The following is a 57,671-nucleotide window of genomic DNA, read 5'->3' as shown; positions in this document are numbered from 1 at the left end:
CGCATCGTGGCCAGCCACGCGCGTTCGGTCGCCTCGCGGTCGCCGGTCTCGTCCGCCGGGTCGTCACCGACCGCGGCGCGCACGAGCTCGCGCACGACGGGCTTCTCGGCGGCCGTGACGTCCTGCGCCACCCGCTTCGGGGTCCGGAGCGCCCAGGCGGTCGGCTCGGGTCGCTCCACGGCGTCGTCGAGCAGGTCGAGCAGGTCGAGGTACTCCGGCGTGTGCAGGAACCGGAGGGTGTCGCGCACCGCCTCGTCGCGACGCTCACGGGTCGCCGCGAGGAGCCGTTCGCGCGCCAGGGTGTCGACGAGTGCGTCCTGCGCCGGCGTCCCGGCCCGGTGGAGGTCGCCGACGAGGTACTCGGCCGACGCCGCACGGCTCACGACGTCGGCGAGCGTCTCCGCGGCGGCCACCGCGCGGTCGGTGAGGTCCGCGTCGGCGAAGGCGGCGCGGTAGGCGCCGAGCACCGCCGCCAGGCCGAGCGACGTGGTGGCCAGTCCGCGGAGGTCGGCGGTGTCGCCGGACCGGAGCCGGGCCTCCCGGCGGGCGAGCGACGAGCGCAGTCGCGCGACGCGCTTGCGGAGGACGCGCGCGGCGGAGCCCTTGGCCGGCTTGTCCGTGGTGCGGAGGCGCGGGGCGTCGACGCCCGCGAGGCCACGGGCGAGCTTCGAGGAGACGGCCGCCGGCTGCGCACCACGCTCGGCGAACCGCGCGTCGAGGCCGTCGAACAGCGTCTGCACCACCTGCTCGTCGACGCCCTCGACCGCCTCGACCTCGACCTCGCGCCACGTCCGCGCGCCGGTCGGCGCGTCGGCGTCGAGCCGGAAGGCGCTGACGTGGTCGTCCGCCAGCTCGGCGACCTGGTCGCCGTCCTCGTCCAGGAGGCGCGTCACGGCCCGTTCCGTCCGGATCCGCACCACGGGGCGCAGCGCCCGCCCCCGGCGCTCGGCGAACAGCGCCGCGAGCACCGCGTCGGGCACGGTGTCGGTGTCCTCGGTGAGCGGGAAGTGCTGTTCGTGCCGGACCGTGTCCGAGGCCGCGCGTTTGATGTGCCAGCCGGCGTCGGGGCCTCCCGTGCGGCGGCGGACCGTCACGTGTGCGGCCACCAGGTCGAAGCGCTCGGTGTCCCAGTACGTGGCATCGAGCTCGAACGGCTCCTGCCGCTCGGTGCGGAGGATCCCGCCGACCCCGATCAGGTCCGGCAACTCGGCCTCCGGGGCCAGGTCGTAGGTGCGTTCGATCTCGAGGTGCGTGTCGCTCACACGTCCTTGTCTACCAGCCCGCCGCCGGTGGCCCGAGCGTCGTCGAGACGGCCTGCGAGGACGGCCGCCGCGATGCTCCCGATCGGTGGACGGCGCGGCGGTGGAACAGCGCCGTGGTGAGCGCCCCGAACGCCAGGCCGGCGCGGGGCAGGTCGAGGTCGGCGGCGTCGCGGAGGTCCGCGTGCCACTGCTCCATGCGGACCGGTCGGTCGTCGGCGGGCGAGAGTGCGACGGCGAGGTCGACGACCGCTCGCGCGAGCGGGTGCGGCGCGGTCGACGCGCCCTCGGCGCCGTGTCGAGCCGCCGACGATCGGGGGCCGATCACGGGGTCACCGTCCGGCCGGGCGCGGTGCGCCGTGACGGTCGCGCGGCGGCGCGTGCCCGGTGCTCGTCGGCGGACGCGACGAGGTCGCGGGCGGCGACCCGGCCCTCCCCCGTGAACGCGTAGCGGCGGCGACGCGGACCGGATCGGTCGGGGTCGTCATCCCATGACCCGGTGATCCAGCCCTGGCGCTCGAGCCGCTCGAGGATCGGGTAGACCGTGCCGGACGGGCGCCCCGTGGTCTTGATGAGCACGAGGCCCCAGAGTGGCTCCTCCTGGGCGAGCAGGGCCTGGAGGACGTCGAGCGTCGGTGCGGTGACGCGCTGGAGTGGTTCCATGGACCGAACCTACCTATGTCGAATAGGTATGTCAACCGGTCCTGCGATCCGGCGGGCCGAGCGGGAGGGCCGGGGCGGCGTCCGGCAGGAATACCCGCGCAGGCACGCCGGTTACCGTCGGCATCATGAGTGACACGATCTCGAAGGACGCGTTCGTCCCCGCCGCCGGCACCGTCACGATGTTCACGACCGGCTGGTGCGGCTACTGCAAGCGACTGAAGACCCAGATGGACCGCGCCGGTGTCACGTACACCGAGGTCAACATCGAGGAGACCCCCGGCACGGCCGAACTCGTGGCCGCGGTGAACGGCGGGAACCAGACCGTCCCGACCCTCGTGTTCCCGGACGGCTCGACGGCGACGAACCCCTCGCTGGCCGAGGTGCAGTCCCGCATCTGAGCACCGCCCTCGTCGGCGGCCGCGCGTGGACGCGGGCGCCGCGGGGACGCGCGACCTGATCCATCCCCACGGGAACGGCCCCGGTGACCAGTGGTCACCGGGGCCGTTCGCGCGCCGGGCGGGTCGACCGCGAGCGGCCGGCGACGGGGTCAGCGCCCCTCGAGCGCGTCCGTGAGCATGGCCGCCATCGCGTCGAGCTGGATGTCGCCCGAGTCGACGAGCTCCTCGTCCGAGCCGTCGAGCGCCCGCGCGGCGAGCCCGGCCTTGCTGTCGATGAGCTCGGCGATCTTCGTGTCGATCGTCTGGGCCGCGATGATCCGCCACGCCGTGACGGGCTCCTCTTGTCCGATGCGGTGCACGCGGTCGATCGCCTGCGTCTGCTCGGCGCTCGTCCACGACAGCTCCGCGAGGACGACGTTCGACGCGACCTGCAGGTTGAGGCCGACGCCGGCCGCGGTGAGCGAGCAGACGATCACCGCCACGTCCGGGTCGTTGACGAAGGCGTCGATCTCGGCCGTGCGCTGCGCCGTCGACTGCTCGCCGCGGACGGTCGCGGTCCGCAGGCCACGGCGCGCGAAGACCTCTTCCGCCTGGTCCATGACGTCGAGGTGCTTGGCGAAGAACACGACCTTGCCGACGTTCGACGCGAGCTGCGCCGCGTAGTCCGCCGCGAGCTGGGCCTTGGCACGACCGATGCGCCGGACCATCGAGAACACGTTCTCGCCGGTCGTCGTGGCGTCCTGGTCCTCGAGCTCCCACCGCGCGACCTGGCGGACGAGCTTGTGGTCGATGCCCTCGACCGGGGCCTGGCCGGTGCGGGCGGCGAGCGCCTGGTGGTAGCGGGCGACGAGCTTCGCGGTCAGCTCGCGCTCGGCGTCGCGGATCGACCGGCCGACCTCGTCGTCGAGTTCGACGGGGATGTCCGCGATCCGGCGCGCGGGGATGTCCGCCGCGACGTCGACCTTGCGGCGTCGGACGATCCCCATCTCGATGACGGCGCGACGGGCCTCCACGAAGAAGCCGGGCTCGGCCGGGGTCAGCCCGATGTCCTCGAGGGCGTTCATGAGTTCGGCGCGGGGCTTCTTGTCGTCGATCCAGCCGAGGAACTGCCAGATCGTCCGGAAGTCCTCGACGCTGTTGATGAGTGGGGTGCCGGTGAGCGCCATGAGGAGCGGCCGGGCCATGCGCTCGCGGATGCGCTCGGCGAGCTGCAGCACGAACCGGGAGCGCTGGGACTCCTTGTTCTTGATGAAGTGCGCCTCATCGACCACCATGCCCCGGAATCCGAGCGCGCCGAGCCAGCCCACGTGGCGGTCGAGGATCTCGTAGTTGACGACGATGACGTCCGCGAAGCCGTCCATGTCCTCGCCGTCCCCGTGCAGCACCGTGACGGATCGGTTCGGCACCCACCGCTGGGCCTCGCGCATCCAGTTCGTCTTGACGACGTTCGGGACCACGACGAGGAGCGGGAACGCGTTCGCGGCGTCCGCGGCGAGGAGCGACTGCGCCGTCTTGCCGAGGCCCGGCTCGTCGGCGAGCAGGAACGTGCGGTGCCCCTGCGCCGCCGACGCGACCAGCTCCGCCTGGTGCTTCATGAGCTCGGCACCCGCGGGGGTCCGGAGGGTCGTGGGCTCCGGGAGCGGCATCGACGCCACACCCCCGCCCGCGCCGTACTCGAACGACTTGAACAGCGGGCCGAACAGCTCCCAGTTCGCGAGGCGCCGCGGGTGCGCGACGGGGGCCTCGGCGAGCGAGAAGTCCGGCGGGAGGAACGGGTTCGCCAGCTGCCGGGCGACGACCTGCTGCGGCACGACGGCCCGCTCCGGGGCCTCGACCGGCGAGGTCGGCTCGGCGGCGATGACGAGCTCCTCGGGCGCGAGCTCCATGCCCGCGGCGATCATCATGTCCCGCTTGACGGTCCGCGTCGACTCGGAGACGGGGGCGTCCTCGGCGAGGAGCTGGATGACGCTCGTGTCGCGGGCCGCGGTCTTGGCGAGGATGGTGGCGACGCCGTCGAGCCGCTTGAGCTGTTCGGCGCGCTGCGCGTCGGTCAGGTCGGCGTCCGCCTTGACGCGGGCGCGCTCCTCGCGCATGAGCTGCGCGACGGCCTGGAACTTCGTGCGGTTCGAGGGGCGGAGCGCCCCACGCTGGGCCGCCGCCTCGACCTCCCGTACGGCCCGGGCGAGCACGGGGATGAGCCCCTCGTTGTCGACGGGTCGCGTGCGACGGGGTGCGGACCGCACGCCGCCGGCCGCTCGCCTGATGCCTGATCGAGCCAACGCTCCTCCTGTCTCCCGATCGACGGGAGTCCCCGACGGTGTCCGCCGGTACGTCTCGTGACGGACCGCGCGCGGCCGTCGTTCCGGACACCCGTGCGACACGACCGGACGTGGCCCGGGGCGAGCCTGTTCGACGCGCCGGGCCGGTACCGATCAGGAGACCGGGTGGGTGCCCCTCCATGAACTGTCACACGCTCGCGACGCCGCACGGATGTCGGGTCACCGCCGTCGCGTCCCGACTCCGGGGGGCCGGGACACGTGACCGCCCCCGGAACCGGGTGGGCCGCCCCCGGAATCGGGACGGCGTGCGGCGCACGGCGCGTGCGCAACCAGTCTAGTGCACCGCGCCTCCCCCGCACCATGTGGGACGTCCGGGAGGCCCCGCCTCAGGACCCGCGACCGGGTGCGGACCGTGGCCGCAGACCGGGCGCCGGGGCGGGCAGCGTCGCCGCCGGTGCGGCGAGCGCGGCACGGGTCGCGGCGAGGAGCTGCTCCGCCGTCGCGATCCCGTTCGCCGATCCGGTCGTCGCCTGGCCACCGGCATGGGCGAGGAGTTGCGAGCCGATGGCGGGTCCGATGCGCTCGGCGCCGTCCGGGTTGCGTCGCACCCAGTCCCGCGCGATCGCGTCGGCGAGCCGTTCGGCGGCGGCGCCCCGGTCGGCGTCCCCGCGCGACCGGTGCCAGAGGCCCGTGACGACGAGGTGTGCGACGACGGCGCCGACGTCCCGGACCGGGTGCCCCCACCCGGCGGTGTCGATGTCGAGCAGGCCAGAGATCCGCCACGGCTCATGCTCGTCGACGAAGATCTGCTCGAGGTGCAGGTCACCGTGCACCACCTGACGGTCGGACGTCGACCACCCGATCGAGCGCCGCCCGATCGCGTCGTACAGCCGGTCGATCTCCTCGGCCTCCCTCGGCAGCGCGGACACGAGTGTGCGCCGGTGCCAGTCCGCGTGGTCCATCGCGTCCGCACGCGCCTGCTGCGTCAGCCGGACCGTGGCGATCCGGCCGGTCAGTGCGGCGAGCGACGCGATGAACCGGGGATCGTCCGCGATCTCGAGGATGCGACTGCCCGCGGGGACGCCTCGGACGCGCTCGAGCACGAGCAGACCGTCACCGCGGGACGACAGCACGCGCGGCACGGGGAGTCCGGCCGCCACGAACTGCTCGTGCGTCCGGACGATCGGGGTGACGCGGTGTGGTCGCACGACCTTGAGGAACACCGTGCCCTGGGGCGAGTCGACGCGGACCACCGCGCGTTTGCCGGGTCGGTACGCCGCGACCGTGAGCGTCGGTGCGGTGACCGGCATGCCCGCGGCGGTCAACAGCTCCGCCACCGCGTCCCGGTAGGTCACGTGCGGCAACACCGGGAGGCCCGGGTCGTTCGGGTAGGCCCACACCGACACGGCGTCGCCGGTCACGGGGTCGAGCACGACGGCGGAGTGCTGGTCGTGGCCGCCGCCCGTGTCGACGTAGGTGAGCACCGTCGCCCGTGCCCCGGCGGCGTCGACGGTGTCGACCTCGTAGCCGTACAGGTAGCCGTTGCCCGACGGCTCGACCGAGTGTGCGCGCGCGGACAGCACCGTCGTCCCCGAACCGGCGAACGCCTCGGGGAGCACGCGATCATGGTCGGGCCACACGCGCCCAGTCAACCGTGTCCCGCATCGATACGCCGGGAGCGGCGCTCGGTAGCCTCGGACCGTGAACCCCGTCGCGCGTCTCCGTCAGGCGACGCGGACGCCGTTCCTGCAGGTCGTCAAGACCGCGGTCGCGACGATCGCCGCCTGGGTGCTCTGCACGGCGCTGCTCGACTCGGAGTACCCGATCTTCGCCGCGATCGCCGCGCTGCTCGTCGTGCAGCCGAGCGTCAACCAGTCGTTCGTCCGCGGCCTGGAACGCAGCGCCGGAGTGGTGCTCGGCGTGCTGCTCGCCACCGCGCTCCACCTGCTGCTCGGTGACAACACGTGGATCGTGCTGCTCGTGATCGTCCTGGCGATCCTCCTGGCGTGGACGCTCCGGCTCACGCCCGGTTCGTCGACGCAGATCCCGATCAGCGCGATGCTCGTCCTGTCGACCGGCGCGACCACGCCGCACTACGCCGTCGACCGGATCATCGAGACCGTCATCGGCGCCCTCGTCGCCCTCGCCGTGAACGCGCTCATCGTGCCGCCCGTGCTGCTCCAGCCCGCGCACCTGGCGGTCGCCCGTCTCGCGCGGGACACCGCATCGGCGTTCGAGCGCATCGCCGTGGGACTCACCGAGGGCCGGGACCGCACCGGGTGGGAGGCCGACCTCGTCACCGCGCGGACGCTGCGGCAGGCGCAGGCCCGCTCCGACGCCGCGCTGGCCGCCGCGCGGGAGAGCCTGACGATGAACCCGCGCGGCGGGCACCACCGGACGATCCTCGAGCGCGACATGGAGATCGCCGGGCACCTCGCCGTGATCGTCACCCGCGTGATCGGGATGACCCGGGCGATCCGGGACAACGTCGCGCCCGACCTCGTCGAGGACCGCGCGATCGGCCGCATCGCCACCGAGGTCGCACGGATCGCCGCCGAGGTCCGGGCCTTCGCCGCTGCCGATCAGCGGCCGATCGCCGAGGATCCCGCCTCGCCGACACTGACCGCCCCGGTCGTCGTGCTCCGGCCGAACGAGGACCACTGGATCCTCATCGGGTCGTTGCTCGAGGACATCCGCCGCGTGCGCGAGGAACTCCTCGGCGAGGGGGCCTGACCCGACGCCGCGACGGCCCGGTCAGCGCAGCGGGTCCGCGCACCGCTCCGAGCAGGTCGCCGTCGCGGTCGCCGCGGCGAGCGTCGTGCGGATGAGCTCGTCCCACGCGTCCCCGACGGCCGCGTCGGCCACCGGGTCGCTGTGATGGCGCGCCGCCGCCCGGATCTCCGCGAGCGCCGCGACCGCGTCGCCGCGCCCCGCTCGGCCCGCGACGTCCGGGAGGCCCGCCCGCAGGTCCGCGAGCGCCCGCGCCCGGTGCGGCGCCGCGAGTTCCTGGAGCCCCGTCATCACCCGCCACGCCGCACGCAGTTCGAGTCGTAATCGGCGCACCGCCGGGTGGAGGGCCTCCCCCCACCCGTCGTCCACGAGTCGGTCGCCGGCGAACCGGTCGTCGACACGCTCGTCCTCCGTCGGCCCCACCGACGCTTCGTCCCCCGTCACCACGGCCCCCGTCTCCTGCTCCCCCGTCGCACCCCGGGGTGCGACGTCGACGGCGCCGAGCGCACGTCGTCGCCGCAGCGTAGCAACGTGCGGACGCTGCGTGCGCGATGTGTGCCCGAGGATGTGCCGACCGGTCGCCCGACGATGCGCGGAGTGGACGTGGCGGACGCGGATCGGGCCTCCCGGCCGTCCACCGGCGCGGCGGCCCGCACCGACGCTGTGACGAGATTCAGCGACACCACGGGGAACGCCGCACGCCCCGCAGCGCGGAGTGCCACGATGGCCCGAGGAGGTCAGGACATGCGGCTGCTGGTGGTGGAGGACGACGACGAGATGCGCGCGCTCCTCGAACGGGGACTCGCGGCCGAGGGCTACCGGGTCACCGCCGTCGAGAACGGCGTGGAGGCGCTCATCGCGCTCGGCGAGCAGGCGTACGACCTCGCCGTGGTCGACGTCATGATGCCCGGCATGTCCGGCTTCGAGCTGAGCCGCCGCATCCGCGAGCGCGAGGACCCGATGCGGATCCTCCTCGTCACCGCGCGGGACGCCGTCGACGACCGCGTGTACGGCCTCGACTCCGGTGCCGACGACTACCTCACGAAGCCGTTCGCGTTCGCCGAGCTCACCGCGCGCCTGCGGGCCCTCGGCCGGCGCGAGGCGGCTGGTGCACCTCGGACCATCGAGGTCGCCGACGTCGCCATCGACTCCGAGGCACGACGCGTCGTCGTGCAGGGCCAACGCGTGGCGATGAGCCCGACCGAGTTCGCGCTCCTCCGGCTGCTCGCCCGCTCCGCCGGGAGCGTGGTGGACCGGCCCAAGATCCTCGAGGAGGTCTGGGACGGCAGCCAGCACGTCGACCCGAACGTCGTCGAGCAGTACATCTCGTACCTCCGCAAGAAGCTCTCCGCGCACGACGCGTCGGTCGCCATCACGACCGTGCGCGGTCGCGGGTACCGCCTCGACAGCGTCGGGGCCTGAACCGGTCCTCCCCGCCGTGTTCCGGCCGCTCCGTCTGCTGTCGCTCCGCGCACGGATCACCATCGGCAGCACCGCGATCGCGGCCATCGTCATCGTCCTGCTCGTCGTCGTCGTCCGGCTCCAGGTGATCTCCGTCGTCGCGAGCGCCACCACGACCCTGCTCGTCGCCGACGCGGACCCCTACATCGCCGCGCTCGAGGTCGACAGCTCGCCCGACCTCGGGAGTCCCGGCAACGGTCAGCTGGTCGCCGTCGTGTCGCCGACCGGGCAGCTCGAGTTGACGACGATGCCACGGAGCTTCGAACACGAGATCCGATCCCTGTCCACCGCGAGCGCCCGGACCTCGTCGATCACCGTCGACCGCTCGGAGTACCGCGTTGTCGTCGAGCACGTCACGAACGACGCCGGCCGGTGGACGGTCGTCGCCGCCCGCAACGCGCAGTCCGAGCGCATCGTCGTGGACGACCTCACCGAGACGCTCGGCGTGCTCGGGCTCGTGATCCTCGTGGCGTTCGGGATCGCGTCGTGGATCCTGGCGACCGTGGCGCTCCGGCCCGTCGCCCAGATGCGCCGCGAGGCCGAACGGCTCCGGGGCACAACCGACCGGGCCGAGCTCCCCGTCGGTCCCGCGCAGGACGAGCTGTCCTCGCTCGCGACGACGCTCAACGCGTTCCTCGCCCGGACCCGGCAGGCCACGGAACGGGAACGGCAGATGGTCTCGGACGCGAGCCACGAACTCCGGACGCCGCTGGCGATCCTGACGACGCAGCTCGACCTCGCGTCGCTCGACACCGGCGACGCCGACGCGCTCGCGGGACACATCGACCGCGCCAAGCAGAACGTTGCGCGGCTGTCCCGGCTCGCGAACGACCTGCTCACGCTGTCCCGCGTCGAGGAGACCGAGGCCCAGGCCGACGAGGTGGCGCGCACGACGAGCTGGACGGACCTCGGCGACGAGGTCATGTCCGCCGTCGACCGCGTCCGGCTCATCGCGGGTGCCAAGGACATCACCGTCGACTTCGAGCTCGAACCCCCGATCGCCGTCGGCGGGTCCGGGCCGGGCATCGGCGGCGGCACCGTCGAACCGCGCTACCGGCTCGACACGAGCGGCATGGCGCAGCTCGTCACGAACATCGCGGGCAACGCCGTCGCCGCGCTCGAACCCGGGGGCGGCATCGTCGTCACCTGGCGTGCGGAGGCAGGGCAGGGCGTGCTCCAGGTCACCGACGACGGGCCAGGCGTCCCGGACGCGTTCGTCCCCGTCGCGTTCGACCGCTTCACCCGCCCCGACGCCGCCCGACGGTCCGTGCATCCCTCGCCCGGCGGCTCGGGCCTCGGACTCGCGATCGTCCGCGCCATCGCCGAGCGCGCAGGAGGCACGGCGAGCCTCCGCAACGTCCGGTCCGGCGGCCTCGAGGTGACGGTGCGGGTCCCCGCGGTCTGACCCCGCCCGGCTCGCCCCTCCCCCTGCTCGCCGCCCGGTCAGTGGAAGTCGCGGGAGCGCGTCCGGACCGCGAGCGGCAACCGTTCCATGTGGTCCGCGACGACGTTCACCACACCGTCGGGTGACCGCTCGAGGATCCCCCGCACGACGAGCGCCGGTGCCTCGCGGGCGACCCGACGGAACCGTGTCCACACGCCGACGCTGCAGATCACGTTCACGAGGCCGGTCTCGTCCTCGACGTTCATGAAGGTGATCCCGGATGCCGTGGCGGGACGCTGTCGATGCGTCACGACCCCGCCGACCTCGATCCGCCGCCCGGTCTCGGCCGTCATGAGCTCCGCGACGCTGAGCACGCGCCGCCGGGCGAGATCCTGCCGCACGTGCCGGATCGGGTGGTCGTCCGGTGACAGCCCCGTCGACCAGATGTCCGCGATCAAGGCGTCACCGTCGGTGAGCTGCCCGAACAGCGGTGGCTGCACGACCACCTGCGTGTCGGGGAGCTGGTCCGGGCGTTCCGCCGCGGCCTGCGCAGCCGACCACATGCCGCTGCGACGGTCGATGTCGAACGACGCGAACGCGTCCGCCGCGGCGAGCGCCTCGAGCTGCGCCGTGGTCAGCCCCACCCGCCGCGCCAGGTCGGACATGTCCCGGAACGGGCCGTTCGCCTCGCGCTCCGCGACGATCCGCTCCGCACTGCGTCGGCCGAGGGACGTGACCTCGACCAGGCCGAGACGGACCGCGAAGGCACCGTCGCGTCGGTGGTCGTCCGTGTCGAACGGTTCGCTCCGGTCGAACGGCCGGACGGGCTCCTGTTCCTGGGCCAGGCAGGTGTCCGAACCGGTCCGTGGCGGCAGCCCGTCGTCGCCGAGCGGTGCGTCGGGATCGAGGACCTCGAGTGTGGCGTCGACCCCCGACCGCAGGATGTCCGGGCGCCGCACCTGCACTCCGTGGCGTCGGGCGTCCGCGACGAGCGACTGCGGCGAGTAGAACCCCATCGGCTGCGCCCGGAGCAGTGCCGCCAGGAACGCGCCCGGGTAGTGCAACCGCATCCATGCACTCGCGTAGACGATGAGCGCGAAGCTGATCGAGTGGCTCTCCGCGAAGCCGAAGTTCGCGAACGCCTGGATCTTGGCGTAGATGGCGTCGGCGTCCTCGCCCTCGATGCCGTTCGAGGCCATGCCGCGGTAGAGCTTGTCGCGGAGCGCCTCGATCCGGACCAGCCCCCGCTTCGACCCCATGGCGCGGCGGAGCTGGTCGGCGTCCTCGCCCGAGCACCCGCCCACGGTCATCGCCATCTGCATCAGCTGCTCCTGGAACAGCGGCACCCCGAGGGTGCGCTCGAGCACCGGTTCGAGTGCCGGATGCAGGTAGGTGATCGGCTCCTCCCCGGTCCGCCGCCGGATGTAGGGGTGGACGGCACCGCCCTGGATCGGCCCGGGACGCACGAGCGCGACCTCGATCACGAGGTCGTAGAACCGCCGCGGTAACAGCCGCGGCAGGGTGCCCATCTGCGCCCGGGACTCGACCTGGAACACCCCGACGGTGTCGGCCCGGCACAGCTGGTCGTAGACGCCCTGCTCCTCTTTCGGCATGTCGTGCATGTCCCAGCGCTCACCGCAGTGGTCGGCCGCGAGGTCGAACGCGTACTGCAGCGCCGCGAGCATGCCGAGGCCGAGCATGTCGAACTTGACGAGCCCCATGAAGGCGCAGTCGTCCTTGTCCCACTGCAGGACCGTCCGGCCGTCCATGCGGGCGCGCTCGATGGGGACGACCTCGCCGACGGGTCGGTCGGTGAGCACCATGCCGCCCGAGTGGATGCCGAGGTGCCGGGGGAACCCGAGGACCTCGCGCGCGAGTCCGACGACCTCGTCCGGGATGTCGTGCTCCGTGCTCTCGGTGACCGACCCCCACCGTTCCACCTGCTTGGACCAGGCGTCCTGCTGTCCCGGGCTGTGCCCGAGCGCCTTCGCCATGTCGCGCACCGCGGCCTTCGGACGGTAGGTGATCACGTTCGCGACCTGCGCCGCGTTGAACCGGCCGTACTTGGCGTAGACGTACTGGATGACTTCTTCGCGGCGGTCGGAGTCGAAGTCGACGTCGATGTCGGGCTCTTCGTCGCGCATGCTCGAGAGGAACCGTTCGAACGGCAGCCCGTACCGGATCGAGTCGACCGCCGTGATCTCGAGCAGGTAGCAGACCGCCGAGTTCGCGGCGGACCCGCGGCCCTGGCAGAGGATCCCCCGACTGCGCGCGTACTGCACGAGATCCCGCACGATCAAGAAGTACCCGGGGAAGTCCTTCTCCTGTATCACGTGCAGCTCACGCTCGATGCGGTCACGCTTGACCGGGTCGACCCCGTCGGCCGAGCCCGGGTAGAACCGCCGGGCGCCCTGCCAGACGAGGTCGCGGAGCCACGACATGGGCGTGTGCCCGTCGGGCACGTCGAGGTCCGGGAGGCCCGGCGCGGCACTCCGCAACCGGAACGACAGGTCGTCGGCGAGCTCCACACTCCGCGCCACGGCGCCGGGGTACCGGGCGAACCGACGGCTCATCTCGGCCCCGGACCGCAGGTGCGCCGTGTCGGCGGCGGGGAGCCAGCCGTCGAGTTCGTCGAGGCTGCGGCGTGCCCGGACAGCCGCGAGCGCCGTGGCGACCCGGAACCGGTCCGGGGTGGCGTAGTGCACGTTCCCGGTGGCCACGACGGGCAACCGGAACCGCCCGGCCAGTCCGGCCAGGAGGTCGTTGCGGGCCGTGTCCATCGGGTCGCCCTGGTCGATGAGCTCGACGGTGACGTGCTCGCGCCCGAACCGGTCGAGCAGGTCCCGCAGTGCCCGCTCGGCGGCGTCCTCACCCCCGGTCTCGAGGGCGGCGCGGACGGTCCCCTTGCGGCACCCCGTGAGCACGTGCCAGGCGTCACCGGCCCGCTCTGCGAGGTCGTCGAGGTCGTACCGGGGCCGGCCCTTCTCCGCACCGGGCGACAGGTGTGCGCTCGTCATGGCGGCGGCCAGTCGGTGGTAGCCCGCTTGCCCGCGTGCGAGGACGAGCAGATGTGTGCCCTCGGGGTCGGCGACGCCGTTCTGCGGTTCGGACAGGCCGAGGGAGAGTTCCGCGCCGTACACCGTCCGGATGTCGGGGTGGGTCTCGGCGACCTCGGCCATCCGCGCCGCCCCGTAGAGGCCGTCGTGGTCGGTGAGTGCGAGGCCGTGCAGGTGCAGGCGTGCGGCTTCCTCGAACAGGTGCTCCGGTGGGCTCGCACCGTCGAGGAAGCTGAAGGTCGAGTGCGCGTGCAGCTCCGCGTACGGCACCGTCAGGCCGTCGTCCACGATCGAGGCCGGCGCCGGTGTGTACGGGACGCGTTTGCGCGACCACGCCGGGCTGTCACCGCCGTCACCGGGAGGCGCTGCCCCGGGACTGCGCTTGTCCGACAGCGCACGCTCGAACTCCGACCACGGGATCGGTGGGTTGTTGTACCCCATCAGGTCGCCACCGCCTCGGCCCACCACCGGCCGTTCGCCAGGACGACGGTCCATGCGCGCCCCTCGGCGTCGACGAGCTGCATCCGGTGCAGGCGGCGACCCCCGGCCTCCCACCAGCGCACGACGAGCGGCCATGGCCCCGCCCATGCGGTCACCGCACTGAAGCGTCCGCCCCGGTCCCCCTCGGCGCGGAACCGGTCCGGCTCACCGGTCAGGGTGCTGCGCCCGTCGACGTCGACCGGGGTGCCGTCGGCGGCGACGACGTCCACGGGCCGAGGACGGTCGAGGACCGTCGCGGGTGCGGGCCCGGGCAGCCGACCGGGCCACGGGCGTGCACGGGCGACCGCGACCGCGCGCTCACCCCCTGCCGGGGTGTCCCCCCACGGCACGAACAGCGTGCGCTCCGCCAGGGTCCGACCGCCGGCGATGCGTGCCGTGACGACCCCGTCGTGTCCGACCATGCCCTGGATCCGGGCGAGGCCGTGGTGCACCCGCTCGTCCGGCCCGGAACCCCAGAGTCCACGCTCGTGGTTCGTGACCGCGTCGACCGCCTCGGCCTCGAGCCGGACGTGGGCGACGGGGGCCTCGAGCCCGGTGGGGTCCGTACCGCCCTGCAGCTGCCACCGCACGCGGTCGACGACGTCGGCGGGGTCGAACCACCGCGGATGGGCCCAGGTGCGGTCGAGGCAGACGCCACGGTCGTCGGTGATCTCGATGCGGATCGTCGTGGCCACGAGCTCCGCCGCACGGAGCCGCTCGGCGAAGGTGTCGGCGGACCGACGGAACGCGAACGCCACCTGGTCGGCACGGTCGAGCGGGGGTTCGAACGCGGCGTCGACGGTCAGGTCCGGTGGGACGTCGCGGGCGGTGACCGCACGTGGGTCACGGCCTCCGGCGAGCCGGTGCAGGAACGCACCCTCCGGCCCGAACCGGTCCCGCACCTGCTCGTCCGTGAGCTGCGCGAACGCACCGAGCGTCGTGATCCCGAGCCGCCCGAGCACCATCGTGAGGTCGTCGCGACCGAGGACCGACAACGGCAGCGGTGCCAGGAAGTCCGCCGACGCACCCTCGGGGACGATGCGGACCCGCTCGACATCGCGTGTCCGGGCACGTGCCGCCTGCTCCGCCGCGAACGGGGTGTCCGCGATGCCGACCCGCACGCCCGGCGCCCCGTGGTCGGCCGCGATGCCCGCGAGCGTCAGCGCTGCCGGGTGCTCCCCGCCGTAGTAGCGGGCCGGCCCCCGGGAGCGGATCGCGAGCGTCCCCGGACGCAGGACGTGCACGCCGGGCACGGCACCCTCGACCGCACGGATGACGGGCTCGAACGCCCGGTGGTCGAGGGCCTCGTCGTACTGCTGGACCACGAGCGTCGTGCACCGGGCCTGGGCCTCGCGGATGCGCAGCCCACGGAGGACGCCCTCGTGACGAGCGGCCGCGGAACAGGCGTACACGAGCCCCTTGGCCACGAGGGCGATCGGCCGCTCGGGGTCCGCCCCGGACGCCACCGCAGCGGCGAGGACGGGCCAGTCCGGGCACCACAGGACCATCGTGCGGGTGGGCGGGGCCTCGACGGGCGGACTCCCCGCCCCGAGGGCCACCGTTCCACCGGTCACGACGCCACCGCCACGGGACGCGCTCCCCGGTCTCCGCCGGCCGTCGTGACGACCACCGGGGACCGGGTACCGGTCGGATCACCGCTCGCGGTCGCCGACACCGACGGCTGGACCGTCCCGTCCGCTGCGGGGAGCAGGAGTTCGGCGCTGCGTGGGCGTCCAGCGCCGGCCCGAGTGGTCGCCACGACCGTTGCCCGCCGTTCCGACAGGTACCCGAACCCGCGTCCGATGCCCTGCCACGAGGAGTCGGTGACCCGGAGCGAGGCCTCGGCACCGGGCCAGCTGCCGAGCGCGACGAGGGCGGCACCCCGCTGCCGGAGCCGTGCCCCGAGGCGAGCGACGTCGCCCGGGGTGACGCGCCCGAGCGGTCGGGTCAGCACGATCGTCGCGACGTCGGCCAGCGCCGCGGTGACCGTCAGCCACTGGTCGCCCGGGTCGGGCACGAGCACGAGCCGCTCCAGGTCGATCCCGGCGGCCGCGGCGGCCTCGACCCCGAAGGACGGCACACCGACCACGGCGCACCATGCGCCGGACGCCGACGCCGCCTGGAGCATGGTCATCGCCAGCAGCACCGACTCGTGCACGCTGTAGGCCGCCCCCGACCGGAGTGCGCCACCCGGTAGGAGCGGCGCGAGCGCAGGCGACGTCGGGAGCGCACCGGTGTCGACCCGCGTGTCCTCCATGTCCGCGATCCGGGAGCGGAGGCTCGTGATGCGCTCCAGCGCCGCCCGCGCCTCGGCCACGTGGTCCGGTTGTCGGACCGCGCGTGCACCATGGGCACCGGGTGCCGGTGTCCGATCGCCCCGCTCTCCGAGGAGAGCCGCCGCCGTCTGCATCGCCCCATGTTCGAACATGTGTTCGATCATGTCAACCGGGTCCGACATCCGCTGTGGACGCCGGATCGTCGTCGGCACGACGGTGGACACGGCCCCGTTACCGGACGACGCCGAGGAGCACCCAGCCCCCACCGGTCCCGATGACGTCGACGACGACGCTCGGCGCGTCGGCGTCGAGCGGCGTGGCCTGGAACCGCCACAGCCCGGGAAGCCCGTCGTTCCGGGCATCCCGGGCACCGTCATCCCCGCCGCCCGGTCCGAAGTCCCACTCGTCCGGGCGGGCCCGCCACCGGGTCGGCCGGTCGGTCACGTGGTAGCGGACACCGTCCCACAGGAGATCTCGGGGCACGCCAGCCGCCGTCGTGCCCACCCGCACCACTCGCGCCTCGCGCACCGGCACCGCGACCACCGCCTCCCGATCATCGAACACGTGTTCGAATCGGCAGTGTATGTCGCTCGTCCACGACACGCCAACGGAGTCGCCGTGGCGCCTCCGCGCCCGGTCAGACCGCGGCGATCGTCCAGGAGGCCGTGGCCGACTCCCCCGGTTCGACGACCAGGAGGCCCCGCTCGGCTCCGGCGTTGAACGCATCCGGGGCGCAGGTCATCGGTTCGACCGCCAGGCCGACACGGTGGTACTCGGGCACGACGTGGTCTGCGGTGTGCACCTGCACCCAGGGGCACTCCGGGCCGAAGGTCATCCGCACGCCAGAGCCGTCGGCGGCGGTCACCCGCACGGTCGCCGTGCCGTCCCCGTCACGGTCGAACCCGGTGAAGGCATGGTCGATGAACCGCGAGCCGATCCGCTCCGGCACCCGGAGGTCGAACACACCGTCGTCGACGTCCGCCACCGGGGACAACGCCGTCGGGACCAGTCGGTCCGGCGTCACCTCGAGCACCTGCTGCGCCGGCAGGTGCAGGGTCCAGTCGTCGACGTGCCCGGGGCCTGCGACGAGGTACGGGTGCGGCCCGGTCCCCCAGGGCGCCGCGTCGGGGCCGGTGTTCGTCCCCGTGATCGTCGTGTGCAGGCCCTGCTCGTCGACCTGGTGGGTGACCGCGACCTCGACCCGGAACGGGTACCCGAGCTGCGCGGGGATGGTGGTGGTGAGGACCACCCGGTCGTCGGCCCGTTCAGCCACGGCGAAGTCGGCCCACGCGACGAGGCCGTGCAACGCGTGGCCACGCTCCGGCTCGGACAGGGCGAGCAGGTGGTCCTGCCCCGCGAACGAGTACCGGCCGTCCACGACGCGGTTGGGCCACGGCGCGAGCACGGCGCCGCGGAACACCGGACGGACCTCGTCCGCGTCGAACGGCACGACGAGGTCACGGCCGTCGTACCGGAGGCTCCGGAGCGTCGCCCCGATCGACGCGATCGTGGCCGTGTACGGCCCCGCGCTGATCGAGCATTCGGTCCCCGACAGGGGCTGACTGGAGGTGTCCGCGGTGCGCGGCGATGCGCTCATGCCGACCAGGCTATCGGTGTCCCGCCGAACCGCCGGCCGAGATCTCGACCAGCGACGGCCCGCTCAACGACGAAGGCCCCGCCGGAGCGGGGCCTTCGTCGTGATGGTGGATCTGAGGGGACTCGAACCCCTGACCCCCTGCATGCCATGCAGGTGCGCTACCAGCTGCGCCACAGACCCAGGTCGGTTGCCCCCGCGCGGAAGCAACCAGTCAAGCGTACACCATCTGCGAGGGCCGCCCGACCACGGTCAGTGGGTGACGGGGACCTCGAGCGGGATGCTCGGGCAGTCGGACCACAGGCGCTCGAGCGAGTAGTACTGCCGGTCCTCGTCGTGGAAGACGTGCACGACGACGTCGCCGAAGTCCAGGAGGACCCATCGACCCTCGCTCCGCCCCTCGCGCCGGAGCGGCTTGGCGCCGGCCTGGAGCATGCGGTCCTCGACCTCGTCCGCGATGGCGAGGACGTTGCGCTCGTTCCGGCCACTCGCCAGGAGGAACACGTCGGTCAGTGGGAGCGGACCCGTCACGTCGAGGGCGACGAGGTCCTCGGCCTGCTTGTCGTCCGCCGCGGCGGCAGCGATCTGGGTGAGTTCGAGGGCTCGGGGGGAAGCGGTCACGGATTCCTTCGGTCGTTCGACGCCGGGTAGGGGTCGATGCCGTCGATCATAAGCGACACCCACGACACGGACCAGCCTGGAGGCCCGAACCGGCCACCGCGGAGAGCGAACGAACGCCGGCGGGTCGCCTCAGAAGACGCCGAGCGAGAACATCGCCAGGACGACGACGATGACCCCGGCCACCCCGACCCCTGCAGCGGAGTACGCCAACGCGGTCGGGACCTTCGACTGCTTCGGCTTCGCCGCGGCCAGCACGACCGCACGGGTCGACGTGTGGCTCGACACCGCACGGCTCGCCCGGACGGGGACCGCGTCGTTCGTCGCGGTCTCGGCGTCGTGCTGCTCGAGCAGCCGATCGACCTCGACGCCGTCGATGTGTGGCGTGTGCGCTCCGGTGGCGGCGAGGGTCTTCGGCAGGTCGATCGACCCGGTGATGATGACCTCGCCCGTGGCGTTGAGGGCACCCGTGACGTCGCTGAGCGCCGAGTTCGGCAGGATCAGCGCGTTCGTCTGCGTCTGCGTCGCCCGCGACTGCCCGGTCTGGGGATCGTGCAGGTGCTCGTCCGCGGCCTCGGCCTGGCGGGACCAGTGGCCGGTCGGCGTCGCGATGGTGCCGGTCGTGGCCGGCGGCTCCGGGGCCGCTCCCCCACGCGCGGCAGCGGGACGGGCCCGACCCGCCGAAGCGGGTGACGCCGGACGCCGTTCTTCCGTGCGAGCGTCGGCCGCGGTGGGCGATCCGGCCGCGTCCGAGAGGTCGAGGGGGAACACGTTCGGCGTCGAGGCCGCCGGGAGGGCCGGGTCGAGCACGTCGTCGGTGCTCGCGTCGATGCCCTCGGCGGCACCGGACGCGGACCACGGGCGCGCTGCCCCGGCGTCACGGGCATCCGGGACGTCACCGGCACCTCGCGCAGCGCGGTCGCCACGCGCAGCCTCGTCGTCATGCACCGCATCGGCGTCCCCGGCCGGGACGATGTCGACGATCGGCTCGGCCTCGGGGAGCGGGGCGTCCGGCTCCGGTGCCGGCGGCGCCCAGGTCGACCGGTGCACCCGCGGCTCGTCGCTGTGGGCGACGGCGTCCGAGAGCGGCTCGATGGCGTCGGGCGAACCGTCCGCCTCGGTCGCCTGGTGGAGGACCGCGGCGTCCGGCGCGGGCTCGTCGTGCTCCGCGGCGATGCGCTGGCCCTCGAGCGCGGCGACGTCGCCGAGGACGTCCGCCACGGTGCGGTCGGACGACTGGGGTGACGGCGTCCGGAGCGGGACGGGTGCCTGGTCACGGTGCTGCTCGGCCTCACGCAGGGCGCGGAGCTGACGCCGCGTCATGCCGGTGCCGGGGACGATCTCGGTGGCCGATGCGGGCGGGGCGGCATCGTCGGCGCGGGACGGTTGGACGGCCGCGCGCTGCGTGGGCTCCGCGGCGCCCTGATCGGCGACACCACCCCGCGCCGGCACCGCGGCGGCCTGTGCTGGTGCCGACGCGGCGGGAGCGACGTGCGAACCCGGACGCCGGCGCGGCAGGTCGGTCGGGGCGGCGGGCGGTGCCGAGGGCACCGCGACGCTGCGCGGGCCATCGGATGCGGACGCGACGGATGCGGGAACGCCGGCGGCCACGGCGGCCTCCGGCGTCACGGGCTGAGCACCGGTCTCGGCGGCACGCTCGCGCTCTCGGGCCTGACGCCGCGTGAGGGGCGGCTGCGAGTCGGACGAACTCATGCGACGCTCCGATACAGATGGTGCTTGGTGATGTACTGGACGACGCCGTCCGGGACCAAGTACCACACGGGATGTCCTCGGCCCACGCGGCTTCGGCAGTCGGTCGACGAGATCGCCAGTGCCGGTACCTCGAGCAAGCTTACGTCCCGCTCCGGCAATCCGGTGACGGTCAGGTCATGTCCCGGCCGAGTCACAGCAACGAAGTGGGCGAGGTCCCAGAGCTCGGAGTGGTCCTTCCAGTCGAGGATCTGGGCCACGGCGTCGGCGCCCGAGATGAACACGAACTGGGCGTCCGGTCGTTGGTCGCGGAGGTCACGGAGGGTGTCGATCGTGTACGTGGGGCCGGGGCGGTCGATGTCGACACGGCTCACCGTGAACATCGGGTTCGACGCGGTGGCGATCACCGTCATGAGGTACCGGTGCTCCGCGTCGGACACGTCGGACTTCATGTACGGCTGGCCGGTCGGGACGAACACGACCTCGTCGAGGCCGAACGAGGACGCGACCTCGCTCGCTGCCACGAGGTGACCATGGTGGATCGGGTCGAACGTGCCGCCCATCACACCGATGCGCGGCCGACCGGTGCTCTCGAGCATCGGGCGGCGGGTCAGATCTTCGTGTGGCCGAACTCGTCGACGCCGGTCTCGTCGGTCCGGGTGGCGTCGAACTTGTGGCTGTGCCGGTAGGCGACGTCGCGGAAGCTCCAGGTCACGAACCCGAGGAACGTGAACACCGCGGCCGCACCGAGCGGGAAGATGAACCGCGGCACCTCGGCCGTGGTGGGTTCTCCGGCAGCGAGCAGCAGGTGGATCATGGGCGCTCCGATCATTCCGATGGGGTGTGGCGGTGGCCGCGCCCCAGTCTAGCCGCGCACCTGACCGTGTCCGCGCACGATCCACTTCGTGCTCGTGAGCTCCGGCAGCCCCATCGGCCCTCGCGCGTGCAGCTTCTGCGTCGAGATCCCGACCTCGGCCCCGAACCCGAACTCACCGCCGTCGGTGAACCGCGTGGAGGCGTTCACCATGACGACTGCGGAATCGACCTCGGCGAGGAACCGGTCCGCGTTGCGGAGGTCGTTCGTGACGATCGACTCCGTGTGCTGGGTGGACCACCGGGCGATGTGCGCGATCGCGGCGTCGAGGTCGGCCACGACCCGGACGGACAGGTCGAGCGCCATCGATTCGGTGCCCCAGTCCTCCTCGGTCACGGGGACCGCCTGCGGGACGAGCGCCCGGGTCGCGTCGTCACCGCGCAGGGTGACCCCCGCCTCCAGGAGGCGCGCCGCCACCACGGGCAGGAGGCGCGGTGCGGCGTCCTGGTGCACGAGCAGCGTCTCGAGGGCGTTGCAGACGCTCGGACGCTGCACCTTGCTGTTGAGCACGATGTCGACCGACCAGTCCTCGGGCGCCGACGCGTCCAGGAACACGTGGACGACGCCCGCACCGGTCTCGATCACCGGGACCTGCGACTCCGTGACGACGGTCTGGATGAGGCCGGCGCTGCCGCGAGGCACGAGGACGTCGACCAGCCCCCGCGCCCGCATGAGCTCCATCGCGCCGTCGCGGCCGAACTCGTCGATGGTCTGCACGAGCGCGCCGGGCAGCCCCACCGTGGCCACGGCGTCCTGGATGCGCTCGACGAGCACGGCGTTCGTCCGGGCGGCCGCCGAGCCGCCGCGGAGCACGACCGCGTTACCGCTCTTGAGCGCGAGGCTGGCGATGTCCACGGTGACGTTCGGCCGTGCCTCGTAGATCGCCCCGACGACCCCGAACGGCACGCGGACCTCGGTCAGCTGGAGTCCGTTCGGCAGGGTCGAGCCGCGCACGGTCTGCCCGACGGGGTCGGTCAGCGTGGCGACGTGCTCGACGGCGGACGCCAGCGCCTCGATCCGCGTGGGGTCCAGCCGCAGGCGGTCCAGAAGGCCCGGCGCGAGCCCGCCCTGCTCCCCCGCTTCGAGGTCGTGAGCGTTGGCCGCGACGATCTCGTCGGTGGCCGACCGCACGGCCGCCGCGATCGCGCCGAGCGCGGCGTTCTTGACGTCGGCGGTCGCCGTCACGAGGGCCGGTGAGGCCGCGCGCGCAGCGACGAGCTTGTCGACGAGCGTGGGGCGGACGGCGGTGGTTGCCATACCCGGATTGTAGACGGGGCGACCGACGGGAGGCGGTGCCACCGATCCGCGCTACGCCTGCGGTCCGGCGGCGAACCAGGTCCCGATCGCGGCACCCGTGAGCGCGCGGTCGACGAGCGCGGTCGCGGTGACGAGGACGCTCGTGCCGGCCTCGGCCGCGAGGCGGGCGGCCGCGACCTTCGTCCCCGCGCCACCCGTCCCCACGCCCGCGGCGCCGACCGAACCGAACGTGACGCCGGCGAGGTCGTCACCGAACGGGACCTCCCCGATCCGCTCGGCGCCGGGCTGCTCCGGCGGCTTCGTGTAGAGCGCGTCGACGTCCGAGAGGAGGACGAGGACGTCGGCACGGAGCAACCGCGCGACGAGGGCGGCCAACCGGTCGTTGTCCCCGAACCGGATCTCGTGCGTGGCGACGGTGTCGTTCTCGTTGACGATCGGCAGGATCCGGAGCGCGAGCAGGCGGTCCATCGCCCGCTGCGCGTTGACCCGGTGCGTGGGGTTCTGCAGGTCCCCGGCGGTCAGGAGCACCTGACCGGCGACGATCTCGTACCGGCGCAGGCTCCGCTGGTACCGGTACACCAGGACGTTCTGCCCGACGGCCGCGGCGGCCTGCTGCGTCGCGAGGTCGTCGGGGCGGGCGTCGAGCGCCAGGTACGGCAACCCGGTCGCGATCGCCCCCGACGACACGAGCACGACCTCGGTGCCCCGGCCGTGCGCGGCGGCGAGGGCGTCGACGAGGGGTTCGATCTGCCCGGCGTTCTCCCCGCTGATCGAGGACGAGCCGACCTTGACGACGATCCGGCGCGCGGTCGGGACGTCGGCACGGGTCCGGACGGGGGTCGGCTCCGCGCGCGTGGTCGTGCTGTCGGTCATCGCTGCGGCACTCCTGTCGTGTCGGGTCGTGGTCCTGCCGGGTGCTCGGGGCGGGCGTGGTCGGTCAGTCGGCGTCCGGCTCGGTGTCGTCGTCGTCCGCCCAGAGTCCGGCGACGCGCTCGCGCTCGAGCTCGGCGCGCGCCTCGGCCTTGGCGTCCATGCGCTCGAAGTACTCCGCACGGCGCTGACCGCGGGTCGGGCGGGGGTTGAGGTCGAGGCGGGAGTCCGTACCGCGTGCGCTCGTGATGAGCTCGGCGGTCGAGGTGAGTGTCGGCTCCCAGTCGAAGACCATGCCGCCGTCCCCGCCGATCACGACGGTCGAACCGGCCACCGCGCCGGCCTTGAAGAGGTCGTCCTCGACGCCGAGCTTGGCGAGTCGGTCCGCCAGGTAGCCGATGGCTTCCTCGTTGTCGAAGTCCGTCTGCTGCACCCAGCGCTCGGGCTTCGCCCCGCGGATCCGGTAGAACCGGTGCTCCTCGCCACCCTCGGCGCGGACGGTGTACTCGGTCTGGTCGACCGCCCGGGGACGGAGCACGATCCGCTCGGGCTCGGGCTGGGTGGCCTGCGTGACCCGGGCCTGCTCGACGATGTCCGCGAGGGCGAAGGTCAGCTCACGGAGTCCGGCGTGCGACGCGGTCGAGATCTCGAACACGCGGTAGCCCCGCGACTCGAGCTCCGGCCGCACGAACTCGGCGAGCTCGCGGGCGTCGGGGACGTCGATCTTGTTGAGGGCGACGAGCTGGGGACGCTCGAGCAGCGGTGTCTGACCGGCCGGCACGGGGTACCGCTCGAGTTCGCGGAGGATGACGTCGAGGTCGCTGATCGGGTCACGGCCGGGGTCGAGCGTCGCGCAGTCGATCACGTGCAGCAGGGCGCTGCACCGCTCGACGTGCCGGAGGAACTCGAGGCCGAGTCCGCGACCCTCGGACGCCCCCTCGATGAGGCCGGGGACGTCGGCGACGGTGAACCGGACCGATCCCGACTCGACGACGCCGAGGTTCGGGGTGAGCGTCGTGAAGGGGTAGTCGGCGATCTTCGGCTTGGCGGCGGAGATCGCGGCGATCAGGCTCGACTTGCCGGCGGACGGGAACCCGACCAGGGCGACGTCGGCCACGGTCTTGAGTTCGAGCCGGACGTCCCCGGTCTCGCCGAGCGTGCCGAGGAGCGCGAACCCGGGGGCCTTGCGCTTCGGCGTGGCGAGGGCGGCGTTGCCGAGGCCACCCTGACCGCCCTGCGCGACGACGACGCGCATCCCCGGGCGGTCCATGTCGGCGATCTGCTCGCCGCGCTCGTCGTACACGACGGTGCCGACGGGCACCGGGAGGTCGAGCTCCTCGCCGCTCGTGCCGCTGCGCATGTCGCCCATGCCGGGCTGTCCGTTCCGGCTGGAGCGGTGGGGCGACCGGTGGTACCCGAGCAGGGTCGTGACCTGGGGGTCGCTGACGAGGACGATGTCCCCGCCGTTCCCGCCGTTGCCGCCGTCGGGCCCGGCGAGGGGCTTGAACTTCTCGCGGCGGACCGAGACGCAGCCGTTGCCGCCGTTGCCCGCGGTCAGGTGCAGGGTGACGTGGTCGACGAAGGTGGCCATGGTGTCCTCACGGAGCTGGTGCCAGGGGCGCCGGACCGAGGGCGCCGCACCCGGCGGGAAAGCGAAGAAGGGCGGGCACTCGGCCCGCCCTTCTCGTGGAGTGTGTCGTCGTGCGATCAGGCGTTGACGATGTTGACGACCTTGCGGCCGCCCTTGGTGCCGAACTCGACGGCGCCCGCGGTGAGCGCGAAGAGCGTGTCGTCGCCGCCACGGCCGACGTTGGCGCCCGGGTGGAAGTGGGTGCCACGCTGGCGGAGGATGATCTCGCCCGCGTTGACGACCTGTCCGCCGAAGCGCTTCACGCCGAGGCGCTGCGCGTTCGAGTCACGACCGTTGCGAGTGGAGCTCGCACCCTTCTTGTGTGCCATTGTTCTTCCGCCTTACGCGATCTTGGTGATCTTGACGCGGGTGAGCTCCGAGCGGTGGCCCTGACGCTTCTTGTACCCGGTCTTGTTCTTGAACTTCTGGATGACGATCTTCGGGCCGCGGAGGTCGTTCAGGACCTCGGCGGTGACCGTCACGCCGGCGAGGTCGCTCGCCGCGGAGGTGACCTTGTCGCCGTCCACGAGGAGCACCGGCGCGAGCTGGATGGTGCCGTTCTCGTCGCCCTTGATGCGGTCGATGTTCAGGACGGTGCCGACCTCGACCTTTTCCTGACGGCCGCCGGCGCGCACAACTGCGTAAACCACGTGGAATTCCTTACGTACTCTGCTGGAGGGAAGTCTGCGGTGCCGTCGCCGACGCGGTCGACGCGGGCATGAGGCCTCGCGGACACCAACAACCAAGGGTACTCGATGGCTCCCGGTCCGGTCAAACGCGCGCCACGCCGTAGGCTCCTCCGGGTGACCGTGCTCATCGACCCTCCCGTCTGGCCCGCGCACGACACGATCTGGTCGCACCTGGTGAGCGACGAGTCCTACGACGAGCTCCACGCCTTCGCGGCCCGCGCCGGCCTGCCCCGCCGCGCGTTCGACCACGACCACTACGACGTCCCCGCGGCCCGGCACGACGAACTCGTCGCGCTCGGGGCCCTCGCCGTGTCCGGCCGGGAACTCGTCCTCCGGCTCATCGCGAGCGGACTCCGGGTCCCGCAGCGCGACAAGCGCTCCGGGCACTGACCCGCTGCCCAGGGCGCCTCAGCGGTCCCGGTCGACCTCGTCGGTCGCACGCCACTCGTCGGGAGCCGACGTCCCCGTCGGCCACGGGCTTCCCGACCGGGACGCATCGGCTGTCCACGCGCCTCCCGGCTGCGCTGCGCCCGTCGGCCACGCGCCTCCCGCCTGCGCTGCACCCGTCGGCCACGCGCCTCCCGCCTGCGCTGCACCCGTCGGCCACGCGCCTCCCGGCTGCGCTGCGCCCGTCGGCCACGCGCCTCCCGGCTGCGACGCACCCGGGCGCGGAGCAGCCGCATGCCAGGCCGGCGCCTGCGGCGGGATCGTGGCCACCGGCACGGCGTCGGCCGGCGGGACCATGCCCGGCATCCCCGGACGGCCGGTGCGGCCTCGTCGCCCTGGACGTCCGGACCACAACCAGACGAGCGTGCAGGCCGTGATCGTGAGCGCCGTGTACTCGACGCCGCGGGACAGGGGGTCCGTCAGGATGTCGGTGAGCAGGTAGGTCCAGTCGAGCTCGCTCACCGCGTGGACGAAGCCCTCGAACACGCCGACGACCATGATGCCCACGGTCCCCGCCGCCCCGGCGACGATCGCCCGGAGCACGATCGTCGGCAGTGGACTCCGTCGCGTCACCGGGGTCAGGAACGCGAGGACGACGAACGCGACGACGTAGAACGCCAGCGGGTCGAGCAGCCAGGTGACGAGGAAGTACCCGAGCGGCGTGCCGGTGAAGCCCTCATCGCCGAAGTCCATGGCACCCGCGTAGGACAGGGTGCCGAGGAACTCGGACAGGGACGACACGAGCAGGACCGCCGCGACCACCGCGATGGCGAGCGCCGCGGCGGCGACGCCAGCTCCCGAGCGCTCCCGAGCGAACACACTCGTGGGGCTGCTCCTCCGCCATGCGGGGACGGCGCCTGGGAGCCCGATGCCGGGGCCGGGCACCCGCGGAACCGAGGGACCCGGAACCGACGGACCCGGAACCGACGGACCCGGAACCGACGGACCCGGGACGGACGACCACGACGGCGCGGGGCCGGCCGCGCCCGGCATCCGGTGGTGGTCACCCTGCGACGGGGCACGGCCGTCTCTCGGGAACCCGGGCGCTCCCCCGACCGGCTGCTGGTGGTCGTCGGTCGGATCGGACACGCGGGCTCTCCTCTGCGGTGGCGGTGGGCGGCCGCGGCACGCGGCACCGGTCGACGGTCAGGAAACGCTACCGCGGAACGACGAACGCGACCCCGCCCCGTCGGGGGGAGGTCGCGTTCGTCGTCGGCCGCGTCGGCCGTCTGCCGGGAGGCCGCAGCTCAGTCCCGCGCTGCGGTCACCGCCCGAGGATGACCGGCCCGCCGTCGGGGTCGCCCGCGTCGTCAGCACCGCCGGCGTCGGTTGCGCCGCTGGTCGTCGCGGGTGCGCTGATGCTCCCCGACGTCACCCTGCGGGACCGGTTGCGCCCCTGGCCGGGCTGCTTCGGCTCGGGGAGCGCCTGGAGGACGGAGTCCAGGAGGGACTCGGCCGCCTCGGTGCTCACCGGCCGGGGCTGTCGGACCGGCGCCGCGGAGAGCGGGATGTCGAGGATCGCGACGGACTCGGTCGGGGACACGGTCGCCGTCGTGCTCACCCGACGAGACCCCGTCGACGCCGGCTCACGGGTCGTCGACACCGGTTCGAGCGTCGCCGGTTCATGCGGCGCTGCGGGCTGCTGCCGTGTCACCTCGGTCGGCTGCTCCACGGTCGCGTCGGCGGACGGAGCGTGCTCGGTGCGCTCGGTGCGCTCCTCACGGTCGGCACGCTCGTTCCGGTCGGCACGCTCGTTCCGGTCGGCACGCTCGTTCCGATCGCCGCGCTCGTTCCGGTCCCCGCGACGGGAGCGGCGCTGCGATCGCGTCGTCCCCGTACCGGCGTCGGCCTCACCCGGTGTGGCTCCGCTGGCGCTGTCCAGAGCCTCCTCGAGCTGGCTCGCGCTCGTCGGCGCGGTGCCGCTCGCGGCCGTGGCAGCGGCGTCGTCGTGCGGGATGGTCGACGCGGCGATCCGCGAGAGTGCGTTCTTGACGTCCTCGGTGATCTGGTGCGCCTGCTGCGACGACTGCTGGCCGTTGCCGTTGCCGTTGCCGCTGCCGTTGCCCTGGCCACCGCCGTTGCCCCGGCCCTTGCGACCGCTCCGGCCACCCTTCGGCGAGGACTCGTTCGTGTTGTCGTTGACCTTGGCGTTCACCTCGGCGAACGACTCCTGCAGGCCGACGCCGATCTTCTTGCGGGTCATCTGCACGAGGCCGAGCGAGGTGACCTCGGCGACCTGGTGCTTCGTCCGGTCACGGCTCAGGCACTCGACGAGACGGCGGAGCACGAGGTCACGGTTGGACTCGAGCACCATGTCGATGAAGTCGACCACGATGATGCCACCGATGTCGCGCAGTCGGAGCTGACGCACGATCTCCTCGGCCGCCTCGAGGTTGTTCTTCGTGACGGTCTCCTCGAGGTTGCCCCCGGACCCGACGAACTTGCCCGTGTTGACGTCGACCACGGTCATCGCCTCGGTACGGTCGATCACCAGTGAGCCGCCGGACGGCAGCCAGACCTTGCGGTCCAGGGCCTTCTCGATCTGCTCGTTGAGCCGGTGCTCCTCGAACGAGTCGGGGCCCTCGTAGAGCTCGACGCGGTCCTTGAGGTCCGGCGCCACCGCCGAGAGGTACTCGTCGATGACGGCGCGGGCGGCATCACCGTCGATGATCAGTTTCGAGAAGTCCTCGTTGAAGACGTCGCGCACGATCTTGACGAGGAGGTCGGGCTCGCTGTGGAGCAGCACCGGCGCCTGGCCGTTCTGCACCTTGTTCTGGATCGCCTCCCACTGGCTCGTGAGCCGGGTGACGTCGCGCGTGAGCTGCTCCTCGGTCGCTCCCTCGGCCGCGGTGCGCACGATGACGCCCGCGTGCTCCGGCAGGACCTCCTTGAGTATCTTCTTGAGGCGCGCGCGCTCGGTGTCGGGCAGCTTGCGCGAGATCCCGTTCATCGAGCCGTTCGGCACGTAGACCAGGTAGCGCCCCGGGAGCGAGATCTGGCTCGTCAGGCGGGCGCCCTTGTGGCCGACCGGGTCCTTCGTCACCTGCACGAGGACCTTGTCGCCGGGCTTGAGCGCGAGCTCGATGCGGCGGGGCTGGTTGCCCGTCTCGACGGAGTCCCAGTCGACCTCGCCCGAGTACAGCACCGCGTTCCGCCCGCGGCCGATGTCCACGAACGCGGCCTCCATGCTCGGCAACACGTTCTGCACCTTGCCGAGGTAGACGTTCCCGATGAGCGAGACGTTGTGGTTCTTCGTGACGTAGTGCTCCGCGAGGACGCCGTCCTCGAGCACGCCGATCTCGATGCGGTCCGCCTGCGAGCGGACGATCATCTGGCGGTCGACGCTCTCGCGGCGGGCGAGGAACTCGTCCTCGGTGATGACCTGACGGCGGCGACCGGCGTCACGGCCGTCACGGCGACGCTGCTTCTTCGCCTCGAGCCGGGTCGACCCCTTGATGCGCTGCGGCTCGGTGATGAGCTCCGGCTCGCGCTTCTGCTTGGGCTGCCGCTGCTGCTGCACGCCCGAGTCGTCGGCCTGCTGGTCGTCCTGCGCGGCGGCCCCGCGACGACGCGATCGACGGCGGGTGCTCGGCGACTCGACGAGGTCGCGGTCACGGTCACGGTCGCGGTCGCGGTCGCGGTCGCGGTCGCGGTCCGGCTCGTCGTCCGGCTGGAACCGCTCGGGCAGGTCCGGCAGCACGGGCGCATGGAAGATGAGGCTCGTCGTGCTCGTCGCGACCGGGTACGTCGGTGCGGGTTCGGCCGCGGACTCCTCCGCCGTCGACGGCTCGGCCTCCGGCTGCCCGGCGCCGGTGGGCTCCGCATCCGGCAGATCGGTCGCACCCGACCCCGTCGCCGCCGGGGCGAGGTCGGCTGCCGTGTCCTCAGCGAGGTCGACGGGCACCGCCTCCGTCGCCGTCACGACCGCGTCGACCATCGTCGTCACCGACACGGCCTCGTCGACCACCGTCGTCACCTGCGCGGCCTCGTCGATCACCGTCGTCACCTGCGCGGCCTCGTCGACCACGGAGGTCACCGAGTCGCCCTCGTCGACGACGACGCGCGCGGCGTCCGGGGCGTCGATCGACGCCACCGGTGCCGAGAGCTCGCCGGGGTCCTCCGCGTCCGGCGCGGGCGGCGTGACGGGCGTCGCCCGGGCCTCCCGGTCGGCGACGTGGTCGTCCGGTCCGTGGGACCGTGCCCGGCGGCTGCCGAACAGGCGCCCGCGGCGCTTCGTACCGTCTTCGTTGTTGTTGTCGTTCTGCTCCACCATCGACTGGTGCACTCCTCAGCCCGGCCTGGTCAGCATGTGACCGGCGGGAATCCTCGGCGGGCGGCGACTACGCCCCCGCGCTCGCTCCAAGCGGCCGGTGCCGCTCCGTACGGGGCAGCACCACGGTCGCGCGCGCCCTCTCACGGCGCTTCGTTGTCCGGGCACCGGGCCCGGAAAGCTCTTCGTCATCGGCGGTACGGGACCGTCGACCCGTCGATTATCGCACGCCCGCCCATGGGAACGCCGAACGTGCATGCGATGATGGCGCTCGTGACGTCCCGCGAAGCCCTCCGTCGTCCACCCGTGGCCATGGCCGTGTTCCTCCTCGTCACCGGGGCGGGCGGGTTGTACGGCGCCTTCCGGCTCGTCGTCGACGAGTACCAACTGCTGGAACACCCCAAGCAGGCACTGGGATGCGACGTCAACCCCTTCATCAGCTGCTCGAACGTCATGGCGAGCCACCAGGCACATCTGTTCGGGTTCCCGAACCCGATCCTCGGCGTCTCGGGGTTCGTGGCACCGATCGCCGTCGCGGTGATGCTGTTGGCCGGCGTCGTCGCGGCCCGCTGGTTCTGGGTGGCGTTCAACGCCGGGGTGTTCCTGGCGTGGGTGTTCGTGACGTGGCTCTTCACGCAGACGGTGTGGTCGATCGGTGCGCTCTGCCCCTGGTGCATGCTCGTCTGGTCCATGACGATCCCGATGTTCTGGGTGTTCACGTGCTGGAACCTGGCGCGGGGGAACCTCGGCGAACGCGGACGTCGGATCGGCCAGGCGGTCCTCCCGTTCTCCTGGCTCATCGTGCTCGTCAACTACGTCGTGATCGTCCTCGTGATCCTCATCATGTTCCCGACGCTGCGGGCCATCCTCTTCTGATCGCGTACGACCGGTCCGCACCGTGACGCCGGCCTGATGTCGACGCCCCGCGCACCGGCGTCGATGACGCGTCACGCACTTCTGGGAGGTTTGTCAGCCGAGCCGCGCTCGACCCCCTCCAGCACCCGTTACGGTTGTTGCCGATGAGCACCGCAGGCGACAACTCCTCCAAGAAGGCACGGCGCGAAGCAGCCCGCGAGCACGCGCGGGCGATGCGCGAGCGAGAACAACAGCGCAGACGCCGCAACCGGCTGTTCCTGCAGGGCGGCATCGGCCTCGCCGTGCTGGCCGTCGCCGCGATCGTCGTGCTCGTCGTCGTCAACTCGATCCAGCCCGCGGGCCCCGGCCCCAAGAACATGGCGAGCGACGGCATCCTCCTGCACGGCAACGGCAAGTCGATCACCGCGGTCACCACGGGTGCGACGAAGGCCGGCGCGGAGCCGACGGCCACCAAGACGGCAGCCCACAAGGACACGATCAACGTCGTGATCTACGAGGACTACATGTGCCCGTACTGCAACCAGTTCGAGACGACGAACATGACCCAGATCAAGCAGTGGGTCACCGCCGGGTACGCCACGCTCGAGCTCCATCCGTTCGCGCTGCTCGACGCGAGCTCCCTCGGCACCAAGTACTCGACCCGCGCCACCAACGCCGCCGCCTGTGTCGCGAACTACGAGCCGAACAAGTTCCTCGCCGTGAACCAGCGCTTCTACAAGAAGCAACCGAGCGAGCAGACCAAGGGCCTGACCGACGACCAGATCGTCCGCCTCGTCAAGGCCGCTGGCGCGACGAACGAGAACATCCCGAGCTGCATCCACAACGGCACGTTCAAGGGGTGGGTCGCCGACGTCACGAACCGGACGCTCAACGACAAGATCCCGAACTCCGACGTCAAGAAGCTCACCGGCACCCCGCTCGTCCTCGTCAACGGGCAGCAGTACACCGGGTCGCTGACCGACACGTCGGCGTTCTCGTCGTTCGTGGAGCAGGTCGCCGAACAGGCCGTGGGTTCGTCGGGCAGCTCGACCGCGACGCCGACCGCCACGCCCTCGGCGGGCTGATCGCACGGTCGCCGCGGGCCAGCCCCGCGGCGACCGTCAGCCGTGCGACGACGGGCCGTCCCGATGGGGGCGGCCCGTCGTCGTTCCGCCTCGGGTGTCCGCTCGCTCCCCGGGGTGGTGTCGGGCCTCCCGGTCACGCGCGGTGCGGGTGCTCGTCTCGACGGCGCGGGTGTCGGACGACAGGGGTGACGTCGTCAGATGCCCGCGCATCGTGTGCGTGAGGAGACGGCGACAGGCCCGTTGTCGGACGACGACGGGCCTGTCGGGAAGACGCGGAACAGCGGGTCAGGCGAACCAGAGACCGAGCTCGCGCGCGGCGGACTCGGGCGAGTCGCTGCCGTGCACGAGGTTCTGCTGCACCTTGAGACCCCAGTCGCGCCCGAGGTCGCCGCGGATCGTGCCCGGCGCGGCCGAGGTCGGATCGGTGGTGCCCGCGAGCGAGCGGAAGCCGGCGATCACGCCGTTGCCCGTGACGCGGACGGCGACGATCGGCCCGGACTCCATGAACTCGACGAGGGGCTCGAAGAACGGCTTGCCCTGGTGCTCCTCGTAGTGGGCGCTGAGCAGGTCACGGGACGCCGTCAGCATCTTCAGGTCGACGATCTCGTAGCCCTTCGCCTCGATGCGGCGGAGGATCTCCCCGGTCAGCTGTCGGGCGACGCCGTCGGGCTTGACGAGGACGAGGGTCTCTTCGAGGTCGGACACGCATTGCTCCCTGGGTTCGGGGGTGGATGTGGTCGGTGTGCGGCGGCGGCGGTCAGGCGCCGGCGTCGGTGCCCGGTCCGGAGTCCTCGCCGAGGGCCGCCGCGCGGGCCGCATTCGCCCGGTCGAGCTGACCACCCTTGACGAAACAGTAGATCCAGAACGCCAGGAACATGGCGCCCACGACGAACATGAACGGTTCCACGAAGCCGGTGGCGAGGATGGCCGCCTGCAGCAGCCATCCGAACCCTACACCGGCGGGGCGACCGGTCAGCCGGGAGGCGATGGCGAGCACGACCATGAACCCGAGGCCGCCGCCGAACGCCGCGGCCGGCGGGAGCTCGTGTTTGCCGAACACGACGAGCATCGGGAAGAAGAACACGACGGCCTCGAGCACGAGGACGATCGACAGCAGGCTCTCGCGGGCGCCGCGCGGGGGGCGGGGACGCCGCATCCGTGTGCCGCGGGCCGGCGGGGAGGTCCGGGGAGCGTCCGTCATGCCGACTCGCCTTCGCCGTGGACCAGGTCCATGACCCGACCGATCAGCACGATGGAGCCCGCGACGAGGACCATGGCGCCCGGCTCCCCCTCGGCGAGGTCAGCCTCGGCGTCGGCGTCCTCGGCGAGGGTCCGTGCCTCGGCCAGGGCGGCCTCGACGTCGGGCTCGACGACCACCCGATCCGGGCCGACCTCGTCGACGACGATCGCGGCGAACGCGTCGGCGTCGAGGGCCCTGGGACCGGGCGGTTGCGTGACGACGAACGTGGCCACGACGCCCTTGAGCGCGCGGACGATGCCCCGGGCGTCCTTGTCAGCGAGGACGCCGAGCACGCCGACCACGTGGTCGGACGGGAACGCGACGGGCAGGGCCTCGGCCAGGGCCCGGGCGCCGTGCGGGTTGTGTGCGGCGTCGACGACCACGGTCGGCTGCTGGGCGATCGGTTGCAGACGGCCGGGCGACGTCGCTGCCGCGAGGCCCTCGCTGAGGACGTCCTCGTCGAGGGGCTGCGATCCGCGACCGAGGAACGACTCGACGGCGGCGATCGCCACCGCGGCGTTCTCGGCCTGGTGGGCACCGAAGAGCGGCACGAACAGGTCGTCGTACCGTCCGGCGACGCCCTGGACGCTGACGAGCTGACCGCCGACGGCCGGGGTGTCCGACAGCACGCGGAAGCCGCCGTTCGGGCCGGAGGTCGCCTCGACGGCGAGCGTCGCCTCGCTCAGGGCCGCCGCACGCTCGAGCTCCCCCAGGGCCTCCGGCGTCTGCCGCGCGCTGACGACCGCCGCCGAGGGCTTGATGATCCCGGCCTTGGTCCGGGCGATCTCGGCCACGGTGTTGCCGAGCTGCTTGGCGTGGTCGATCGCGATCGGGGTGAACACCGCCACCTGGCCGTCGACCACGTTCGTGGAGTCCCACTCGCCGCCCATGCCGACCTCGATCACGGCGACGTCGACCGGCGCGTCCGCGAAGCACGCGATCGCGAGGACCGTGAGCGCCTCGAAGAACGTGAGCGGCTGCTGTCCGGCGGCGCGGAGCTCGTCGTCGGTCATGGTCAGGTACGGCTGGATGTCGCGCCAGTTCTCGACGAACGACTCGGGCCGGATGGGCTCGCCGTCGATGACGATGCGCTCTCGGATGGACACGAGGTGCGGGCTCGTCATGAGTCCGGTGCGGAGCCCGTGCGCACGCACGATGCTCTCGATCATCCGGGCGGTCGACGTCTTGCCGTTCGTGCCGGTGATGTGGATGACCGGGAACGCGTGCTGCGGGTCGCCGAGCAGCTCGACGGCACGCCGGGTCGCGGCCAGCCGACGCTCGGGGGCCTGTTCCCCGATGCGGGCGTACAGCTCCGACTCGACCTGGGCGACGCCGTCGTCCTCGGGCCCGTGCGGCACGGGGACGCCTGCCGTCACCCGACGTGGAGTCCCGGCGACGGGCTCGCCGTCCTCGTCGTACGCGTCGTCGTCGCCGTAGGGGTTCGTACCGTTGCCGATCTCAGCCAACGCGGGTCACCTCCACCCGGACGAGCGCGCCGTCGCCGACGTGCTCGACGCCGGGGTCGTCGTCGTCCAGCGCGGAGACGACCTGCTCGAGCCGGCTGCTCAAGGTCTCCTGCGCGATGAGTCCATGGTGCGCCTCGATCGCGCTGCTCGCAGCCTCGTCGGCCTCGAGGCGCAGGACGATGCGGTCGCTGACGTCGAGCCCGGCGTCCCGACGCGCCTGCTGCACCGCACGCACGACGTCGCGGGCCAGGCCCTCGGCCTCCAGCTCCGGGGTCGTCACGGTGTCGAGCACGACGAAGCCACTGCCCTCGAGGAACGCCACCGCGCTCGTCGGGTCGGCCACGGTGAGGTCGAGCGTGTACTCCCCCTCGACCAGGTCGACGCCGCCGACCGTGACGCCGTCGGCGGTGGCGGTCCAGTCACCGCGCTTGGCCGCCGGGATCACCTGCTGCACGAGCTTGCCGATGCGGGGACCCGCGGCACGGGCGTTCACCGTGAGCTTCCGCTCGATGCCGTACTGCGCCAGCGACTCCTCGGCCTGCTGCTCGAGCACGACGCGCTTGACGTTCAGCTCGTCGCGGAGGATGTCGGCGAACGGCTCGAGCCCGGCGGGATCCGCGGTGACGACGGTCAGGGTCGCGAGCGGCAGACGGACCCGCTTGCCGGTCGCCTTGCGGAGCGCGAGGCCCTTCGACGCGACGTCGCGGACGCGGTCCATCGCGGCGACGAGGGCGTCGTCGGCGGGGAACGCCTCGGCGTCCGGCCAGTCCTCGAGGTGGACGCTGCGCCCACCGGTGAGGCCCCTCCAGACCTCGTCCGCGACGAGCGGCGCGAGCGGGGCGGCGACGCGCGTCAGGGTCTCGAGGACCGTGTACAGCGTGTCGAAGGCATCGCGGGCGGCGTCCGAGGACCCGGCACCCGCCCAGAACTTGTCACGGGACCGCCGGACGTACCAGTTCGTGAGGACGTCGGCGAAGTCGCGGACCGCGAGGGTGGCCAGCGGGGTGTCGAGGGCCTCGAGGTGCGCCGTGACGTCGAGCACGAGCTGCCGGGTGCGCGCGAGCAGGTACCGGTCGAGCACGTCCGTCGAGTCGGTGCGCCAGGCGGCCTGGTACCCGTCGTCCCCCGACGCGTTCGCGTAGAGGGTGAAGAAGTAGTACGTCGACCAGAGGGGCAGCAGGAACTCGCGGACGCCCTGGCGGATCCCCTCTTCGGTGACGACGAGGTTCCCACCGCGGATCACCGAGGACGACATGAGGAACCACCGCATGGCGTCGGCGCCGTCGCGGTCGAAGACCTCGTTGACGTCGGGGTAGTTCCGCCGGCTCTTCGACATCTTCTGGCCGTCGGACCCGAGCACGATGCCGTGGCTGATGACGTTCGAGAACGCCGGACGGTCGAACAGGGCCGTCGCCAGCGCGTGCATGACGTAGAACCAGCCGCGCGTCTGTCCGATGTACTCGACGATGAAGTCGGCCGGGTTGTGGGTGTCGAACCACTCGCGGTTCTCGAAGGGGTAGTGCACCTGGGCGTACGGCATCGACCCGGAGTCGAACCAGACGTCGAACACGTCGGTGATCCGGCGCATCGTGGAGCGGCCGGTCGGGTCGTCGGGGTTCGGCCTCGTCAGCTCGTCGATGAACGGGCGGTGCAGGTCCGGCTCGCCGGCGTCGTTCAGGGGCAGGCGCCCGAAGTCGCGTTCGAGGTCGGCGAGGGATCCGTACACGTCGACGCGCGGGTAGGCGGGGTCGTCGCTCTTCCACACCGGGATCGGCGAACCCCAGTACCGGTTGCGCGAGATCGACCAGTCACGAGCGCCCTCGACCCACTTGCCGAACTGGCCGTCCTTGACGTTCTCGGGCACCCAGGTGATCTGCTCGTTGAGCTCGCCCATGCGGTCCCGGAAGTCGGTGACCCGGATGAACCAGCTCGACACGGCCTTGTAGATGAGCGGGTTCCGGCAGCGCCAGCAGTGCGGGTAGCTGTGCTCGTACGAGGCGACCCGGAGCAGCCGCCCCATCGCGCGGAGCTCCTGCGTCAGCGGCTTGTTCGCGTCGGACCACAGCTGGCCCGCGACGAGGTCCACCTGCGGCAGGAACAGCCCGCCGTCGTCGAGGGAGAGGATCGTCGGGATGCCCGCCGCCGAGCAGACGGCCTGGTCGTCCTCGCCGTAGGCCGGTGCCTGGTGCACGATGCCCGTGCCCTCGCCCGTGGCGACGTACTCGGCGACGAGCACCTGCCAGGCGTTCTCCATGCCCTCGACGTCGACGTAGAAGTCCCACAGCCGCTCGTACGCGACGCCGTCGAGCTCGGCACCCGTGACGGTGCGGGTGACCGCGGCACGGGCCTCCTCGGCGGAGCCGTAGCCGAGGTCCTTGGCGTACGCGGCGAGCGTGTCGCCGGCGAGCAGGAACGACGCGGTGCCTGCCGCGGTCCCGTCGGCCGCGCCGTCCGGACCGGCCGGCACGACCACGTACTCGATGGCGGGGCCCACGGCGAGCGCCGCGTTCGTCGGCAGGGTCCACGGCGTCGTCGTCCACGCGAGCGCGCGGACGCCCGAGAACCCCAGCTCCTCGGCGCGGGCGCCGGTGAACGGGAACGCGACGGTCACCGACTGGTCCTGGCGCTGCTGGTAGACGTCGTCGTCCATGCGGAGCTCGTGGTTCGACAGCGGCGTCTGGTCGTTCCAGCAGTAGGGCAGCACGCGGAAGCCCTCGTACGCCAGGCCCTTGTCCCAGAGGGACCTGAACGCCCACAGCACGCTCTCCATGAACGTGACGTCGAGCGTCTTGTAGTCGTCGTCGAAGTCGACCCAGCGTGCCTGGCGGGTGACGTAGTCGCGCCACTCGTCGGTGTACTGGAGCACGGACCGACGCGCCGCCGCGTTGAACACGTCGATGCCCATGTCGTCGATCTCGTGCTTCTCGGTGATGCCGAGCTGGCGCATGGCCTCGAGTTCGGCCGGCAGTCCGTGGGTGTCCCACCCGAACCGGCGGTGCACCTGCTTGCCGCGCATCGTCTGGAACCGCGGGAAGACGTCCTTGGCGTAGCCGGTGAGCAGGTGCCCGTAGTGCGGGAGTCCGTTCGCGAACGGCGGGCCGTCGTAGAACACCCACTCGTCGCAGCCCTGCCGCTGCTCGACCGAGGCCCGGAACGTGTCGTCGCGCTGCCAGAAGGCGAGGACGCCGCGCTCGACCTCGGGGAACGAGGGGGACGGGGTGACGCCGGCGGCGTCCGGGTCGTTCAAGGGGTAGCGCATCTGGTCCTCGGCGAGTGGTCGTGTGCGTGCTGTCGACGAGGACGCCACCCGGTCGACTCGACCCGGCGGCGCGGTACCACCTCGATTGCGGCCACGGCCGGGAGGCACTGCTCCCGTCGCGCGGACCACCGCTCGTTGCTCAGGCTGTGACGGACCCGACCCGTTCGGTTCTAGTGGCCGCCCGACTCCCGCTCGCGCCCGGGGACGCTCGCGGAGGACGGATGGTGTTCTTCCGAAGGCTCCCCGGTGATGGCCGGATCGACGCCGCTGGGACGATCGTACCGCCCGCGGAGCAGACTGGAGGCATGGTGAGCGACGCGACCGAGGACCGCAAGAGCACGGACCACCCGGACGCGGCTGCCTCGGGCGCCCCGAAGCCCGAGAGCCTGCTCACGGTCGTCATCGCCTTCGCCGCGAACCTGCTCGTGGCCCTCGCCAAGACGTTCGCGTCGTTGTTGACCGGTTCGGCGTCGATGGTCGCCGAGGCGGCGCACTCGTGGGCGGACACCGGCAACGAGATCTTCCTGCTCATCGCCGAGCGCCGGGGCGCCAAGCAGCGCGACGCCGACCACCCGCTCGGCTACGGCCGCGAGACCTACATCTGGTCGATGTTCGCGGCGTTCGGGCTGTTCACGGCCGGCGCGATCGTGTCGATCTACCACGGGATCAGCGAGCTGACCTCGGACGAACCGCCGCGCGACGTCCTCATCGGCTACATCGTGCTCGCGGTCTCCGCGTGCCTCGAGGGCACGAGCTTCCTGCAGGCGTTCCGGCAGGCCCACGGCGCGGCGACCCGACGCCGGGTGCCGATCCTCCGGCACGTGCTCCAGTCCTCGAACCCGACGCTCCGCGCGGTGTTCGCCGAGGACTCCGCGGCACTCGTCGGTCTCGTCCTCGCGTTCCTCGGCCTGCTCCTGCACCAGCTGACCGGGTCGGCCGTGTGGGACGCGCTCGGCTCGATCGCCGTCGGGGTGCTGCTCGGCGTGGTCGCGGTGGTGCTCATCGACCGGAACCGGCGGTTCCTCATCGGGGAGTCGACGTCGCCCGAGCTCGAGGACGCCGTGCTCGCGGAGATCCTCCGCAAGCCCGAGGTGGAGCGTGTGACGTACCTGCACCTCGAGTTCGTCGGGCCGAGCCGGGTGTACCTCGTCGCGGCGATCGACATGGCGGGCAACGAGCGCGAGGAGCAGGTCGCGCTCCGGCTGCGTGCGGTCGAGGAACAGCTCGAGTCGAGCCCCTACATCGAGGAGGCCGTGCTCACGCTCTCGCAGCCTGGGGACGCGAGCCTGGTGCCGGACAACGACGGCGACGTGCCGGAGATCGTCGAGGACGGCACCCTCGAGGAGGTCGCCACGGGCGACGGGCGCACCCTCCGCGCCTGACCGGGCCTCCACGACCGTCCCAGGGGTGCTGGGAACGGCCCCACCGGCCCCCGAGGACCATCAGCGTCGACGGACGGGAGGTCCCGATGGCGCGACCGGCACTCCCCCGCGGCCTGCGGGTGTTCCTCGACGCGGTGCGCGGACTCGCGGCGCTCGAGGTCGTCGCCCACCACCTCGTGTCGGTCAACGCCTACGGCGGACCCGTGGTCCTGCGCGACGTGTTCGCGTTCGGGCAGGAGGCCGTCATGGTCTTCTTCCTGCTCAGCGGGTTCGTCGTGTACGCCAACGAGTTCGACCGGCGCGGCGGGGTCGGCGCGTACCTGTTCCGGCGTCTCCGTCGGATCTACCCGCCGCTCGTGCTCGCACTGGTGCTGTCGATCGGGGTCGCGGCGGCGGACCGCGACCTCGTGGCCGAGTTCCACCCCGGGCAGGTCCTCGGCACCCTCGTGGCGCTGCAGGACAACGGGGCGCTGAAGCCGGGGGTCATCGTCGACCCGCCGTTCCACAACCTCGCCCTGTGGTCGCTGTCGTACGAGATCGCCTTCTACCTGGTGTTCCCGCTCCTCGCGTCGGCACTGCACCGGTGGCCGCGACTGACCCCCCACCTCGTCGGCGCGGTGTCGCTCGCGGCGTTCGCGGCCTACACGGTGCACCCCGGGCACGCCGTGCTCGTGCTCGCGTACCTGCTCGTGTGGTGGGCCGGCGCGGCGATGGCGCGTGCGTTCCTCCAGGACCGGGTCGGTCCGCGCGCGCTCGCCCCGGAGCTGCTCTGGCTCACGGCGCTCACGGCGCTCGCCGTGGGCACGACGCTCCGTACGGGTACCGGGGGCGGATTCGCGGCCTACCCCCTGCTCATGGTCCGGCACTTCGGTGTGGCCACGGCCCTGGTGACGCTCGTCGCGGTCGTGGCTCCGACGCTGCGGGCACGGCCCGCCCTCGCCGCTGCGCTCGGCCGGGGCCTGGCCCGCGTCGCGGCGCCGTCCGCGTTCCTGGCGTCGATCTCGTACGGGCTGTACGTGTTCCACTGGCCGTTGCTCGTGCAGTGGGGGTTCCCGCACACCGGACCGGTACCGTTCGCGGTGGCCGCCGTGACGCTCCTCGCGCTCGCGGTCGCCGGGGACCGCTGGGCGGGCGCGGGGCTCGCGCGTCGGCACCGACGACCGGTCGCCGTGGCCGTCTGAGCGCCGACCTGGGGCGAGGGAGCACCGGACGATCCCGAGGGGACGCCGGACGGGTCCAGCGAGCGTGCTACCGCGCGTCGAGTCCCGCGGCGACGGGGGTCAGCGCCGCGGCCACGTACTCGACGAGGGGTCCACGCCCGACCCCGTCGGCGACCCACACCCCGAACGCCGCGGCCGCCGCGCCGAGCATCGCGCCGCTGACCGTCTGGGGCCACAACCCGCTCGGACGCTCGCCCGTGCGGTCGGCGACGAACGCGGCGACGGCACTGTGCTGCCCCATGATCCGGGCCGCGGCGCTCTGCACCAGCTCGGGGCCGATCCGCATGACCTCGGCCTGGGCGATCGACCACGGCACCCGCTGGGGGTCGTGCCGCCGGGCCGCGGCGAGCAGGGCGTCCTCGACGGCCCGGACCGGCGAGCGCTCCTCGGACACGCGGAGGAGCGCGGGGATCTCGCGCACGGCCTCGTCGAGTTCCAGCCACATGACGTCGGACTTCGCGGTGAAGTAGTTGAAGAACGTGGCGCGACTCACCCCGGCGCGCTGCGCGATGTGGTCGACCGTCGTGCCGGCGTACCCCTGCTCGAGGAAGAGCTCGGCGGCGGCGTCGGCGAGCACCACTGCCGAGGAGCGCCGCGGGCGGCCGGCTCGGCGCACACGCTCCGCCTGTGGGTCCTCCGGATCGGCCATGCCCCCATTCAACCGCTAGACTCACCCGGACATGTTCTTGGACTCGGTGCACAAAATCGCCTCCGCCGTTCGCGCCGCGGTCGCTCCCCCGCTGATCCGCACCCGCTCGAAGCGCGTCGCGCGCACCGCGACGACCGTGGCGGGCGCGACCGCGGTCCTCCTGGCCGTCGCCGCGTGTTCCGGCGGGAGCCCGAGCGCCAGCAGCACGCCCACGCACGGCGGGACGCTCGTGTACGCGTCCGGCGACGCCGAACCGACCTGCCTCGATCCGCACGTCGGTGGCAACTACCCGCAGGCGCTCCTCGCGTCGCAGTACATCGAGGAGCTCGTCACCATGGGCAGCGACCGGAAGGCGCAGCCCGCCCTCGCGACGAGCTGGACCACGAGCAGCGACGGCCGCACCTGGACCTTCCACCTGCGCGAGGGCGTCGCGTTCAGCGACGGGACGCCGTTCGACGCGGCCGCCGTCGTCCGGAACATCGAGCACGTGCAGGACCCGGCGACCGCGTCGAGCACCGGGTACCTGGCCCTCGGCGCGATCACGACGGCGACCGCGACCGACGCCCACACGGTGACGCTGCGCCTCAGCCGCCCGGACAGCGCCCTGCTCGAGTCGCTGTCGCAGCCGTGGGTCGGGATCGAGTCGCCGAAGGCGCTGGCCCGCTCGCAAGCGACCAACTGCGCCAGCCCGGTGGGGACGGGTCCGTTCGTGGTGACGAAGTGGGTGCACGGCGACCACGTCAGCCTCACCCGGAACACGCACTTCACGCCGCTCGGGAACTCGAGCACGAAGCCCCGGCTGTCCGGGATCACCTGGCGGTTCCTGCCCGACTCGACCTCGCGCTACGCGGCGCTGAAGTCCGGCCAGGTCGACGTCATCGACAACGCCCAGCCCGACCAGCTGCACGCGGCGAGCTCGACGGGGAGCATCCGTGACCTCGACGCCCCGCGGCCCGGCGCCTCGAACCGGCTCGAGCTCAACTCCGGCCACGGGGTGTTCCGCGACGAGCAGGTGCGCAAGGCGTTCATCGCCGGCGCGCAGATCGATCCGGGCATCCGCTCCCTGTTCCTCGGCACGGCGAAGCGGTCGTACTCCGTCCTGTCGAGCGTCGAGCCGCTCGCCGTGAGCGACAAGCGGCTGTTCAGCTCCTCGCCCGCGACCGCGAAGCGCCTGCTCGACGCGGACGGCTGGAAGGTCGGGTCGGACGGCGTCCGCACGAAGGACGGCCAGCGGCTCACCGTCACGTTCCCGGTGTCGACGAACCAGTCGATCCCGGCCGAGCGCAGCCTCTTCCAGCAGATCCAGGCGTCCGAGAAGGCCGTCGGCTTCGACGTCCGCATCGACCAGCTCGACCTGTCCAGCTGGTACGCCGCACTCGCCGCGAACCACTACGACGTGGTCAGTGCCCCGTACACGAAGGTCGGCCCGGACGTGCTCCGGATCCTGTACGACAGCGCGAGCATCACGCCCGCGCCGTCCGGGTACTTCGCGAACCTCGCGCAGCTGTCCGAGCCCCAGCTCGACGCCGAGCTCGAACAGGCCGCCCGCACGACGGACCCGACCACGCGGTCCACGCTCTACGCCGAGGCGCAGCACCGGATCCTCACGAGCCGCACCGTGCTGCCGCTGTACGACCAGCAGAACCAGTTCCTGTACCGGTCGAGCGTCCACGGCATCACGACCACGTCGGTGAGCACCCCGGACTTCGGGACCGCGTGGATCGACCACTGACGGACGGCGCGACCGGTCCGGCCACTCCGACCGGTCCGGCCACTCCGACCGGTCCGGCCGCTCCGGCCGGGAGGCCCGACCCCGTTCCCCGGGTCCGGCTCGGCACCGCCGCGGCCTGGCTGGCGCGCCGGGTCGTCGGGGCGGTCGTCGTCCTCTGGGCCGTGGCGACGATCGTGTTCGTCGCGATCCGTGCGATCCCAAGCGACCCCGCGCAGGCGATCCTCGGCGGGCCCGGATCGCAGGCCTCGGCCGCCGCGGTCGCGCACGTCCGCGCCGAGTACGGGCTCGACCGCCCCGTCGTCGTGCAGTACGCGGTGTTCCTCGGACGGCTGGCGACCGGGCGGCTCGGCGACTCGTACACCTTCCACACACCGGTCGCCGCCCTGCTCGCCCAGGAGCTCCCGGTCACCCTGACGCTCGCGCTCGCCGGACTCGTCGTCGCGTGGGCGTTGGCCGTCGTCGCCGCGTGGTGGTCGACCCGTCGTGGGCGGATCGCCGCCGCCCTGACGTCGGGGATCGCGGTCGCGGCGAGCGTGACGCCGCACTTCTGGCTCGGCAGCGTGCTCATCGTCGTGTTCGCGACCGGGCTCGGATGGGCCCCCGCGGTGAGCGACGGCACGGTCGGCGGATGGGTGCTCCCGGCCGTCACGGTCGCGGTCCCCGTGGCCGGCTACCTGGCGCAGACGATCCGCGACGGTGTGCTCGACGCCGAGCGGTCTGCGTTCGCCCTCGCGGCGCGAGCGCGAGGCGAGTCCCCCGTCGGCCTGTTCTCCCGGCACCTGCTGCGGCACGCGGCGTTGCCGGGGATCGCCCTGAGCGCCTGGGCCTTCGGGTCGCTCGTGTCCGGCGCGGTCGTCGTCGAGTCCGTGTTCGCACTCCCCGGCATCGGACGGAGTCTCGTCGGCGCCGTGACCGAGCGGGACATGCCCCTGGTCGCCGGGATCGCGCTCGTGTCCGCCCTCGCGTACGTCGTGGTGCTCGCGGTCGCGGACCTCGTCGAACGCGTCGTCGACCCGCGGGTGACCCGCACGGCACCGACCGGCTCGTCCGTCCGACGCACTCGCCGGCCCCGCCCGGGTGCTCCCCGGCCGACCACGGGGCGGGCCGCTCCGTGACCGGGATCGTCGACCCGGGCCGCCCGGCGGCCGGCGTGGACGATGCCGTCCCCGGGACCGTCGGCGCGCCGGGCACCGCATGGCGACGCACGGTCCGCGCCCTCGGACCGTCCGGGAGCGTCGCCGCCGTCGTGGTGCTCCTCGCCGTCCTCGCCGCCGTCTGGCCGGCCGCACTCGGCGGCGCCCACCCGCTGGCGGTGCACCCCGCGCAGGCGTTGCTCGCACCGTCCCCGCTCCATCCGTTCGGCACCGACGAGTCGGGCCGCGACGTCCTCGCGCGCGTGGTCGCCGGAACCCGCGCCTCGCTGACCGTCGGCGTCGTCGCGACCCTCGTCGGCGGCGTCGCCGGGGTCCTCCTCGGGCTCGTCGCGGGGCTCGGCGGCCGGATCGCCGACGCCGTGGTCGGGCGGGTGCTCGAGGTCGGGTTCGCCCTGCCGATCCTGCTCGTCGCGCTCGTCGTCATCACCGTGACCGGGCCGGGCGCCGTGCCCGCGACCATCGCCGTCGGGTTCGCCACCGCCCCCGGGTACGGGCGCATCGTCCGGGGGCTCGTCCGCACCGCGCGGGCCTCCGCCGTCGCCGAGACCGCCGTGCTGCTCGGACGGCGCCCGACGTGGATCGTCGTGCACCACGTCCTGCCGACCGCGCTGTGGCCGATCGTCGCCGTCGGCACCCTCGGCGTCGGGCAGGCCGTCGTGTGGGCGTCGGCCCTGAGCTACCTCGGCCTCGGCACACCGCCGCCGGCGCCGGAGTGGGGCGCGATGCTCGCCGACGGCCGGACCTACCTCGACACCGCCCCGTGGACGAGCGCCTTCCCGGGGCTCGCGATCGTCGTCACCGCGGCCGCGGTCACCGTCCTCGGGCGTCGGCTGCGCGGACTCGGAGTGCCGCGGTGAGCGCGATCGGGGCGCACGTGGACGGCGGCATGTCCACGGGTCCGTCCGCCGCGGGCCTCCCGGTCCTCGACGTCACCGACCTCGCCGTGGCGATCGACGGCCGGACCGTCGTCAGCGGCGTGGACCTCCGCATCGCGCCCGGCGAGTGCGTCGCGCTCGTCGGCCCGTCCGGGTCGGGCAAGTCGGTGACGGCGCGGGCCCTCCTCGGGCTCTCGACGCCCGGCGCCCGGGTCACCGCGGGACGGCTCGAGCTCGACGGCGCGGACCTGCGGACCGCGTCGGAGCGGCAGTGGCGTCGGATCCGCGGTCGACGCGTCGGGTACGTCGGCCAGGAGGCCCTCGGCGCGCTCGATCCGCTCCGTCCCGTCGGCCGCGAGGTCGCCGACGCCCTCCGCCTCCACACCGGACTCACTGCGCGCGAGCGGCTGGACCGGGTCGCCGCCACGCTCGACCGGGTCGGTCTCGACGCCGCGTTCGCCCGCGACGGACGGCGCGCCGACACCCTGTCCGGCGGGATGCGGCAGCGGGCGCTCATCGCCGCCGCGATCGTCGGTGGTCCCACACTCGTGATCGCGGACGAGCCGACCACGGCGCTCGATGCCGGCATCGCCGTCACGGTCATGGAGACCTTGCAGCGCGTCCGGGACGCCGGCGCCGGACTCCTCCTCATCACGCACGACATGGGGCTCGTCGCGGGCTGGGCCGACCGCGTCGCCGTCATGACGGACGGGAGGATCGTGGAGAGCGGGCGCACCGCCTCCGTCCTGCGGACGCCCCGCCATCCCGTGACGCGGGCGCTCGTCGCCGCGGCCGAGCACGCGCGGATCGCGGTGCGCGTCGGTGGAGACGCGGCGCAGACACCCGCGCCGGTGTCCGTGGCGGCGCCGTCCGGCGGACCGGTGCTCGTCGGCGAGGACCTCGGCGCTCGGTACGACGGACGGAGCGTGCTCGAGCACGTCGATCTGGCGCTGGCTCGGGGCCGGACGCTTGGGGTCGTCGGCGCATCCGGGTCGGGCAAGACGACACTCGCCCGGGTGCTCCTCGGGCTGACGGACCCGGCCACCGGACGGGTGCGACTCGACGGCGCGGCCTGGGCGCCCCTCCCGGAAGCCGCGCGGCGGGCACGTCGTCACCGGATCGCCGCCGTCGTGCAGGACCCCGGGTCGACGTTCGACGAGCGATGGAGCGTCGAGCGGGTGCTCGTCGACGCACTCACCGCGGGACGCGCTCGACGTGCCGCCGGTGCCGTCGCCGACGCCGTGGACGCCGCCCTCCGCCGGGTCGACCTCGACCCCGCGCTCCGGCCCCGCGGTCCCCGCACCCTGTCCGGCGGGCAACGGCAGCGGCTCGCGATCGCCCGGGCCCTGGCGACCGGACCGGACCTGCTGCTCCTCGACGAACCCGTCACCGCGCTCGACGCCACCGTGCAGGACGCGGTGCTCGCGCTGCTCGAGCGGCTGCAGCGCGAGAGCGGGACGGCGATGCTCTTCGTCTCGCACGACCTGGCGGCGGTGCGGCGGATGAGCGACGACGTGCTGGTGCTCGACGCCGGGCGGGTGGTCGAGGCCGGGCCGGCCGATCGGGTGTTCGGGCGGCCGGCGCACCCGGTCACGGCGCGGCTCCTGGCGGCGGCGGAGCGGCTGGCGGCGGGGTAGGTCGGGCGTCAGCGGTCACGACCGGCGCGCATCTCGCGCCCGCGCTGTCGCTCCCCACGTTGTCACTTCCCGCAGTCGCTTCCCGCGGTCGCTTCCCGCGGTCGCACGCCGCGCGGTCACACCCCGCGCTCGAGGAACTCCGTCAACGCCGCACGCGTCCTGACGAGCTCGTCGATCCGCTCGGACATGTCGTCGCGCATCCGCTCGACCGTGCCCCGGACGGCGCGGCGGTCGACCGTGTCGTGCCGCCCGGTCGCGCAGGGGATGACCGCCCGGACGTCCTCGCGCGAGAACCCGATCTCGAACATCGTCCGGATGACCCGCGCCTTCTCGACGGCGTCGTCGGTGTACGTCCGGTAGCCGTTCGGGCTGCGGCGAGCGCTGAGGAGTCCCTGCTGCTCGTAGTACCGCAACGAGCGGGCGCTGACGCCGGACCGTGCACTCAGCTCACCGATGTTCATCCGCCGCCCCCACCTCACTTGACCTTGACACGACGTCAGACTCTAGCGTCGGTCCCGACCGCGCACAGCACGGCACACGAGCACGAGGAGGACGGGCATGCGCAGCACCATCGACGTGGACGGCAGGCAGCGGACGATGACGATCGTGGGCGATCCGGAGGCCGGGCGGGCCCGAGACCTCGTCCTCGTCCTGCACGGGTCGAAGCAGACCGGCGCGAAGCACCGCGCCTTCACGGGCGGCATGTACGACGCGTTCGCGGCGAGCGGCACGGCCGTGGTCGTGTACCTCGACGGGTACCGCGGGAACTGGAACGACGCCCGACGGCAGAGCGGATTCCCGGCGCGACTCGAGGGGATCGACGACGTCGCGTTCGTCCGCACCACGATCCGGACGCTCGAGCGATCGCACGGAATCGACCCGGACCGGGTGTTCGTCATCGGCTACTCGAACGGCGGCCAGATGGCCATGCGCCTGGTGCACGAGGTACCGGAACTGCTGGCCGGCGTCACGGTCGTCGCCGCGACGATGCCCACGCGCGACGATTTCCTGCTCCCCACCGAGACACCTGCCACGACGCCGCTCCCGATCCTGCTCGTGCACGGCACGGCCGACCCGATCGCGCCCTACGCCGGTGGCGCGGTGAAGCCGTGGGCACAGCGCTTCTTCAAGGTCGGCGGCAGCGCCCTGTCGGCACGCGACACGGCCGCGTACTTCGCCCGGCGCAACGGCATCAGCACGCCGGGGGTCGTGGACCGGATCCCCTCCGACGGGCACGGATCGACGTGGATGGAGCAGGTCGACCACCGGGAGGACGGGCGCATGCCCGTCCGCCTGGTCACGGTCCACCGGGGCGGGCACACGGTCCCCGGGCCGAAGCGGGCGCCCTTCGTCCTCGGGCGCACCGGTCACGACGTGTCCGTGGCGGCGGCGGCCGCGGCGTTCTTCGGCATCGGCGGACGCCGCGCGGAGGACGGGAGTCGGGCCTCCCGGCACGCCGGGTGAGTGGCGGGCGACGAAGTGCACGGTGCGCTGGCAGCGGCGGGTCGACCGAGCAGCGCGGGTGACCGCACGGACCCCACCGAGCACCGCCCCGTAGGCTGCATCCACCGACGAAGGAGTCGCCATGCCCGCCAGCACCGCCCCTCGATCCGACCTCACCGGATGGAGGCGCTCACCGTTCACGGGCGGTGGTCTGACGTACGACTGCTTCGAGAAGGGCACCGGCCCCGGCGTCGTCCTCATCCCGGAGATCCCGGGGATCACGCCCGAGGTCCTCGGGCTCGCGGAGCACCTGGTCGACAGCGGCTTCACCGTCGTCGTCCCATCGCCCTTCGGTGAGCCGGGTCGGTCAGCGACGCCCGCCTCCACCCTCGGCGTGGTCGCCAGACTGTGCGTCTCGGCGGAGTTCCGCGCCTTCGCGGTGAACGCGCATCGACCGGTGACCGACTTCCTGCGCGCCGTCGCCGCGGACCTCGCGGCTCGGACACCGGGAAAGGGTGTCGGCGTGATCGGCATGTGCTTCACCGGGGGCTTCGCGCTGGCGGCGGCGATCGACGACACGGTCAGGGCATCGGTCCTCAGTCAGCCCGCGGTCCCGTTCCCCCTCGGCCGCGCGCGCAAGCTCGCGCCGGGGCCCGTCTCGACGGCCGAGTTCGACCGCATCGCCGCGCATGCCGCCGCGGGCGAGGTGTGTGCACTCGGCCTGCGGTTCAGCGAGGACGGCAGCGTGCCCCGCGCCCGGTTCGAGACACTCAAGCGTCGGCTCGGGGACGCCTTCGAGGTCATCGAGCTCGACTCGTCCCCCGGCAACAGCGGCGGTTTCGGCCCGCACGCCCACTCCGTGCTCACCAACGAGGTCCGGGAGGTCCCCGGGCATCCCGCACTCGCGGCCCGCGACCGCACGGTGCAGTTCCTGCGCGACCGGCTCACGCCCGCTGGCACTGGCGAGCAGACGCAGCCTGCTTGACAGCGGACCTCACGCGAGTGCCAGCGTCGCACTCGCCGCGAACCCGAGCACCAAGCCCGCGACCTGCACGCGCGACAACCGCTCCCGCAGCACGATCGCGGCCAGGAGGATCGTCCCGATCGGGTAGAGCGCGTCCAGCACGCTGACCACGGGCAGCGCCGCCGGGTCGTCGGACACGTGCAGTGCGGCCTGGATGAACACGTTCGCGGACGCGTCGAAGCACCCGCACGCGACCACGACGCCCCAGAACCGCCGGTGGACCGGGAGGAGCGGTGCGCGATCCGGCGAACCCTCAGCTCCGGCGGGCGCAGCAGCGGCAGCGCGTCGCGATCGTGCGACGACGACGAGCACGCCCGTCCACATGACGATCGCCTGGATCACCCGGGCGACGACGAGCGGCGCGATCCCGTCCGCTGCGTCGGTCCGGGCGTAGGCGATGACCAGGACCCCGAACCCGCATCCCGACACGGCGGCGATCCCGAGGCCGCGGAGGGTCAGCGGCGTCGAGGACCCGCTCGCCGAGGTGGCGACGAGCACGACGGCCACGACGGCGGCGATGATCGCGGCGATCGCCACCGGCCCGAGTCGAACCCCCGCGACGACACCGACGACGACGGGCACGACGGCCGCGAACACCGACGTGACCGGCGAGAGCACGCTCATCGGCCCGATCGCGAGCGCGGCGTAGAGCAGCAGGACGCCGATGGAGCCCGCGATCCCGGCGACGGACCCCCACAGGAGCGCGTGGCCGGTGAACCGGGCGTGCAGCAGGGGGACGGCGGCCACGAGCGGCAAGATGCCGACGACCGCGGCGATGGCCGTGACCACGATCGGCCTCGCCGTCCGCGACCCGACCCCGCCGAGGAAGTCGGACACCCCGTAGGTCATGGCGCCGAGCAGCCCGAGGACCACGGTCAGCACATCCGACCTCCGCGCGTCGCTGTCGCGCCGCCCGCTCGGCAGCGTGCGTCGACCCTACCGAACGGACGGAGGGCGATCGCGTGGGGCGTCCTGCTCCCCCACCACCGGGATCTGACTCGTGGCGAAGTCTCGCGCCCAGCTCGTGCGCGAGAACGCGCTCGTCGGGTCGGCGTACTGCTCGATGACCGCGGACGCCTCGGCCTCGGTGGTCACGGTGGGCCCCGAGCCGAGCAGCGGCTCCTGTGCGGTCTCGGTGGTGCAGGCCACCGCGACCAGCCCGATCACCGCGGCGACGACGAGGTACAGCGCGGGCACGTCGTCCGCCCACGGCAGGCCGGCGTCGTGAGCGGCCGCGACGAGCGCCTCGGTCGCCAGTGGTGTCGTCCCGCCGAACAACGACACCGAGACGTTGAACGCGATCGCGAGCGCGCCGTAGCGGACGGCGGTCGGGAACAGCGCGGGCAGCGTCGACGGCATGGTCGACGTGAACGTCACGAGCACGAGTCCCATGAGCAGCAGTCCGCAGAACCCGAGCCACGGGTCCGCGGTCTGCACGAGGGCGAGGGCCGGCCACGACAGGACGATGAAGCCGATGCAGCCCGCGAAGAGCACGGGGCGCCGTCCGAACCGATCTGACAGCCGGCCGCCGAGCCCGATCACCGCCATCATGACGACCATCACGACGATGACGAGCACGAGGCCGTCGGTGGCGTCGCTGCCGAGCGTCTCGGTCAGGTAGGTCGGCATGTAGGACAACAGCATGTAGTCGGTGACGTTGAACACGAGCACCAGCCCGATGCACACGAGCAGCGGCCGCCAGTGTTCGGCGAGCAGGCGCACGACCGGGGTCCGTTCCGCCTCGCGTTCGGCGAGCGCGGCCTGCTGTCGTTGGAACGCGGGCGTCTCCTCGAGCCGGAGACGCAGGTACAGCCCGATGACCCCGAGCGGACCCGCCACGAGGAACGGGACCCGCCACCCCCACGCGAGCAGCGCGTCGTCCGACAGCGTCGCCTGGAGGGCCGTCACGAGCCCGGCGCCGAGCACGTACCCGCCGAGCGTCCCGAACTCGAGCCAGGCGCCGAGGGCGCCACGGCGCCGGTCCGGTGCGTACTCGGCGATGAACGTCGCCGCCCCGCCGTACTCACCGCCCGTCGAGAACCCCTGCAACAGCCGGGCGAGCAAGAGGAGGACCGCACCCCACAGCCCGATCCGGTCGTACCCGGGCACCAGCCCGATGGCGAAGGTCCCGGCCGCCATGAGCACCATCGTCAGCGCGAGCACCCGCTGTCGCCCGATCCGGTCCCCGAGCGGACCGAACACCACGCCGCCGAGCGGTCGGACCAGGAACGCCGCGGTGAACGTCGCGAACGCCGAGATCGTGCTGGCCGTCGGGTCCGCCGACGGGAAGAACACCTGCCCGATCGTCGTGGCGAGGTAGGCGAAGACGCCGAAGTCGAACCACTCCATCGCGTTGCCCAGCGCCGCCGCGGTGACCGCGCGCTTGAGCAGCGGACCGTCGACGACCGTCACGTCGTCCGCGGTCAGGCGGCGCCGGGCGGACCGGACGAGGTCCGACGTTCCCCTGCGGCGCGGCCGGGACGTCGTGGTGTCGTTCGATGGCGCGGTCACTGGTCCTGGTCCTCCTGGACGTCGTGGAATGTCACGTACCAGAGTGCCGTATCGGTGGGCCCGTGCGCGTCCTCACCGCTCAGGGTGTGCGCCTCGCCTGTCGTGGTCGCCGTGTGGCGGCGACTGGTCCGACCCTCCCGGCCCCGGTACCCTTGTCCCGACCCGCAGCGCGCGGAACACTCAGGCACCTCATCACGGACTCGGTGCCGCACACATCGACCGGAAGGTGCAGCCATGACCAAGCCCATGCCCGACAAGCCCTCGGTGGACGGCCTCGAGCAGGTCTGGGGCCCGCAGTGGGAGACCGACGGCATCTACCGGTTCGACCGCGATGGTGCGACCCGCGCCGACGTCTACTCGATCGACACCCCGCCGCCCACGGCGTCCGGCTCGCTGCACATCGGGCACGTGTTCAGCTACACCCACACCGACGTCAAGGCGCGGTTCGAGCGCATGCGCGGCAAGCGCGTGTTCTACCCGATGGGCTGGGACGACAACGGCCTGCCGACGGAACGCCGCGTGCAGAACTACTACGGCGTCCGCTGCGACCCGTCGCTCCCCTACGACGCGTCCTTCACGCCACCGTTCGAGGGCGGCGACGGCAAGAGCACCAAGGCCGCCGACCAGGTCCCGATCTCACGCCGCAACTTCATCGAGCTGTGCGAGCGCCTGACCGTCGAGGACGAGCAGCAGTTCGAGCACGTGTGGCGCACCCTCGGCCTGTCGGTGGACTGGACGCAGTCGTACCGGACGATCGGCGACGAATCGCAGGCGATCGCGCAGAAGGCGTTCCTGCGGAACTTCGCCCGCGGTGAGGCCTACCAGGCGGACGCACCGACTCTGTGGGACGTCACGTTCCGCACGGCGGTGGCGCAGGCCGAACTGGAGGACCGGGACCAGCCCGGCGCGTACCACGGCATCGCGTTCCACAAGACCGACGGCAGCGGCGACGTCGTGATCCAGACGACCCGGCCGGAGCTGCTCCCCGCGTGCGTCGCACTCGTCGCGCACCCGGACGACGAACGGTTCCAGGACCTGTTCGGGACGACGGTGCGCTCCCCGCTGTTCGACGTCGAGGTCCCGGTGCTCGCACACCACCTGGCACAGCAGGACAAGGGCGCCGGCATCGCGATGATCTGCACCTTCGGCGACACGACGGACGTCGTCTGGTGGCGCGAGCTGCAGCTGCCGAACCGCTCGGTGATCGGGTTCGACGGCCGCATCGTGTCACAGGCGCCCGACGTCATCACCTCGGAGCGCGGCCTGGCCGTGTACGCCGAGATGGCCGGCAAGACCGTGTTCAGCGCCAAGCAGGTCGTCGTCGACGCGCTCACCGAATCGGGCGAGCTCATCGGCGACGTCAAGAAGATCACGCACCCGGTCAAGTTCTTCGAGAAGGGCGACAAGCCGCTCGAGATCGTGTCGACGCGGCAGTGGTACATCGTCAACGGGTCGCGCGACCAGCAGCTCAAGGACACCCTCGTCGAGCGCGGTCAGCAGATCGCGTTCCACCCGGACTTCATGCGCGTCCGGTACGAGAACTGGGTGAACGGCCTGTCCGGCGACTGGCTCGTGTCGCGGCAGCGGTTCTTCGGTGTGCCGCTCCCCGTCTGGTACCCGCTCGACGCCGACGGCAACCCCGTGTTCGACCAGGTGATCACCCCGACCGAGGATCAGCTCCCCGTGGACCCGTCGTCCGACCCGGCGCCTGGCTACTCCGCCGACCAGCGCGGCGTCCCCGGCGGGTTCATCGGCGAGGTCGACGTCATGGACACGTGGGCGACCTCGTCCCTGACCCCGCAGCTCGCCGGCGGGTGGGAGCGGGACCCCGACCTGTTCGGGATCGTCTACCCGTACGACGTCCGTCCGCAGGGCCAGGACATCATCCGGACCTGGCTGTTCACGACCGCGCTCCGGGCCCAGCTCGAGGACGGCGTCGCCCCGTGGGCGAACGCCTCGATCTCGGGGTTCATCGTCGACCCGGACCGCAAGAAGATGTCGAAGTCGAAGGGCAACGTCGTCACGCCCATCGACATGCTCGAGCAGCACGGCGCCGACGCGGTCCGGTACTGGGCGGCGTCCTCGCGTCTCGGCACCGACGCGGCGTTCGACCCGCAGAACCCCAAGCAGATCAAGGTCGGTCGACGCCTGGCGATCAAGGTGCTCAACGCCGCGAAGTTCGTGCACGGCTTCGAGCTGCCCGTCGGTGCGCACAGCGTCACCGAGGCGCTCGACGTGGACATGCTCGCCGCGCTCCGCTCGGTCGTGGAGCAGGCCACGACCGCGTTCGAGCAGTACGACCACGCCCGCGCGCTCGAGGTCACCGAGCGGTTCTTCTGGACGTTCTGCGACGACTACCTCGAGCTCGTCAAGGAGCGCGCGTACGGCACCGCCGACGACGCCACCCACGAGACGCAGGCCTCGGCCGTGCTCGCGCTCCGCGCCGCGATGGACGTGCTGACCCGCCTGCTGGCACCGTTCCTCCCCTTCGCGACGGAGGAAGTGTGGGCCTGGACGCACGACGGCTCGGTGCACCGGGCCTCCTGGCCGACCGCGGCGGACCTGCCGACGGACGCCGACGAGACCGGGCTGCTCGAGGCCGTCGGGCAGGCGCTCATCGGGATCCGCGGCGCGAAGACGGCGGCGAAGGCGTCCCAGAAGACCCCGGTCACCCGGGCGGTCGTCGCGGCCCCCGAGCCGGTGCGGGCGCTCATCGAGCGGGCCGCGCCGGACCTGGCCGCCGTCGGGCGCATCCGGAACCTGGCGTTCGCGGAGGGCGCGGAACTCAGCGTCGTGGAGATCGAGCTCGAGGAGCAGCCCGCGGTCTGACCCCCCTCCGCGAGATCGCAGTCGTTGCCGTTCTGGTTCGATCAGAACGGCAACGACTGCGATCTCGGATCGGACTGGGACGGACTGGAGGCACCATGCAGCTGGGCACACGATGGAGCGTCGGGCAGGAGCCACCGGCCGCCCTGCCGGAAGCGATGCTCGTCGCGGTCCGGACGGTCGAGGAGGAACTCGCCGACGAGGGGGTCGACGCCTCGACGTGGCGCTGGACCCTGACGTGGCTCGAGCGCCGACCGATCGCCGAGCTCGACGACGGGACGCGGATCCACCTCGACCCGCTCGGGCAGGCCGTGACGACGCCGCCCAACGACGACGAGCCCTGAGCGGACCCAGCCCGGTCTCGGCTGGGCCGGGCAGGCAGCCAGGAGGGGCTGGTCAGCGCGCGCGGAGACGCCGTCCGACGAACACCGCGATCGCGCCGACGAGCGCCCAGCCCATCACGTTGCGGCTCGCGGTGCGCCGTCCGCCGTGCCACCCGCCATCCGCCGTCGCGTCCCGCGGGTCGGACGACGGGGTGAAGATCGTGCCCTGGTTGTCGGGGACGTGCTCGTGGCGCGACAGGTGCGTCTTGTCGGTCTGGATCGCCATCTGCGCCTCGACCGCGGCCGGGGTCATGCGGTGCTGCTGCACGAACGCCTTGCCGGCACCTCCGATCGCGATCTCGGTCGCCTTGCCGGGCGCGTCGGCCGCGCGGACGACCGCGCGCGCGACCTTGTCGACACCGTAGACCGGCGGCAGCGCGACGATCTTGCGGCCGGTGTGGTTCGCGCTGTGCCGGAAGAACGGCGTGTCCACGGTGGGCGGCAGGACCGTGACGACGTGGATGCGCTTCTTGCCGCGGAGCATGAGCTCGGACCGGAGGCTCACGCCGAGGGCACGGACCGCCGCCTTCGACATGCCGTAGGGCGCGGTGTACGGCTGCGGGACCTCGCCCACGATGGACGACACGTTGACGAGCACGCCACGCCCCTGCCGCTCCATGACCTCGAGGGCCGCGCGTGCGCCGTACACGTACCCCATGACGTTGACGTCCATCACACGGCGGAACTCGTCCATCGGCATCTGCAGGAACGGCGAGAACGACGAGATGGCGGCGTCGTTGATCCACACGTCGATGCGTCCGAACCGGCGGACGGCCTCCGCTGCCAGGCGGAGCACGGCGGTCTCGTCGCTCGTGTCGGTCGGCACGGCGAGCGCCTCGCCACCGAGCGCACGGCACTCGGCTGCCACGGCCTCCAGGGCGGCGGGACGACGGGCGGCGAGGACGACCGCGTCGCCGGCGCGGGCGAACCGGAGCGCCGTGGCCCGACCGATGCCGCTGGACGCCCCCGTGATCACGATCGTGCGGTTCCGCTTGCCCATGGTGCGCCTCCCGGTGCGCTCGGCGGAGCGGGACGTCCCCGTCTCCTGACGGTCCACTGGTACGCCCTCCGGGTGGCCGTCGCTCCCAGCGACGGCCGTTCGCGGGCCGCGAGCGCCGGACACGGCGATGCCCCGCTCCGGAGTGGAGCGGGGCATCGCCCTGCGGCCACCGCCCTGCCGGATCGGAGGGCGGGGTGCGAGAGGAGCGGGCTGGTGCTGCGCCGGGCCTACTTGCGGAGGAAGGCGAGCAGGGCCTCGTTCACCTCCGCGGTGTGGGTCGTGAGGAGCCCGTGCGGCGCCCCTTCGATCTCGACGTAGTCCGCCGACGGCAGCGCCGCGGCGAAGCGCCGGCCGGTGGCGTCGATCGGCAGGATGCGGTCGCCGGTGCCGTGCACGATGAGCGCGGGGACGTCCACCTGGGGGATGTCCGCGCGGAAGTCGGTCGGCCAGGTCAGGGGCGCGGCCGCGGACGCGATGGCCCCGGAACCGGCGGCCACGTTCCACGCGTTGCGGACCGCCTCCTCGCTGATGCGGCTGCCCAGGTTCTCGTCGAGGTTGAAGAAGTCCTGGTAGAAGGCGGTGAAGTACGCGTAGCGGTCCTGTGCGACGGTCTCGGCGATCCCCTCGAAGAAGGACATCGGCGCCACTCCGCCCGGGTTGTCGTCGGTCACCGCGAGGTACGGCTCGAGCGACGCGAGGAACGCGGCCTTCGCGACGCGCCCGGAACCGTAGGTGGCGATGTACCGGGCGACCTCGCCGGTGCCCATCGAGAAGCCGACGAGGATCGCGTCGTGCAGGTCGAGGGTCTCCATGACGACGTTGAGGTCCGCCGCGAACGTGTCGTAGTCGTACCCGGTCGACGGCTGCGACGACTGCCCGAACCCGCGGCGGTCGTACGTGATGACGCGGTAGCCCGCCTGGAGGAGCGCGGGCACCTGGCCCTCCCACGAGTTGCCGTCGAGCGGGAAGCCGTGGATGAGCACGACCGGCTGGCCCGTGCCCTTGTCCTCGTAGTGGAGCTCGATGTCGATGCTGTTCTCGGTCCCGACCGTGATGGTGCTCATCGTCCTACATCCCTTCGTCGTCCGGGCCGTCTCTCGGTCCGGTCCGGTGGAGAACGATCGTTCTCCGCCGATGTCCGCTACAGTAGAGAACGAGCGTTCTCCGCGCAAGCCGGTCTCAGCCGACTCGCAGGTACTGCTCCGAACGGGGGACGTCGACACCATCCCGCCGCAGCTCCTCCGCTGCCACGACCGAGGACCAGAGGAACCAGACATGAGCACCGTCACCGTCGAGCAGGACGACACCCGGGCCGGCATCATCGCCGCTGCCGACGAGCTGTTCTACCGACGTGGCATCCAGTCGGTCGGCATGGACGCCGTCCGCTCGGCCGCGAACGTGTCGCTGAAACGCCTCTACAAGGAGTTCCCCGGCAAGGAGGACCTCGTCGTCGCCGTCCTCGCCGGCCGGCACGACATGTGGGAGCGCGGGGTCAGCGCCGCCGTCGACGCCGCCGACGGGCCCCGAGCGAAGCTCCTCGCCGTCTACGACTACCTCGAGGCGTGGTTCGCCGACAGCTCGTTCCGCGGGTGCGGGTTCATCAACGCCTTCGGGGAACTCGGCGCGACCTCCCCTGCGATCGCGGACATGGCGCGGCGACACAAGGAGTCCTTCCAGCGGTACATCGCCGGGCTCACCGCCACCATCGGGCTCGACCACGCCCACGCCGAGGAGCTCGCCGCCCAGCTCGCACTGCTCGCCGAGGGCGCCCAGACCACCGCGGCGATCGCCGGCACCGCCGACGCCGCCGTCCACGCCCGACGCGCCGCCGCCACGCTCGTCGACGCCGCGGTCGCCACCCGCTGAACCGGCCGGGAGGCCCGCCCCCGGGCGTCCCCGCACCCCCGGTCCTAGGGTGGTGGACATGGCCACGCCCTTCGACGCCCCGAGCAGCCTCCCGTACGCGCTCCCCCCGTTCACCGAGG

General features: G+C 72.7%; 51 protein-coding genes and 1 tRNA gene (2 of these 52 only partly in view). 19 read left to right on the top strand and 33 right to left on the bottom strand.

Going from position 1 to position 57,671, the window contains the following annotated elements; genetic code table 11:
* The 3 genes in view from DEI88_RS04425 to DEI88_RS04415 are tightly spaced (at most 10 nt apart) and all read right to left on the bottom strand, a layout consistent with a single transcriptional unit that may run on beyond the window.
* Positions 1-1,262, bottom strand: partial view of a CYTH domain-containing protein gene (locus tag DEI88_RS04425; protein ID WP_111072334.1) — the 5' portion only. The gene continues 253 nt to the left of window position 1, outside the view; only the first 1,262 of its 1,515 coding nucleotides appear in the window; the start codon lies at positions 1,260-1,262; its stop codon lies beyond the left edge, outside the window.
* Positions 1,263-1,272: 10 nt separating this feature from the next.
* A complete protein-coding gene (locus DEI88_RS04420; protein WP_111072335.1) occupies positions 1,273-1,587 on the bottom strand; it encodes a hypothetical protein in 315 nt (104 codons plus the stop codon).
* Positions 1,584-1,922, bottom strand: a complete 339-nt coding sequence (locus tag DEI88_RS04415; RefSeq protein ID WP_111011067.1) for a PadR family transcriptional regulator — start codon at positions 1,920-1,922, stop codon at positions 1,584-1,586. The genes DEI88_RS04420 and DEI88_RS04415 overlap by 4 nt, the downstream gene beginning before the upstream one ends.
* Positions 1,923-2,047: 125 nt before the next feature.
* Here DEI88_RS04415 and DEI88_RS04410 point away from each other — a divergent pair, with 125 nt between their 5' ends.
* Entirely contained in the window at positions 2,048-2,320 is a 273-nt protein-coding gene (locus DEI88_RS04410) for a mycoredoxin (RefSeq protein ID WP_111011066.1), read from the top strand.
* Between the two features lie 149 nt (positions 2,321-2,469).
* Here DEI88_RS04410 and DEI88_RS04405 read toward each other — a convergent pair whose 3' ends face one another.
* Positions 2,470-4,599, bottom strand: a complete 2,130-nt coding sequence (locus DEI88_RS04405; protein WP_111011065.1) for a DEAD/DEAH box helicase — start codon at positions 4,597-4,599, stop codon at positions 2,470-2,472.
* Positions 4,600-4,985: 386 nt separating this feature from the next.
* Complete coding sequence (locus DEI88_RS04400; protein ID WP_111072336.1) at positions 4,986-6,218, bottom strand: phosphotransferase enzyme family protein; 1,233 nt, start codon at positions 6,216-6,218, stop codon at positions 4,986-4,988.
* 82 nt (positions 6,219-6,300) lie between these two features.
* Here DEI88_RS04400 and DEI88_RS04395 point away from each other — a divergent pair, with 82 nt between their 5' ends.
* Positions 6,301-7,332: an FUSC family protein gene (locus tag DEI88_RS04395; protein WP_111072337.1), complete on the top strand. Its 1,032-nt coding sequence runs from the start codon at positions 6,301-6,303 to the stop codon at positions 7,330-7,332.
* 21 nt (positions 7,333-7,353) lie between these two features.
* Here the strand turns inward: DEI88_RS04395 and DEI88_RS04390 are convergent, their stop codons facing one another.
* The gene (locus tag DEI88_RS04390; protein WP_146246084.1) at positions 7,354-7,773 is read right to left on the bottom strand and encodes a hypothetical protein; all 420 of its coding nucleotides are present in this window, start codon (positions 7,771-7,773) and stop codon (positions 7,354-7,356) included.
* 300 nt (positions 7,774-8,073) lie between these two features.
* Here DEI88_RS04390 and DEI88_RS04385 point away from each other — a divergent pair, with 300 nt between their 5' ends.
* Together DEI88_RS04385 and DEI88_RS04380 are read left to right on the top strand one after the other, a co-directional pair.
* Entirely contained in the window at positions 8,074-8,751 is a 678-nt protein-coding gene (locus DEI88_RS04385) for a response regulator transcription factor (protein WP_111013936.1), read from the top strand.
* Between the two features lie 16 nt (positions 8,752-8,767).
* On the top strand, positions 8,768-10,195 hold the full coding sequence (locus tag DEI88_RS04380) for a sensor histidine kinase (protein ID WP_111011060.1): 1,428 nt from the start codon (positions 8,768-8,770) through the stop codon (positions 10,193-10,195).
* A 38-nt stretch (positions 10,196-10,233) separates the two neighbouring features.
* Here the strand turns inward: DEI88_RS04380 and DEI88_RS04375 are convergent, their stop codons facing one another.
* The 15 genes from DEI88_RS04375 to rplU form a co-directional block, all read right to left on the bottom strand.
* The gene (locus tag DEI88_RS04375) at positions 10,234-13,671 is read right to left on the bottom strand and encodes an error-prone DNA polymerase (protein ID WP_111072380.1); all 3,438 of its coding nucleotides are present in this window, start codon (positions 13,669-13,671) and stop codon (positions 10,234-10,236) included.
* Complete coding sequence (locus DEI88_RS04370) at positions 13,671-15,284, bottom strand: DNA polymerase Y family protein (protein ID WP_349775209.1); 1,614 nt, start codon at positions 15,282-15,284, stop codon at positions 13,671-13,673. The genes DEI88_RS04375 and DEI88_RS04370 overlap by 1 nt, the downstream gene beginning before the upstream one ends.
* Positions 15,281-16,027 (bottom strand): DnaE2-dependent mutagenesis accessory factor ImuA', encoded by a 747-nt coding sequence (gene imuA', locus DEI88_RS04365; protein WP_181434917.1) that lies wholly within the window; start codon positions 16,025-16,027, stop codon positions 15,281-15,283. Before imuA' ends, DEI88_RS04370 begins: the two co-directional genes overlap by 4 nt.
* Before the next feature lie 190 nt (positions 16,028-16,217).
* Positions 16,218-16,550, bottom strand: coding sequence for a hypothetical protein (locus tag DEI88_RS04360; protein ID WP_111072339.1), 333 nt, complete (start codon positions 16,548-16,550; stop codon positions 16,218-16,220).
* A gap of 73 nt (positions 16,551-16,623) precedes the next feature.
* Entirely contained in the window at positions 16,624-17,583 is a 960-nt protein-coding gene (locus DEI88_RS04355; RefSeq protein ID WP_111013901.1) for an aldose 1-epimerase family protein, read from the bottom strand.
* Positions 17,584-17,687: 104 nt separating this feature from the next.
* Positions 17,688-17,763, bottom strand: a tRNA-Ala gene (locus tag DEI88_RS04350).
* Between the two features lie 69 nt (positions 17,764-17,832).
* Positions 17,833-18,201, bottom strand: a complete 369-nt coding sequence (gene rsfS / locus DEI88_RS04345) for a ribosome silencing factor (protein WP_111011057.1) — start codon at positions 18,199-18,201, stop codon at positions 17,833-17,835.
* Between the two features lie 129 nt (positions 18,202-18,330).
* Positions 18,331-19,911 carry a hypothetical protein gene (locus DEI88_RS04340; RefSeq protein ID WP_111072340.1) on the bottom strand — a complete coding sequence of 527 codons (1,581 nt, stop codon included), beginning with the start codon at positions 19,909-19,911 and terminating at the stop codon, positions 18,331-18,333.
* On the bottom strand, positions 19,908-20,507 hold the full coding sequence (gene nadD / locus DEI88_RS04335) for a nicotinate-nucleotide adenylyltransferase (RefSeq protein ID WP_111011055.1): 600 nt from the start codon (positions 20,505-20,507) through the stop codon (positions 19,908-19,910). Before nadD ends, DEI88_RS04340 begins: the two co-directional genes overlap by 4 nt.
* A gap of 11 nt (positions 20,508-20,518) precedes the next feature.
* The gene (locus DEI88_RS04330) at positions 20,519-20,725 is read right to left on the bottom strand and encodes a hypothetical protein (protein ID WP_111011054.1); all 207 of its coding nucleotides are present in this window, start codon (positions 20,723-20,725) and stop codon (positions 20,519-20,521) included.
* A 48-nt stretch (positions 20,726-20,773) separates the two neighbouring features.
* Positions 20,774-22,039 (bottom strand): glutamate-5-semialdehyde dehydrogenase, encoded by a 1,266-nt coding sequence (locus DEI88_RS04325; protein ID WP_111072341.1) that lies wholly within the window; start codon positions 22,037-22,039, stop codon positions 20,774-20,776.
* 51 nt (positions 22,040-22,090) lie between these two features.
* On the bottom strand, positions 22,091-22,912 hold the full coding sequence (gene proB / locus DEI88_RS04320) for a glutamate 5-kinase (protein ID WP_111072342.1): 822 nt from the start codon (positions 22,910-22,912) through the stop codon (positions 22,091-22,093).
* 64 nt (positions 22,913-22,976) lie between these two features.
* Positions 22,977-24,500, bottom strand: coding sequence for a GTPase ObgE (obgE, locus tag DEI88_RS04315; protein ID WP_111011051.1), 1,524 nt, complete (start codon positions 24,498-24,500; stop codon positions 22,977-22,979).
* A 116-nt stretch (positions 24,501-24,616) separates the two neighbouring features.
* A complete protein-coding gene (rpmA, locus tag DEI88_RS04310) occupies positions 24,617-24,868 on the bottom strand; it encodes a 50S ribosomal protein L27 (protein WP_111011050.1) in 252 nt (83 codons plus the stop codon).
* A 12-nt stretch (positions 24,869-24,880) separates the two neighbouring features.
* A complete protein-coding gene (gene rplU / locus DEI88_RS04305; protein ID WP_111011049.1) occupies positions 24,881-25,189 on the bottom strand; it encodes a 50S ribosomal protein L21 in 309 nt (102 codons plus the stop codon).
* Between the two features lie 153 nt (positions 25,190-25,342).
* On the opposite strand from rplU, the gene DEI88_RS04300 reads away from it, so the two are divergent.
* Positions 25,343-25,618 carry a DUF4031 domain-containing protein gene (locus DEI88_RS04300; RefSeq protein ID WP_111072343.1) on the top strand — a complete coding sequence of 92 codons (276 nt, stop codon included), beginning with the start codon at positions 25,343-25,345 and terminating at the stop codon, positions 25,616-25,618.
* A gap of 18 nt (positions 25,619-25,636) precedes the next feature.
* Here DEI88_RS04300 and DEI88_RS04295 read toward each other — a convergent pair whose 3' ends face one another.
* Positions 25,637-26,494, bottom strand: a complete 858-nt coding sequence (locus DEI88_RS04295) for a hypothetical protein (RefSeq protein WP_111072344.1) — start codon at positions 26,492-26,494, stop codon at positions 25,637-25,639.
* A 445-nt stretch (positions 26,495-26,939) separates the two neighbouring features.
* Positions 26,940-29,612: an Rne/Rng family ribonuclease gene (locus tag DEI88_RS04290; protein ID WP_502866987.1), complete on the bottom strand. Its 2,673-nt coding sequence runs from the start codon at positions 29,610-29,612 to the stop codon at positions 26,940-26,942.
* Positions 29,613-30,218: 606 nt separating this feature from the next.
* Between DEI88_RS04290 and DEI88_RS04285 the strand changes: the two genes are divergently transcribed.
* Together DEI88_RS04285 and DEI88_RS04280 are read left to right on the top strand one after the other, a co-directional pair.
* Positions 30,219-30,821: a vitamin K epoxide reductase family protein gene (locus DEI88_RS04285; RefSeq protein ID WP_258368710.1), complete on the top strand. Its 603-nt coding sequence runs from the start codon at positions 30,219-30,221 to the stop codon at positions 30,819-30,821.
* Between the two features lie 143 nt (positions 30,822-30,964).
* Positions 30,965-31,885: a DsbA family protein gene (locus tag DEI88_RS04280; protein ID WP_111072346.1), complete on the top strand. Its 921-nt coding sequence runs from the start codon at positions 30,965-30,967 to the stop codon at positions 31,883-31,885.
* 285 nt (positions 31,886-32,170) lie between these two features.
* Here the strand turns inward: DEI88_RS04280 and ndk are convergent, their stop codons facing one another.
* The 4 genes from ndk to ileS form a co-directional block, all read right to left on the bottom strand.
* Entirely contained in the window at positions 32,171-32,590 is a 420-nt protein-coding gene (ndk, locus tag DEI88_RS04275) for a nucleoside-diphosphate kinase (RefSeq protein WP_111072347.1), read from the bottom strand.
* Between the two features lie 52 nt (positions 32,591-32,642).
* Entirely contained in the window at positions 32,643-33,086 is a 444-nt protein-coding gene (locus tag DEI88_RS04270; protein ID WP_111072348.1) for a DUF4233 domain-containing protein, read from the bottom strand.
* On the bottom strand, positions 33,083-34,501 hold the full coding sequence (locus DEI88_RS04265; RefSeq protein ID WP_502866986.1) for a bifunctional folylpolyglutamate synthase/dihydrofolate synthase: 1,419 nt from the start codon (positions 34,499-34,501) through the stop codon (positions 33,083-33,085). The genes DEI88_RS04270 and DEI88_RS04265 overlap by 4 nt, the downstream gene beginning before the upstream one ends.
* Before the next feature lie 82 nt (positions 34,502-34,583).
* A complete protein-coding gene (gene ileS, locus DEI88_RS04260) occupies positions 34,584-37,850 on the bottom strand; it encodes an isoleucine--tRNA ligase (RefSeq protein WP_111072349.1) in 3,267 nt (1,088 codons plus the stop codon).
* A gap of 305 nt (positions 37,851-38,155) precedes the next feature.
* Here ileS and DEI88_RS04255 point away from each other — a divergent pair, with 305 nt between their 5' ends.
* Complete coding sequence (locus tag DEI88_RS04255; RefSeq protein WP_111013911.1) at positions 38,156-39,232, top strand: cation diffusion facilitator family transporter; 1,077 nt, start codon at positions 38,156-38,158, stop codon at positions 39,230-39,232.
* Between the two features lie 86 nt (positions 39,233-39,318).
* Positions 39,319-40,413 carry an acyltransferase family protein gene (locus tag DEI88_RS04250; RefSeq protein ID WP_111072350.1) on the top strand — a complete coding sequence of 365 codons (1,095 nt, stop codon included), beginning with the start codon at positions 39,319-39,321 and terminating at the stop codon, positions 40,411-40,413.
* Positions 40,414-40,480: 67 nt separating this feature from the next.
* Here the strand turns inward: DEI88_RS04250 and DEI88_RS04245 are convergent, their stop codons facing one another.
* Positions 40,481-41,101, bottom strand: a complete 621-nt coding sequence (locus DEI88_RS04245; RefSeq protein ID WP_111013912.1) for a TetR/AcrR family transcriptional regulator — start codon at positions 41,099-41,101, stop codon at positions 40,481-40,483.
* A 31-nt stretch (positions 41,102-41,132) separates the two neighbouring features.
* Here DEI88_RS04245 and DEI88_RS04240 point away from each other — a divergent pair, with 31 nt between their 5' ends.
* The 4 genes from DEI88_RS04240 to DEI88_RS04225 are packed head-to-tail and all read left to right on the top strand — an operon-like array spanning position 41,133 to position 46,499.
* Positions 41,133-42,833, top strand: a complete 1,701-nt coding sequence (locus DEI88_RS04240) for an ABC transporter substrate-binding protein (RefSeq protein ID WP_111072351.1) — start codon at positions 41,133-41,135, stop codon at positions 42,831-42,833.
* On the top strand, positions 42,818-43,948 hold the full coding sequence (locus DEI88_RS04235; RefSeq protein ID WP_349775208.1) for an ABC transporter permease: 1,131 nt from the start codon (positions 42,818-42,820) through the stop codon (positions 43,946-43,948). The genes DEI88_RS04240 and DEI88_RS04235 overlap by 16 nt, the downstream gene beginning before the upstream one ends.
* Complete coding sequence (locus DEI88_RS04230; RefSeq protein WP_258375132.1) at positions 43,945-44,844, top strand: ABC transporter permease; 900 nt, start codon at positions 43,945-43,947, stop codon at positions 44,842-44,844. The genes DEI88_RS04235 and DEI88_RS04230 overlap by 4 nt, the downstream gene beginning before the upstream one ends.
* Complete coding sequence (locus DEI88_RS04225; RefSeq protein WP_349775207.1) at positions 44,841-46,499, top strand: ATP-binding cassette domain-containing protein; 1,659 nt, start codon at positions 44,841-44,843, stop codon at positions 46,497-46,499. Before DEI88_RS04230 ends, DEI88_RS04225 begins: the two co-directional genes overlap by 4 nt.
* Before the next feature lie 116 nt (positions 46,500-46,615).
* On the opposite strand, the gene DEI88_RS04220 is transcribed toward DEI88_RS04225, so the two are convergent.
* Complete coding sequence (locus DEI88_RS04220) at positions 46,616-46,960, bottom strand: MerR family transcriptional regulator (RefSeq protein WP_111011037.1); 345 nt, start codon at positions 46,958-46,960, stop codon at positions 46,616-46,618.
* Between the two features lie 97 nt (positions 46,961-47,057).
* Here DEI88_RS04220 and DEI88_RS04215 point away from each other — a divergent pair, with 97 nt between their 5' ends.
* Both DEI88_RS04215 and DEI88_RS04210 read left to right on the top strand, forming a co-directional pair.
* Positions 47,058-47,963 (top strand): CE1 family esterase, encoded by a 906-nt coding sequence (locus tag DEI88_RS04215; protein ID WP_111072352.1) that lies wholly within the window; start codon positions 47,058-47,060, stop codon positions 47,961-47,963.
* A 121-nt stretch (positions 47,964-48,084) separates the two neighbouring features.
* The gene (locus tag DEI88_RS04210; RefSeq protein WP_111072353.1) at positions 48,085-48,927 is read left to right on the top strand and encodes a dienelactone hydrolase family protein; all 843 of its coding nucleotides are present in this window, start codon (positions 48,085-48,087) and stop codon (positions 48,925-48,927) included.
* 9 nt (positions 48,928-48,936) lie between these two features.
* Here the strand turns inward: DEI88_RS04210 and DEI88_RS04205 are convergent, their stop codons facing one another.
* Together DEI88_RS04205 and DEI88_RS04200 are read right to left on the bottom strand one after the other, a co-directional pair.
* Positions 48,937-49,848, bottom strand: coding sequence for a DMT family transporter (locus DEI88_RS04205; protein ID WP_111072354.1), 912 nt, complete (start codon positions 49,846-49,848; stop codon positions 48,937-48,939).
* 54 nt (positions 49,849-49,902) lie between these two features.
* Entirely contained in the window at positions 49,903-51,477 is a 1,575-nt protein-coding gene (locus DEI88_RS04200) for an MFS transporter (RefSeq protein WP_111072355.1), read from the bottom strand.
* 234 nt (positions 51,478-51,711) lie between these two features.
* Here DEI88_RS04200 and valS point away from each other — a divergent pair, with 234 nt between their 5' ends.
* Together valS and DEI88_RS04190 are read left to right on the top strand one after the other, a co-directional pair.
* The gene (gene valS / locus DEI88_RS04195; protein WP_111072356.1) at positions 51,712-54,306 is read left to right on the top strand and encodes a valine--tRNA ligase; all 2,595 of its coding nucleotides are present in this window, start codon (positions 51,712-51,714) and stop codon (positions 54,304-54,306) included.
* Between the two features lie 95 nt (positions 54,307-54,401).
* Entirely contained in the window at positions 54,402-54,647 is a 246-nt protein-coding gene (locus DEI88_RS04190; protein ID WP_111072357.1) for a hypothetical protein, read from the top strand.
* Between the two features lie 52 nt (positions 54,648-54,699).
* On the opposite strand, the gene DEI88_RS04185 is transcribed toward DEI88_RS04190, so the two are convergent.
* Together DEI88_RS04185 and DEI88_RS04180 are read right to left on the bottom strand one after the other, a co-directional pair.
* Complete coding sequence (locus tag DEI88_RS04185) at positions 54,700-55,743, bottom strand: SDR family oxidoreductase (RefSeq protein WP_258372238.1); 1,044 nt, start codon at positions 55,741-55,743, stop codon at positions 54,700-54,702.
* Positions 55,744-55,913: 170 nt separating this feature from the next.
* Positions 55,914-56,750 carry an alpha/beta fold hydrolase gene (locus tag DEI88_RS04180; RefSeq protein ID WP_111072358.1) on the bottom strand — a complete coding sequence of 279 codons (837 nt, stop codon included), beginning with the start codon at positions 56,748-56,750 and terminating at the stop codon, positions 55,914-55,916.
* A 211-nt stretch (positions 56,751-56,961) separates the two neighbouring features.
* Here DEI88_RS04180 and DEI88_RS04175 point away from each other — a divergent pair, with 211 nt between their 5' ends.
* Positions 56,962-57,552: a TetR/AcrR family transcriptional regulator gene (locus DEI88_RS04175; RefSeq protein ID WP_111011027.1), complete on the top strand. Its 591-nt coding sequence runs from the start codon at positions 56,962-56,964 to the stop codon at positions 57,550-57,552.
* Between the two features lie 58 nt (positions 57,553-57,610).
* Positions 57,611-57,671 carry the beginning of a M3 family metallopeptidase gene (locus DEI88_RS04170; protein WP_111037254.1) on the top strand. It continues 1,964 nt past the right edge of the window, so 61 of the gene's 2,025 nt are visible here — the first part of the coding sequence; its start codon is at positions 57,611-57,613; the stop codon falls past the right edge of the window.

Origin of the sequence: Curtobacterium sp. MCBD17_003 (genome assembly GCF_003234885.2) — a bacterium.
Classification (GTDB): Bacteria; Actinomycetota; Actinomycetes; order Actinomycetales; family Microbacteriaceae; genus Curtobacterium.
This window is presented reverse-complemented; position numbering and strand designations above follow the sequence as displayed.

Excerpts from the sequence above, each read along its gene's own strand:
- DEI88_RS04415 (WP_111011067.1), bottom strand. The coding sequence starts at position 1,922 with ATGGAACCACTCCAGCGCGTCACCGCACCGACGCTCGACGTCCTCCAG.
- DEI88_RS04410 (WP_111011066.1), top strand. The coding sequence starts at position 2,048 with ATGAGTGACACGATCTCGAAGGACGCGTTCGTCCCCGCCGCCGGCACC.
- DEI88_RS04385 (WP_111013936.1), top strand. The coding sequence starts at position 8,074 with ATGCGGCTGCTGGTGGTGGAGGACGACGACGAGATGCGCGCGCTCCTC.
- DEI88_RS04375 (WP_111072380.1), bottom strand. The coding sequence starts at position 13,671 with ATGGGGTACAACAACCCACCGATCCCGTGGTCGGAGTTCGAGCGTGCG.
- DEI88_RS04355 (WP_111013901.1), bottom strand. The coding sequence starts at position 17,583 with ATGAGCGCATCGCCGCGCACCGCGGACACCTCCAGTCAGCCCCTGTCG.
- DEI88_RS04340 (WP_111072340.1), bottom strand. The coding sequence starts at position 19,911 with ATGAGTTCGTCCGACTCGCAGCCGCCCCTCACGCGGCGTCAGGCCCGA.
- nadD (WP_111011055.1), bottom strand. The coding sequence starts at position 20,507 with ATGCTCGAGAGCACCGGTCGGCCGCGCATCGGTGTGATGGGCGGCACG.
- DEI88_RS04330 (WP_111011054.1), bottom strand. The coding sequence starts at position 20,725 with ATGATCCACCTGCTGCTCGCTGCCGGAGAACCCACCACGGCCGAGGTG.
- DEI88_RS04325 (WP_111072341.1), bottom strand. The coding sequence starts at position 22,039 with ATGGCAACCACCGCCGTCCGCCCCACGCTCGTCGACAAGCTCGTCGCT.
- proB (WP_111072342.1), bottom strand. The coding sequence starts at position 22,912 with ATGACCGACAGCACGACCACGCGCGCGGAGCCGACCCCCGTCCGGACC.
- obgE (WP_111011051.1), bottom strand. The coding sequence starts at position 24,500 with ATGGCCACCTTCGTCGACCACGTCACCCTGCACCTGACCGCGGGCAAC.
- rpmA (WP_111011050.1), bottom strand. The coding sequence starts at position 24,868 with ATGGCACACAAGAAGGGTGCGAGCTCCACTCGCAACGGTCGTGACTCG.
- DEI88_RS04290 (WP_502866987.1), bottom strand. The coding sequence starts at position 29,612 with ATGGTCGACGCGGTCGTGACGGCGACGGAGGCGGTGCCCGTCGACCTC.
- DEI88_RS04280 (WP_111072346.1), top strand. The coding sequence starts at position 30,965 with ATGAGCACCGCAGGCGACAACTCCTCCAAGAAGGCACGGCGCGAAGCA.
- DEI88_RS04270 (WP_111072348.1), bottom strand. The coding sequence starts at position 33,086 with ATGACGGACGCTCCCCGGACCTCCCCGCCGGCCCGCGGCACACGGATG.
- ileS (WP_111072349.1), bottom strand. The coding sequence starts at position 37,850 with ATGCGCTACCCCTTGAACGACCCGGACGCCGCCGGCGTCACCCCGTCC.
- DEI88_RS04255 (WP_111013911.1), top strand. The coding sequence starts at position 38,156 with ATGGTGAGCGACGCGACCGAGGACCGCAAGAGCACGGACCACCCGGAC.
- DEI88_RS04250 (WP_111072350.1), top strand. The coding sequence starts at position 39,319 with ATGGCGCGACCGGCACTCCCCCGCGGCCTGCGGGTGTTCCTCGACGCG.
- DEI88_RS04245 (WP_111013912.1), bottom strand. The coding sequence starts at position 41,101 with ATGGCCGATCCGGAGGACCCACAGGCGGAGCGTGTGCGCCGAGCCGGC.
- DEI88_RS04240 (WP_111072351.1), top strand. The coding sequence starts at position 41,133 with ATGTTCTTGGACTCGGTGCACAAAATCGCCTCCGCCGTTCGCGCCGCG.
- DEI88_RS04220 (WP_111011037.1), bottom strand. The coding sequence starts at position 46,960 with ATGAACATCGGTGAGCTGAGTGCACGGTCCGGCGTCAGCGCCCGCTCG.
- DEI88_RS04215 (WP_111072352.1), top strand. The coding sequence starts at position 47,058 with ATGCGCAGCACCATCGACGTGGACGGCAGGCAGCGGACGATGACGATC.
- DEI88_RS04210 (WP_111072353.1), top strand. The coding sequence starts at position 48,085 with ATGCCCGCCAGCACCGCCCCTCGATCCGACCTCACCGGATGGAGGCGC.
- valS (WP_111072356.1), top strand. The coding sequence starts at position 51,712 with ATGACCAAGCCCATGCCCGACAAGCCCTCGGTGGACGGCCTCGAGCAG.
- DEI88_RS04190 (WP_111072357.1), top strand. The coding sequence starts at position 54,402 with ATGCAGCTGGGCACACGATGGAGCGTCGGGCAGGAGCCACCGGCCGCC.
- DEI88_RS04180 (WP_111072358.1), bottom strand. The coding sequence starts at position 56,750 with ATGAGCACCATCACGGTCGGGACCGAGAACAGCATCGACATCGAGCTC.
- DEI88_RS04175 (WP_111011027.1), top strand. The coding sequence starts at position 56,962 with ATGAGCACCGTCACCGTCGAGCAGGACGACACCCGGGCCGGCATCATC.